Consider the following 56,650-nt stretch of genomic DNA (forward strand, 5'->3'; position numbering starts at 1 on the left):
TTCGCCGACCTGCACACGCCCACCACACAAAATCCCCGCCTTCAGTCCGCCTGAAGGCGTTGTTCAAACCCGACTACGTCGTTTGCCCCGCCTGAGCTGCCTGGCCGAGGATGCGTTCGAGATGTGCGAAGGGCATCTCGACATGTCGTATTGGCGTGTCTGTTCGACCGATCTTGCCAGTGCGCATATTGTAAAGTAGGTTAACAATGTATCATTGTAACAATATGGGATGGATCGCCTTCATGACTGTGTTTGCCGCGCCGACCGAAGACATTCTTTTTTCGATGCGCGATGTGGCGGCGGCGGGGGAACTGCCCGATTGGGACGACGACCTGGCGCGCGACATCCTGACGGCGTTCAGCGCTTTCGCCGAAGGCGAGATCGCGCCGCTGGACGAGGCGGGGGATCGGCAGGGCTGCCGGCTGGAAAACGGCCGCGTCAGCATGCCCGACGGGTTCCGCGCCGCGTACGAAAAACTGGCCGGGATGGGGTGGCAGGGTCTGACCGCCCCGGAAGACCATGGCGGCATGGCGCAGGACCCTCTGATCGCCGCGCTGGTGTCCGAGGTGTTTTCGGGGGCCAATCACGCGATGCAGATGGTGTGCAATCTGGTGCCCGGGGCCATGACGACGCTTTTGCGGTTCGGAACTCCGGCGCAGCAGGCGGAATGGCTGCCGCGCCTTGCCGGCGGCGCGGCGTTGTCGACCATGTGCCTGACCGAGCCCGGCGCGGGGTCCGACCTTTCCCGCATACGGACACGCGCGACACGGTCGGCACAGGGCTGGACCCTGAGCGGAGAGAAGATCTTTATCTCGGGCGGGGATCAGGATCTGTCGGACGACATTCTGCATCTGATACTGGCGCGCACCGGCGACGTTGCCGACGGGATCAAGGGGCTGTCGCTGTTCCTCTCTTCCCGCTCTGCGGCGGGGTCGGCCATCAAGGTTACGCGGATCGAGGAAAAGCTGGGGCTTCATGCCTCGCCGACCTGCCACATGGTGTTCGACGACGCACCTTGCGAACTGGTCGGGGTCGAGGGCGAGGGGCTGAAGGCGATGTTCACGCTGATGAACCACGCGCGGCTGGATGTTGCGTTGCAGGGCGTTGCCCATGCTGCCCGCGCCCACGCGATTGCGGCGGCCTACGCCGCGGATCGCAAACAGGGCCGCAGGGCCGACGGGCGCGACGCGGTCCTGGGCGATCATCCTGACGTGCGCCGGATGCTGGACAAGCAGCGCTGCCTTGCCATGGGTGCGCGGGCGATGGCCCATGAGACGCTTGTCGAGATGGTGCGGGGCGAAAGCCCTGCACTGGTCGATTTCCTGACACCTGTTTGCAAGGTCTTCTGCTCGGAGGCCGGAACGTCGTCCGCCGATCTCGGTATCCAGATCCTGGGGGGATATGGCTATCTGACGGAATACCGGGTCGGCCAGACCTGGCGGGACGCGCGTATCGCCTCGATCTACGAGGGCGCGAACGGCATCCATGCGCTGGCAACCGCGACACGGGGCTTGCGGATCGAAGCGGGGGCGGATGCGTTTGACGCGTTGATCGGCCGGCTGACGGACGACCCCCGTGTTCTGGAACGGCGCGAGCTTTGGCGGCAGGCCCGCGCCCGGGTCGCCGCCAGCGTTGCACCGGCGGAATTGGCCCATGATTTCATGCAGCTTACCGCGGGCCTCTTCTATCGCGCCGCCTGGGCGCGGATCGCGCGTGTCGGCCAATCGGACGAGCTGTCGCGATTGGCCGACACGGTCATTTCCCCCGACCGCGACTGGGCCGCTTAACGGATAGCGTAAAGTTCGATCTGAACGCTGCCCGCGTTCCGGGCCCCGGTTCCGGCGAACAACGTCTTGTTGACCCACTCGTACCGGGGGTCGCCTGTCTCGAGCCGGGCCTGGGTGCGCATGTAGTAGCTGTCGGGATCGACCGCTTCGCCTCGGCCAATGGCCTCGATCACCTCCCTCGGGCCGTGCCGGTAGCCGTAGTTGATGATCTCGATGATCGCGCCGTCATGGGTTTCCATGGCATAGCGGGTGTCCAGCTCGGCCATCCCGTCGGCAAAGATCGTCTGCCAGTCCGCCCCGACGTTGAGAACGCGACCGGAAAGCGCCTCGCCCGTCACCGTGCCCCCGATGATCGGGATGATACGCCTTTGGCCCGCACGGCCCGTTCCCAGCGCCTGGATCGGGTCCAGTTCCACCATCAGGGTGCATATGTGTTCAAGTCTCGGGATGGGCAGATCCATGGCCTGTGGTCCTAATAATTGTTTACTAGGTTAACAATCTGTCGTATTGAAAGAGTGAAAGCAAGAACTGAGGTGGATCATGGCGCGTGCAGCCGACGCATCGCAACTGCGAACCCGTCCCGAAGACGCTGAAATCGATCTGGAAGGCCTCGTCGGTTACAATCTCAAACGCGCCTATGTGGTCGTCAGTTCGGACTTTCGCCGCGCCCTGGGCGAAGACGGATTTGCCCCGCGCCAGTTTTCCGCGCTGTCCCTGATCGTCCAGTTTCCGGAAATCATCCAAAGCGAATTGGCACGCAAGCTGGGGATCGAAAGGTCAGGCCTTGTCTCGATCGTGGATGATCTGGAAGGCCGTGGCCTGGTGTCGCGGATGCCGGTGCCCGGTGATCGGCGTGTGCAGGCCCTGACGCCGACGAAAGACGGCAGATCCGCCTATCTCAATGCGCGCGACGTGGTGCGTGCCCACGAGGCGGCGCTCTTGTCGGATCTGGCGCCCGAAGAGGTCGAGACGCTGATCGGATTGCTTCAGAAAATCAGAAAGACCGAGGCCTGAGCATGCAGGATTGGACCGGGCATTGCGCCATCGTCACCGGCGGGGCGTCCGGCCTTGGGGCCGCCACCGCGCAGAAACTGGCCAGCAACGGATTGCGTGTCGCGCTGTTCGACATGAACGCGGACAAGGGCGAGGCCCACGCCGAACGGATCGGCGGCCGTTTCGCCCGGGTCGATGTCTCGGATCCGGCATCCGTGGCGGCCGGCATCGATGCTGTGACCGCCGCTTTCGGCACGCCGCGCGTGCTGGTGAATTGCGCCGGGATCGGCGGCGCGGCCAAGACCGTCTCGCGCGGGGAGCCGCATGATTTCGGGCTCTTCGAAAAGACGTTGCGGGTGAACCTGATGGGCAGTTTCAACTGCGCATCGCAGGTCGCCGCGAAAATGGTGGCCGAGGACCCGGTCGATACCGACGGCGCCCGCGGCGTGATCGTCAACACCGCATCGGTCGCGGCCTTTGACGGGCAGGTGGGGCAGGTGGCCTATTCCGCCTCCAAAGGCGGGATCGTGGGCATGACGCTCCCGATGGCGCGGGATTTGGCGGACAAGGGCATCCGCGTCTGCACCGTCGCGCCGGGGCTGTTCCTGACACCGCTGCTGGACGAGCTGCCCCAAGAGGTGCAGGCCTCGCTGGGCGCGCAGGTTCCGTTCCCGTCGCGGCTGGGCGACCCCGAGGAATACGCCGCGATGGTCAGCCACATCACCCAGAACGCCATGCTGAATGGCGAAGTCATTCGCCTTGATGGCGCGATCCGCATGGCACCGCGCTAGGACAATTCGGGGGGAGGAGCCCGCGTCATGAACCTGCAACACTCCATGGCAGAGGATTTCTGGAATCCGGTTTTCGACTACGAGACCCGCGACGACGGCACGGTGATCATGCGCCAGCAGGGCGACCTGCCCGCGCATATGCCGACGCTGGCCGACTACCTTGACAAATGGGCGGATGCGACGCCCGACCAGACCTGGATCGCGCGACGTGGCGCGGATGGCGACTGGGTTCGGATTTCCTATGCTGACGCCCGGGACAAGGCGCGGCGTCTTGGTGCGGCGCTGCTGGGCTTGGGGCTGGGGCCGGATCGGCCCTTGCTGATCATGTCCGGCAATTCCCTTGAACACGCGCTGCTTGGGGCGGCGTGTTTCTACACCGGCGTGCCCTACGCGCCCGTGTCACCGGCCTATTCGCTGGTTTCCAAGGATCATGCGAAACTGAAGGACATCGCGACCACGCTGAAACCCGGCGCGCTTTTCGCAGAGGACGGGGCGGACTTCGAGGCGGCGCTGGCGGCGATCTGGGCAGAGGACCGGCGCGTGATCGCGCTGAACAACGTTCCGGCCGATGCAATTGCCTACGACGACCTGCTGGCGTCGGACCCGGCCGGGTCCGACGCGGCGCGGGCCGCGGTCACCGGCGACACGGTCGTGAAATACCTCTTCACCTCCGGGTCGACCGGATCGCCCAAGGCGGTGATCAACACCAACCGCATGATCTGTGCGATGCAGGCCATGGTGCGCGATTGCTACCGGTTCGTGCAGCATACGCCCCCGGTCGTGCTGGACTGGGCCCCCTGGAACCATACGGCGGCAGGCAACAAGGTCTCCTACCTGGTGATGACCAATGGCGGGACCTACTACATCGACGATGGCAAACCGGCGCCCGGCGCCATCGACGAGACTATCCGCAACCTGCACGAGATTTCCTGCACCTGGTATTTCAACGTGCCTGTCGGATGGGATCGCTTGATCGAAGAGCTGGAGACCGACGAGGCCCTCGCCCGGACCTTTTTCGCCAGGCTGTCGATGATGTTCTACGCGGGCGCGGGCATGGCGCAGCAGACCTGGGATCGGCTGCGGGCCATCGGACGCAAGACCACCGGGCACGAGGTGCTTTTGGCCACCAGTCTCGGTGCGACAGAAACCGCGCCCTTCGCGCTGGCCTGCACAGAGGTGCAGGAGAAATCCGGCAATGTCGGCGTGCCGGCCAAGGGGCTGTCGATGAAGCTGGTGCCGAACGGCGGCAAACTGGAGCTACGCCTCAAGGGTCCAAGCATCACGCCGGGCTATCTGGGCGACCCGGTCAAGACCGCCGAAGCCTTCGACGAAGAGGGCTACTACATGATGGGCGATGCGCTGCGCCCTGCCGACCCGGACGACTTTTCCAAGGGGTTCTTCTTTGACGGGCGGGTGGCCGAGAATTTCAAACTGAACACCGGCACATGGGTCGCTGTCGGGGCAGTGCGCGCGGCGCTGGTCGATGCCATGGGCGGGCTGATCCGCGATGCGGTCATCGTGGGCGAGGACGAGGCCCGACTGGGCGCGCTTTTGTTGCTGTCCGACAAGGCAAAGGCGATGGACCCGGCGGCGCGCCACGCGGCCCTGTCCGCGAAACTGACCGAGGCCGCCGGGGCGGCAACGGGCTCGGCCTCGCGCGTGCGGCTCGCCGTTGTGCTGGAAGAGGACCCAAGCTTCGACAAAGGCGAGATCACCGAAAAAGGCTCGCTCAACCAGCGGGCCCTGCGCGGCAATTACGCCGGCCTGGTGGCCGCGATGTATGCGGGCGAGGGCGCGGTGCTCGAGGCGTGATCGGCTATAATCCGGTCCTTCTTTGGGCCCGGCCGCAGCAACATTTAAACATCCCAAATCGCGGCGACGACAGGTGTCTGTTGTGCGGGCGAAACGGTCATCCAAGCTTGAAGCGTCGATTGTATTGCGCGGAGGGCCACAAGCGGTCGAGCCATTTGCTTGCTAGTCAGCCTCAAGAAAATGGCGCTAAATGGACCCGGAGTGGTCGCCGGGGGCTTTGCGATGTCTTACACAATTTCATCTGTTTCCGAAGTGAAAGACAAACCGGCGCTCAATGAGCTCCTGCTTGAATACTACGGGGTGATCCTTAGGAAGTTCGAAGCGGCAGGTGGTCCGGCGGTTTACACACCGCACGATCTGTTGGCGTCCTTCTGGCCCAATCTGCAAAAGTTCCTTCCGCCGACAGGCAGGCTTGTGCTCGTGCATGATGAAGCGGGACGGCTGGTCGGCTGCGGAACGCTGCAGCAGGCCCGGCGAGACGCGGGCGAACTGAAACGACTTTATGTCCGACCTGAAGCCAGTGGGCACGGACTTGGCCGGAAGATCGTCGATCTCAGACTGAGCGCTGCGCGCGACATGGGATGGAAGACGCTTCTGGTCAATGCGGTCCAGGGTAATCAGGACATGCTGAGGATCTACGAAAGCATGGGGTTCCGTTACATCGACCGATACCCCGAGTGCTCGGACCCTGTAGAGGCCGCACCATGGCAAATTTTCATGCAATACGATTTCGACTGATCGGAACCGTCCGCTCTGGGTCCAAAGCATTCCCCAACTGCAAATCGAACAAATGTCGCGTTGGTCCTGTCGGAACTCGGTCTCAGAGCACGTCGACGAGATGAGGCACAGCGTGACTGCGTGGGCTCATGTTCGGCGGCGATCCTGGCCGTCTAGGCGATCTGGTCCATGGTTGGCGCGGTCAGGATGTTGGTCAGAAATCCTTTCAGATTTGCCACGTCCTCAAGCGGCAAGACACCGGCGACGTATTGATCCGGACGGACAAGCACCATGCAGCCGTTGATACGGTCGATGCCGCGCATCTCGAAAATGTCGCCCGCCCTTTCGTCGGGGCAAAAGACTTTTTCATAGTCGCGCAGGCCAAGGCGGCCCTTCTGCGGAAACAGCAGCGGCGGCATATCCGTAATCGCGATCTCGGTGTGGCGGCATTGCAGCACGGCCCGAACGTCGAGAACTGCATCGATATCGGCGCCGTCTGGCGTGATCGTGTCCAGCAGACCGCCATCGGCGCTGAGAGCGGCGCAGAGCTGCGCCAGCGCGTCGCGTTGCGCCGTCGGCGTCCCCGCAGGCGCAAAGGCCAGAAGCAGCCAGCGCGCGTCGGCCTTCTGGACATGGCCGATCTGCAGGGGGCGTGCGTCTGCAAGGCGGATGACCGGCGCCGAATGAAACCGCATCCCGATATCGAAACCGCGGGCGAGGTGCTGTGCATCGCCGTGCAGTACCATGTCTGACGGGTCGTATCGGACAGACAATCCGGCTGTGTACCGGCCATGCTCTGCAAAGTAATGCTGCAATTCCGATTGTGTCTGCGAGCCAGGCGGTGCGCTCATCAGGCGGGCCCATTCTTCGTCGAAATCGATCAGGGCCTTGGCGACGGCCTGCCTTTCGCGCGAGTAGGACTTCAAGAGGGACGGATCGGCCCGGCCCCCAAGGACCGAGACCAGCTTCCATCCCAGATTGAACGCGTCCCCCATCGAGACGTTCATCCCCTGGCCGGCCTTGGGGCTGTGGGTGTGGCAGGCATCGCCGGCGATGAACACCCGGGGCGGGCGGTCTTCGGTCTCGGGCACGTCGTCGAACTTGTCCGTCAGGCGCTGGCCGATTTCATAGACGGACCACCACGCCACCTCCTGGACGTCGATGGTGAACGGCGCCAGGATGCGATTGGCGGCAGCGATCAGGTCGGTGACCTGCACATTCCGGTTCGACACCCGCTCGTCGGGGTTCAGGGCATCAAGTTCGACATAGAGCCGCACAAGATATCCCCCCTCGCGAGGGATCACGAGCACGGTGCCTTCTGTCGCGGACTGGATCAGGCTCTTGAAACGGATGTCTGGGAAATCGGTGTTGAGCAACAGGTCCATGACCCCCCACGCCTGATGGGCGGCCTGCCCGACAAGCTTGCGGCCAATCGCATCGCGCACCACGCTGCGCGCACCGTCGCAGCCGACGACATAGCGTGCGCGCATGGTGTCCTCGCGACCCTCGTGGTCGAGCGTCACCGCGACGCAGTCTTCCTCGACCGCCAGATGCTTGACATAGCGCCCGTAAAGCGGCTCCAGCCGGGTTGGCGCGTTGCGCATCACGTCCAGATACATGTCGTGCACCCGCGCCTGGTTCAGGATCACGTGGGGCATTTCGGACAGGCCATCCTCGACATCCTGCACGCGGCCTGTCCGGACGATCCGATCGGGGGCGGCGGGATCCGGTTTCCAAAAGGTGGCCTCGTTCACCCAATAGGCCTCGCGCATCACGCGCTCTGCAAAGCCGAAGGTCTGGAACATCTCCATCGAGCGACAGGACACACCGTCGGCCTGGCCCTTTTCCATCGGGCCGTCCTTGCGTTCGATGATCGCGGTGCTGATCCCGGGAAAGCCCGACAGGTAGGCCGCAAGTGTCAGGCCCGCGGGCCCCGCGCCGACGATGAGCACGTCCAACGGGCGCGCGTCCTGCGGGGTCTCTGGATGCAAATCGGGATCGCCCGGCCGGAATCCGTTCAAGTGAAATTGCATGTGAACCTCCGACGAAAAGCGCGGTTGTCGATCATGTATAGCGTCACAAGGCGTCGATCACCCAGACCAGCCACAACGTGATCGCCGGAAAGCAGGCGAGGATCACGACCCGGATCATGTCGGTCACGACGAAGGGCAGGGCGCCTTTGTAAGTCTGGCCGATCGGAGTGTCCTTGGCCATCGAGTTGATGATGAACAGGTTCATGCCCACGGGGGGCGTGATCAGCCCGACCTCGACAACGATCAGGACAAGGATGCCGAACCACAGGCCGAAGTCATTGGCGCTCATGCCGAAGTCGAGGACGGACATGATGGGAAAGATGATCGGCACGGTCAGAAGGACCATCGACAGGCTGTCCATCACGCAGCCAAAGACCAGGTACATGATCAGGACCAGCGTCAGGATGAACCACGGCGAAAAGCCTTGCTCGCCGACCCAGACGGACGCGGTCTGCGGAAGCTGCGTCAGCGAGAGGAAATTGTTGTAGATCCCCGCGCCCAGGATGATCAGGAAGATCATGCCAGAGGCGCTGGCCGTCGACAGCATCGCCTGCTTCAGCCGTTCCCAGTTCATTTCCCCCGTCGCCAGCGCCGCGATCCCGGTGCCGGCGGCACCGACGGCAGCAGCCTCTGTCGGCGTGAAGATACCCGCGTAGATGCCGCCGACCACCACCACGAAGATCGTGACGACGGGCCAGACCGACCCAAGCGCCCTGAGGCGTTCGCTCCACGGCACGCGATCCCTGACCGCCGAGCTGTTGGGCGATACCCGCACCCAGACGGAAATCGCGATCATATAGCCGATGGCCGCCAGAATACCGGGGATCAGGGCCGCGACGAACAGCTTCTCGATGTTCTGCTCGGCGAGGATGGCATAGATCACCAGGATCACGCTGGGCGGGATCAGGATGCCAAGCGTGCCACCGGCCGCCAGCGCGCCGGTGGCCAGCGACCCCGGATAGCCGTAGCGCCGCAATTCGGGCAGTGCCACCTGACCCATTGTCGCCGCCGTCGCGAGCGACGAGCCGCAGATCGCCCCGAACCCCGCGCATGCGCCGACGGCCGACATGGCCACGCCGCCCTTGCGGTGGCCCAGAAAGCTCTCTGCCGCCTTGAACAGCGCGGCGGACATGCCCGAGAGCGTGGCGAACTGGCCCATCAGCAGGAACAACGGGATGATCGAGAACGAATAGTTGGAAAACGTGCCATAGGTCAGCGTCTTCAACTGGCTGAGCACCATCATCGGCGACCCGATCACCATCCAGGTGCCCCCGACGCCTACGCCGATCATCGCAAGAGCAATGGGCGCGCGCAGAAACACGAGCACCAGAAGGATGGGCAACGACCACAATGCGAGTTCGATATTTGTCACGCGCGTGTTCCTTCGTCTGAGTAGCCGGCCAAACGACGCAGGGATCTGAGGATGCAAAAGGCGGCGACAAGGACGAACGCGACGCCCCCCAGAAGGCTGGCGGCGTAGCCCTGCCAGACGGGAATTTGCGCGATCAAGGTTGTCTCGCCAAAGGACAGCTTGTCGAGCATGCCAAGGTACAACCGGTACGTCCCGACAAGAGCGACCACGAACATGGCGGCATTGAACAGAAGGTCCAGAAACAGGTTCATGCCTTTGGGGTAGACCGTTTGGAACAGATCGACGCGGGCATGGGCCTCGCGCAGCTGCGTCCAGGGCAGAAAGGCGAACACCGCCGCGGCCATTCCGATCTCGGTCATGTCGTAGATCCCGCGGATCGGACCAAGCCCGATGTCAAGCGGGATCAACGCGCGTCCGGCGATGGATATGCAGGTCAGGACAACAATGCCCAAAAGCACGATTCCGCCCAAAATGGCGAGAGCCGCCGCAATGCGCTCGGCCAGCAGGTTCAGCATCCTGTACATGCGAGTCCTCCCCGAAAGGTCCGCGCTGGGCAAAAGGGGCAGTTGCGACTGCCCCTTTTGGATTTTCCGGATGGTCGACGTTGCTATCCGCCGTGCTTGGCGATCAGCGCCTTGGCCTGTTCGATCAGCGCGGCGCCGTCGATGCCCTTGCTGTCCATATCCGCGATCCAGCGTTCGACCACCGGTTCGGCCGCCGCTTTCCAGCGCGCGACCTCGGCCTCGTCCAGCGTGGTGATCTTGTTGCCGGCATCCACCGCGATCTGGCGGGCGGGTGCGTCCATGTCCCACATGACCTGGGTGGCGAAGGCGGACAGGTTGGCGCCCGCCTGCTCGTCAAGGATCGCTTTCAGATCGTCGGGCAGCGACTCGTAGCGGCTCTTGTTCATGACCAGCACGATGGCCGCGGTATAGAGCGCCTCGTTGCCCGAGAACTCGGTGTGGTTGCCGACCAGCTCCGACAGGCGGATCGCGGTCGTGACCTCCCACGGGATGACGGTGCCTTTGACCACGCCCTTGGAAATGGCCTCGGGAATTGCGGGCAGGGGCATGCCGACAGGTTCGGCGCCCAGTTCGCTCAGCAGGTCGTTGATGATCCGGGTCGGACCGCGAAGGGTCAGGCCTTCCATGTCCTCGAGACCGTTCACGCCGTCCTGCGTGTGGATCACGCCGGGGCCGTGAACCCATGCGCCCAAAACCTTGACGTCGGCGTATTCATTGCTCTGGAAGTCGGTCTCGACCATTTCCCAATAGGCTTTGGCCGTGGCGACCGGATCGGTCATCATGAAGGGCAGCTCGAACACTTCGGTGCGCGGGAAGCGGCCGGGCGTGTAGCCGACAACGGTCATCGCCATGTCGACGACGCCGTCGCGTGCCTGGTCCATCAGCTCTGGCGGGCGGCCGCCCAGCGACATGGCGTCGAAATGCTGGATCTTGATCCGGCCATCCGTTGCCGCCTCGAGCTCTGCGCCCCAGGGCTTGAGGATCTTCGCGGGGACGGGGGCGGGGGGCGGCAGGAACTGGTGCAGCCGGAGCGTCACGCTCTCCTGCGCCCGCGCGATTCCCGGCGCCGCCAGAACGGCGGCAGCGCCCGCGGACGTCTTGATAAAGTCTCTTCTTTTCATGGTATCTCCTCCCTAGTGATCCATATTTCCTGAAAATCGCCGCGGTGTCATTGCACGATGGCGATTCGTGTCTTCACCTGCGCAGGTCTAGCGGAACTTCGGCTCCCTCTTTTCGAGGAATGCGCGCAGGCCTTCCTTTGCGCCATCAGATGTCTGGCACATCGCAGCGGCAAGGCTTTCGGTGAACAACCCGTCAGAGCGCGACATGTCCCCGATCCGGGAAATCGCGTTTATCATCAGGTAATTGGAGAACGGCGCATTGTCCGCGATCTTGCGCGCCAGCGTCTTTGCAAGGTCCAGCCCTTCGCCCTCGCCGACGGTGTAATGGGCCAAGCCGAGACGCAGGCCATCCTCGGCCCCATAGGTTCGCCCGGTCAGCATCATTTCCCGCATGCGGTCGGCCCCGATCAAGCGGCCCACGCGCACCGTGGCCCCGCCGCCGACGAAAATGCCCCGGCGGCCTTCGGGCAGCTGAAACCGCACGCCCGGCTCTGCGATGCGCACATGGGTCGAGGCGGCGATTTCCAGCCCGCCCCCGATCACGGCCCCGGTCAGAACAGAGATGACGGGCAGTCCGCCGAATTCGATAAGCTCGGACACACGGTGCCAATTGCGCGAGTGGTAAACGCCCTCGACAGGCTCACGGTGCTCGTGCTCGGCCAGGTCGAGGCCGGAACAGAAATGCCCGCCTTCGCCGCGCAGGATCACGGCGTTCACACCGGTGGGCGGCGCCGAGAAGAACCGGTCCAGTTCGTTGACCAGCGCATCGTTCATGGCATTCCGCTTTTCAGGACGGTCGAAGACCAGCGTCGCGATGTCGCCGTCGATTTCAAGCCGGGTCACCTGTCCGCTATACGCCGTGCCATCGTGCATTGATCAATGCCTTTGTGTCCTTCGTCCGTTTTTGTTGTATAGGTAAACAGTTTTCATGTATAGCGTTTTTAGACGCCGCGACTTTTGTCCACGGGAGGGGGCCAGGATGGTCGACTTTAAGAGTGTGAAAGCCATCGATTTTCACACGCATGCCGAAGAGCCCTGCAACCACGGCCGCGACGACGGCTACAACGAATTCCAGGCCGGCATGGCGGCCTATTTCAAGAATCCCGCCGGGGCCGAGGGTATGCTGCCCACCGTTCAGGACACCGCCACCTATTACCGCGAGCGCAATATCGCGGCGGTGATTTTCCCCGTGGATGCAGAGCGCGAGACCGGGTTTCGCCGTTACTCCAACGAGGAAGTCGCCGGGCTTTGCGCGGAAAACGACGATATCCTGATCCCGTTCGCCTCTATCGACCCGCACAAGGGCAAGGCCGGCGCGCGGGAGGTGCGGCGCCTCGTGCGGGACTTCGGCGTGCGCGGGTTCAAGTTTCACCCGACGATGCAGGGCTTTTTCCCCAATGACCGCGAGGCCTGCTACACCGTGCTCGAGGCCTGTGCCGAAGAGGGCGTCATCACCCTGTTCCACACCGGCCAGACCGGTGTCGGGTCGGGCATGCGCGGTGGAATGGGTATGCGGCTGAAGTATTCCAACCCGATGCATCTGGATGATGTCGCCGTGGATTTCCCGGACATGCCGATCGTTCTGGCGCACCCCAGCTTTCCCTGGACCGAAGAGGGCCTGGCCGTCGCCCAGCACAAGCCCAACGTCTACTTCGACATGTCCGGCTGGAGCCCGAAATATTTCCCCGAGGTCTTTGTCAAATACGCCAATTCCATCCTCAAGAAGAAGATGCTGTTCGGTTCTGACTGGCCCGCGATCACGCCGGATCGCTGGTTGGCGGACTTCGAGAAAGCGTCCTTCAAGGACGAGGTGCGCCCGCTGATTCTCAAGGAGAATGCGTTGCGGATTTTGGGCGAAACGATCTAATCTTCGAACCGGGAGACACACATGACACCTCTGGCCCCGATCGACGACGCGATTACGCTGGATCAGCTCAATCTCGATCCGTTCCCCATCTATCGCCGCCTTCGGGCCGAGGCCCCCGTGTGCCGGGTCACGGCGGCCGGGCGCACCTTGCTGACCAAGGCGGCGGACACGAAATACGTCAAGGACAACCCCGAGCTTTTCAGTTCCGATGACCCCAACACGCCAATGAAACGGGCGTTCTGGGCCCATACGCTGATGCGCAAGGACGGCGAGGCGCACAAGCGCGAACGCATGGCGATGGCGCCCGCCTTTGCGCCCAAGGTGATCACGGGCGAGTGGATGCCGCGCTACCGGCAGATTGCCGAAGACTACGTCGCGCGTCTGCCCCGCGGCGAGGTTGTCGACCTCTTCGCGCTGTTGTCGGGCGCCTATGCCGCCCGTGGGCTTGCGATTCTGCTTGGCATGGAAGAGGCCAGCGACGAGGACATGATGGAATGGTCCCAGGCGCTGATCGAAGGGGCCGGCAATTTCGGCTGGCGGGATGCGCCCTTCGAGCGCGCGGATCGCGCCAACGAGGGCATTCACGCGCTTCTCGACAGATTGCAGGCACGTCATCGGGCCGAGCCGAACCCGTCGGCCTTTTCGGTCATGCTGAATGCGGATGACCCGATCCCGGAAAAACAGATATATGCCAATATCAAGATCGCGATCGGCGGCGGCATCAATGAACCGCGCGATGCCCTGAACACCACGCTTTACGGCCTGCTGACAAACCCCGACCAGCTGGCGGAGGTCAAGAGAAACGACGACTGGATGAAGGCCTTCGAGGAAGGCGTGCGCTGGGTCGCGCCGATTTCCGCATCGTCCCGGCTGGTCACCGAAGACACCGAGATACGCGGGCACCTGATCCCAAAGGGCGACACCGTGATGACGATCCAGGCCAGCGCCAATCGCGATGAAGAGGTGGTCGAGAACGGCGAGGTTTTCGATGTCTACCGCGCCGATTGCCACCACCAGTCCTTTGGCAATGGCCCGCATTTCTGCCAGGGCACCCATGTGGCGCGCCGGGCGGTGGGGCAGATTATGCTGCCGACATTGTTCGACCGGTTCCCCGACATGACCATTCCCGACACGGACGCGGTCCTATGGCGGGGGTTCGGGTTCCGCGGTCCGGTGCAGATACCGGTCCTGCTGCAATAGTCCGGCCCGCGACCGCCGCACGGAGACGAGGATGAGATGACCGAAGACAGAGTGCTAGTTGCCGGGGCCGGTATTGGCGGGCTCGCCCTTGCGTTGACGTTGCACCAGATTGGTGTGCCCGTCACCGTGCTGGAATCCGCGCGGCAGATGCGCCCCCTTGGCGTCGGCATCAACATACAGCCGAACGCCGTCCGCGAAATGTTCGATCTGGGGATCGACGCGGCCGCGCTCGACCAGGTGGGTGTACCGGCCGAAGAATGGGCGCTTGTGGGCCTCAATGGCCGCGAGGTCTATGCCGAGCCGCGCGGCCTGAAAGCCGGGTACAAATGGCCGCAATACGCGGTGCATCGCGGCGCCCTGCAAATGCTGCTTTATCGCACCCTTGTCGAACGGGCCGGGGTCGAGGCGGTGCAGCTTGGCGCGAAAGTGACAGGGTATGCGCAGGACGGGTCCGGCGTCGTGGCGAAAGTGGCGCGGGCCGACGGCACAACGGACGAGATGCGCGGACGCCTTTTGATTGGCGCCGACGGCATCCATTCCGCAATTCGGGCACAGATGTATCCCGACCAGCCGCCGATCCATTGGGGCGGTGCGGTCATGTGGCGCGGCACGGTAAGGGCCAAGCCGCTGCGCACGATGTCTTCGTTTGTCGGCCTTGGTACGCATCGGCAGCGGATGGTGATCTATCCGATCTCGAAACCGGACGCGGACGGCTATTCGCGCGTCAACTGGATCGCGGAAGTCACCGTCGACAACGTCGATGGGTGGCAGCAGGACGGCTGGTTCCGGCCTCTCGAAATTGACGAGTTCATCCATCATTTCGATGCCTTCCGCTATGACTGGCTCGACGTGCCGGCGATGCTGCGGCAGGCCGATTGCGCCTATGAAAACCCGATGATCGACCGGGATCCGGTCCCCTCCTGGGTCGATGGGGCCGTTGCGTTGATGGGGGATGCGGCGCATGCGATGTATCCAACCGGGTCGAACGGCGCCAGTCAGGCCATCGTCGATGCCCGCGTTCTGGGGGCGGCCTTTGTCGAAAACGGCCTGACCCCGCAGGCGCTTGCGGCCTATGACGCGCAACTGTGCGGGCCCGTGTCGGAGCTGGTGCTGCGCAATCGCGGGGCAGGGCCGTTCGGGCTGTTGAACCTGCTGGATGAGCGCTGCGGCGGGACGTTCGACAATATCGATGACGTGATCCCGGCGGACGAACGCGCCCAGTTCATGGCCAAGTACAAGGCCGCGGCCGGTTTCGCGATCGACAAGCTCAACGCTGCGCCGCAGACCATTCAAGCGGGCGCACGCGTGCCGCGCACGGCAGAGACGCCCGCCCGGTGACCGGCCTTTTCATCCCGTCCGTTTTCCGAAGCCTGTTTTCCCAAGAGGCGATTGCGGCGGCCTTCGATGGATCAGCCTTCACCGCGCGTATGACGAGCAGGACATAGGGTCTGCTCGCAAGCTGACATCCCCAGCCAACGTGCCGGCCTTCCAGAAAGGTTCAAGAATCGGCCGCATTTTGCTATTCTGTCGCAATTATTCAGGGGGACTATTCAATGGACTATTTTGACGTCGACGTTTACTCGCGCAAGGTCACAACCAATTCGGATCATGCGCAACTGTGGTTCAACCGCGGACTTGTGTGGACATATTCCTACAACCACGAACAGGCCATCGAGTGCTTTAAGAGGGCGCTGGAGCATGATCCGGACTGCGCGATGGCGCATTGGGGCGTCGCCTATGCCGTCGGCCCGAACTACAATTTCGAATGGTGGATGATGGACCCGGACACCAAGTCGAATGCCCTGGCAACGGCCTTTGATGCGACGCAGGCGGCGCTTGCCTTGGTCGACAAGGTCACACCACCCGAACGCGCGCTGATCGAGGCCTTGCCTGCCCGCTATCCGCAGCGCGACCCGATCGAGGAGCAAGGCCCCTGGAACGACGACTTCGCGGGCGCGATGAAAAAGGCCTACGACGCCCATCCGGACGATATCGAGGTTGCCACCGTTTATGTCGAGTCGATCCTGAACCAGACGCCTTGGAAAATGTGGGACATCTGGAAAAACACCGTCGCCGAGGGGGCCGGAACGGTCGAGGCGCAGAGGGTGCTGGAGACGTTCGTGGACACTCCGGAGGGACGCGCCCATCCCGGCATTCTGCACCTCTACGTTCACCTGATGGAAATGTCGCCGACACCTGAAAAGGCGTTGATGGCGGGCGATTGCCTGCGCGAACTGGTGCCCGACGCCGGCCACCTGATCCATATGCCCACACATATCGACATCCAGTGCGCCGAATACCGTGACGCCCTCTACTGGAACCAGAAAGGAATCGAGGCCGATCTCAGGATCGCCGAGCGGCAGGGACGGATGAATTTCTACACGGCCTACCGTGTCCACAATTATCACTTTGCCATTTATGGCGCGATGTTCCTCGGCCAGTACGAACCGGCGATGGCCGCGGCCGAAGAGATGATCCGTGAAATTCCCGTGGAACTACTGAAGCTGGAGAGCCCGCCGATGGCGGATTTCCTCGAGAGTTATCTTTCCATGAAGACCCACGTTCAGATCCGTTTCGGCAGGTGGCGTGACATCATTTCCGAACCGCTGCCCGAGGATCGGCAGCTTTACTGCCACACGACCGCCTCGCAGCATTATGCCAAGGCGGTGGCGCATGCCGCTTTGGGGGATGTGGCGAACTCCGAAGCCGAACGGGCCAAATTCATGGCGGCGCGCGCCAAGGTGCCCGATAGCCGCTATCTGCACAACAACCCCTGCATCGACCTCCTTGCCGTGGCCGAGCAGATGCTGGACGGCGAGCTTGAATACCGCAAAGGGAACTTCGATACGGCCTTTGCGCATCTGCGCAAGGCGATCGAGCTGGAGGACAATCTGGCCTACGACGAACCGTGGGGCTGGATCCAGCCTGTGCGCCACGCGCTGGGCGCCCTGATGCTTGAGCAAGGACGGGTCGAGGAAGCCGAGCAGGCCTACCGCGAAGACCTGGGCCTTGCCGGAAACCTGCCGCGCGCCTGCATTCATCCCGACAATATCTGGAGCCTCAAAGGTCTGGACGAATGTCTGCGCCGCCGCGGCGCCGGAGACACGGCGGAAGCCAAGTTGATCCGCCAACGTCTGGAACTGTCGGCCGCCAGGTCCGACCTGCCGGTCGGCGCCTCCTGCCACTGCGCCCAGGCGGCGATGAAGGCGGTGGCTGCGGAATAGATTGGCTGGCGGGTTGATCCTTCCATCGGGATGGACGGAATCGCCATGGGCCCGGCTCGTCACGGTGGTGCCGCGCCGGGCATTCAGCGTCGAACCGGTGAAACGCCGGCAAATGCGCAGCGCCGCGCCTGAACGAGGGCCATGACCAGAGCGCGGACCTTGCGCGCGTTCGCCGTCGAAAAGAACGCGCATCCGACGAAGGCGTTTCACGATATCGAAGGCCACCCCGAACGGCGGCGTGGCCAGGACAGCCAAGGTGGGCTTGAGCAAGATCAATGCCCTCATTGCAAGTTCGAGATAGCGTTACAGGCGTACAGACAGAGGAGGACGGTTCAATGAAATGGATTCCACTCTTTACTGTGGCCGCCTTTTACGGGGGCTTGGCTTGGGCACAACAAGAAGGCGATCCCGAGGCAGGCAAGTTGCTGGCCGATCAATATTGTTCTCGCTGCCATGACATCGGCGAGAGCGGCGCGTTCAAGCAATCCCCACCGAGCTTTGCAGCCATCGCGGTTTACTGGGGCGAAGACCAGATATGGAATCGAATAATGTTCCCAGTGCATACTTCCATGCCGGCGATGTGGGATTTCTTGACCCCAGAGAGCGTCGCTCACGTGACGGCCTACATCATGTCGCTCGAGAAGTAGGTTCGAACGAGGTGGTGGGCTGACGTTGGGCCACCTCGCAGATAAATTCGATCGCCCCCGCAAAAGCCCGGAGCAATGGGCGTGCATGGTATCTAATTTCAATCCTGCCGCGTAAACGTGCGCCTGGAGCGGCACTGAAACGCGACAGTTCCAGGTGAACTTTCCATGCATCCCTTTTGCCTGAATGCGGTGATCGGTGCAGGCACCGCGCCAAGCCTCGAAATCTAGGATTTTGTCGCCGTGTTCCCACTGACATCCAGCAGCTCTTCCTGAAATTTCCTGACCGATGGCGACAGGTCTGCGTTCAGCGGTACAATGAGATGATAGGCGAAAGACGTGGCGAACGTCGTGTCGAACGGGTTCACCAGCGCGCCACTTTCGATTTCCGGCCGCACCGCCCAAGACGCAAAAAGCGACACCCCCAGCCCGTTGATGGTCGAGCTGAGCTGAAAGTGCCGGTCTTCCAGCATCATCTGGGACGGGGTCGCGGGCAGCAGCACATCATTGTCGGTAAACCACTCTTCCCACATCCTGGTGTCATCCACGTGAAGCAGGGTGCATTCGGCCAGGTCCGATGGTTTCCGGATCGGATGCGCCTTCAGATATTCGGGGCTGCACACGACGACGAGCCGTTCAGTCCAAAGCTTGGTCACCTCGAACTTGCTCCAATTGCCGCGGCCCCATTGGACGCCGATATCGGCAAAACGCTCGGGGTTGGGCATATGCGCGAAATTATTGTTGTGGTTCTTGATCACAAGCTGCACGCCGGGATTGGCTTCGAGCAGGCCACCAAGCCGCGGCGACAGCCATCGGCTCGCAAACATCGGCAGCAAGGCGATCTCGATGGTTCCAGCCCGGCTGGTCGCCTGATCGATGCCCGTTCGGATCGCCTCGAGCCCGCGCATCACATGCCCCGCCAGGATAGAGCCCGACTCGGTCAGCTCGAGCCCGGAAGCGTTTCGGCGAAACAGGACGGTGTCCAGGTCGGCCTCCAATTTTTGGATATGATAACTGATCGTACTTTGGCTGGTGTTCAAAAGCTGCGCCGCGCGCGTCACGTTCAAGACATCCGCAACGGTGCTAAACACCTGAACAGATTTGATATTCCTGATCTCAGTTGGCATTTGATGGCACCCGGACTCACAATTCCTCTGAGTGTGGTCATCGAAATTTTAGATAGCAAGCGCTAATCATTCTATTTTCGCCACCATCGAATTGCAGGCTAGGCTCGTCGCAACTGCTGGAAAAGCAGATGGGAGGACATTGTGACCACTGCCGTTTTGCAGCTGGAGAAGCTCTGTAAGTCGTTTGGCGGCGTGCATGCCGTGCGCGACTTGTCGTTTTCCGTCGGGCACGGTGAAATCCTGGGGCTGATCGGCCCGAACGGATCCGGCAAATCCACCACGGTCAATGCGCTGGCCGGTGTGTTTCCGGTCACCTCGGGCGAAATCCTGCTGGCAGGCGGTCACATCCAGACGCTGCCGGAATACGAACGGGTCTCTATGGGGTTGGCGCGCACCTTTCAGACCGCCAGCACCTTTGCCGAATTCAGCGTGCGCGATCAGGTCAGGCTTGGTTGCAATGTCACGTTGAAATCGCATCCGTTGTCGTCCGTCTTCGGCATCGGGCGCCATCCCGGCGAGAACGAGGTCATCGACCGGCGGATCGATGACATTTTGGACCTGACGGGCCTGGCCGGGGTCGGTGACGAAAAGGTGGCGACGATAACCGCGGCCGAGCAACGCTTTCTTATGATCGCAACCGCATTGGCGTCGAACCCCAAGGTCATCCTTTTGGACGAACCGGCGGCGGGGTTGGTCAGCCACGAACGCAAGGCTTTGGCCGATGTCATCCGGGGGATCCGTGACACCGGCGTGTCGGTTCTGGTGATCGAACATCACATGGCCCTCATCATGGAGGTGTGCGATCGCATCGTGGTGCTGAATTTCGGGTCCAAGATCGCCGAAGGCACACCGGATGAAATCCGCAGCGACCAGGCGGTGATCGATGCCTATCTCGGGGAGGCAGTGTGATGCTCACGGTGTCGGACCTGCGTGTCAGTTATGGCCCGATCGAGGTGATCCACGGGATCAGCCTTGAAGTGAACGAAGGCGAATGTGTCGCGCTTATCGGCGCGAACGGTGCGGGCAAATCTTCAACGCTAAAGGCGATTTGCGGACTGGTTCCGGCGCAGTCGGGCTCTATCACCTTCGAAGATCAGGACATCACCAACCGCAGCGGCCACTCGATCGTGCGCGCAGGCATCACGATGTGCCCCGAGGGCCGCCAGGTCTTTCCCCAGATGAGCACGGTTCAGAACATGCGCATGGGGGCCTATGCGCGCAGCGACGGCGCACAGGCCAGCGACCTCGAAGAAATGATGAACATGTTCCCGATCCTGCGCGAACGGGCAAACCAGGCGGCTGGAACGCTTTCGGGCGGGGAACAGGAAATGCTGGCGATTGCGCGGGCCCTGATGGCGCGGCCAAAGCTGTGCATTTTCGACGAACCGTCACTGGGTCTTGCGCCCAAGATCGTGGCGGAAGTGGGCGAAACCATCGAGCGGATCAAGAAGATGGGAAAGACCATCCTGCTGGTCGAACAGAATTCGCTTATGGCGCTGCGCCTTGCCGACCGGGCGTATCTGTTCGAGGCGGGTGAGATCGTCCTCACCGGCACGGGCGAAGAGCTTCAATCACATCCAGAAGTGGTCAAGGCCTATCTGGGCCACTGACCCGGGCACGTAACGAAAAGGGAGGAACTACCATGAAACTGAGGACACTGACGGCCGCCTTGGCGCTGGCCGGAACAGCGGCGCCCGCCGCCGAAATTACCCTGGACATCGGCGTAAGCGACGCGCTCACCGGCGGCGCGGCGGTGTATGGCCTGCCGCAGGCCAACGCAGTGCAAATGGCCGCCGACGAGATCAACGCAGCCGGCGGCATCAAGGTCGGCGACGACACTTATATGCTCAACGTCATCGCCTACGACGACAAGGCCAACCCGACCGAGGCCTCGAACTCGGTGCGCAAGCTTTTGGATCGTGACGGTGTGAAATACATCCTTGGCTTCTGCTGCTCGGGGGCCACAGGCGCCGTTGCGTCCTTCATCGAAAACGAGGACGCGGTGATGCTGGTGGGCAACGCCGCCGAACGCTCGATCACCACACGCGAAATTCCCAACCTGACGCGGACGCGCCCGCCGGCGGACTACACCGGGGCCGCGGCCGGAACCTTTGTCGCCGACAAGGGCCATAAGCGTGTGGCGGTTCTGGGTGCCCTCGATGTGGGCTTCTATGCCAGCTATGTCGACGCGTTCGAGAAAGAGCTCAATGCCGCGGGCGGCGAAATCATCTCGCGCGAAGCCTTTGGCCTCAAGGACCGCGACATGAGCCCGCAGCTCACAAAGATCCGCGAACAAGATCCCGACGCCATTCTTGTGGTGGGGTACGTCGAACCGGCAGCGTTCATCTATCGCCAATCGGTGGAGCTGGGCATCGATGTGCCGCGCTACGGGTTCACCTCCGGCAGCGAAGAGCAGTTTCTGCGGGTGGCGACATCGGAACAGATGGAAGGCGTCTGGGACCTGCGCCCGACCGAGCTGACGTTGCTCTCGGCCAGCGACAACGGCATCGCCTATCACAAGAACTACACCGAGAAATTCGGCATCGCGCCGTCGCCCAGCTCGCCCTACGCCTATGACCAGACCTATGCCCTGAAGGATGCGATCGAGGCGGCGGGAACGGTCGACGATGCCGAGGCTGTCGCCGCCGCGCTGCGCGAACTGGCCGTTCCGGATGAGGTGGTCATGCAGTACCTTCCGGTCGATGGAAAAATGTTCGATGTCAACGGTCAGGCCTATACCTCGAACGGGGCCTTCCAGTGGCAGGACGGCAATTGGGTATTCGTGCAGGATCTGCCCTCGGATGCCGCCGCCTATTCGGCTTTCCTGAGCACAATCGACTGACGAAACCCCTGCGGCGCGGAATGTTCCGCGCCGCCCTTTCGGGACGGCGGACATGATCGAGATCTTTCAGCAAATCATCAACGGGATGGCGATCGGCGGGGTCTATGTGCTGATTGCACTGGGGCTGACCACGGTGTTCGGCATCCTTGGGATCGCGCATTTCGCCCATGGCTCGATCTCCATGTTTGGCGGGTACCTGACGTTTTTCTTTGTCGTGATGTGGGGGCTGCCACTCTTGGCGGCTATTCTCATATCGCTTGTCGTGGGATTGTTGCTGGGTGTTCTGATCGAACTGTTGGCCTATCGCCCGGTCCGAAACGCGAGCCATATCAACGCCTTCATCGTTGCGCTTGGCCTGACGATGATGGTCGAGGGCCTGAACCTTGAGTTCTTTGGCCACGAGCAGGTGGTGATCCCGACAAACCTGTCTCATGTCTACAATATCGGGGGCGTCACCATCCCGGAACTGCGGCTTTATGTGATCGTCGGGGCGGCGATCCTGATCCTGGCCATGACGATGTTTGTCGAGAAGACCAAGACCGGCCAGGCGATACGCGCCGTGGCGGAAAACCGGGATGCGGCGATCTTGATGGGGGTGAATGTCAACACGATCCCGTTGGTGGTGTTCTCGATCTCGACTGCGCTTGGCGTCTGTGCCGGCGTGATGGTCGGCGCGCTTTTCGCCATCGCGCCCGGCATCGGCGAAGGATTGGTGGTCAAGGGCTTTGCCGTTCTGGTGCTTGGCGGGCTGGGGTCGATCCCCGGTGCCGTCATCGGTGGACTTGTGCTGGGCATCACAGAGGCGCTGGCGGCGGGCTTTGTATCCTCTGCCTACAAGGACGTGATCGCCTTTGTGATCATGATCCTGGTTCTGCTGGTGCGCCCGCAGGGATTGATGGGGAAGGCATGATGCAGCTCACTGGAAAACACATCCTCTGGCTGGCGGCGCTTGTCGGCTTCGTGCTGCTGCCGCAACTGATTTCCGTGAAGTATTACCTGCACCTGTCTATCCTCGCGCTGGTCTGGGTGATCGCGGCGCAGGGGCAGAACCTGGTTCAGGGTTACACGGGCTATGTCTCGATCGTGCAGGCCGGTTTCATGGGGATCGGCGCCTATTCCACGGCCTTGATGGGCCTGCACTACGATCTGCCGGTCTGGCTGACCATCTTGCTGGCCCCCGTGGTCACGGCCGTGTTCGCGGTGGCGACCGGCTATCCCAGCCTGCGGGTCAAGGGGCACTACTTCGCCATCGTCACGCTGGCCTTCAACCTGGTGATTTTCATCGTGCTGATGAACTGGCACGATCTGACCCAGGGCGAGGCTGGGATCACGGGCATTCCGAAACCGGGCGGCAAGGACGGTTTGCTCAACTGGCGCGACCGCGAGACCTATTACTACTTCGTGCTGATCGTCGCGGCGCTGATGACCGGGCTTGCCGCGCTGATCGTCAAAAGCCGCATCGGGCAAATCCTGATCGCCATTCGGCAGAACGAGGATCTGGTCGGCGCGGTCGGTATCCCCGCCTGGAAATACAAGCTTTTCGCCTTTGTGACTTCGGCGATGTATGCCGGCCTGGCCGGGGCGATCTATGCCCATTACCAAAGCTTCATCAATCCCGAGATCTTTGGCGTCGCGCAATCGCTGGACGCAATCCTGGCCGTCATAATCGGCGGATCCGGCACCATCGCCGGGCCGGTGATCGGAGCCTTCTTCGTGGTCTTCCTGCCGGAATACCTGCGCTTTGCCGACAGCTTTCGGCTGATCCTGTACGGGCTTGTGCTGGTTCTGGCGACGATCTTCATGCCACGCGGAATCGTGGGGGTCACGGGGGATCTGTGGGCGCGGGTGCGGAACCGGCGGTCATGACGGATGCCGACGACTTTCTGGACCGGGTCGATGCCTTTGCCCGGGGACCCGTGGCGCGCGCGGCGCCGGGATGGTCAATGGGCCAAACGCCCGATCCCGGCCTGATCCGTGACGCCGCGGCCATCGGATTGACCGGCATCACCACGCCGACGGCTTTTGGCGGAAAGGGGCAAGGCTTTGCCACGCTCGCCGAGGCGTGCGAGACGCTGGCGGCGGTCGAATTCGGGTTCGCCATGTCCTTGGTCAACACGCAGAACGTCGGGTTACGCCTTTGCCTGTCCGCATCCGATGCAGTGCGCGACATGTACCTTCCTAGGCTGCTGTCGGGTGAAATCAGCGCCTGCACGGCCTTGACAGAGCCGGGCGTGGGCACGGATTTCGCGGCCGTCACCACCCGCGCGACCGAGGCGGACGGCACCTGGCGCATCCGTGGCGAAAAGACCTGGATCATCAACGGCCGTCACGCCGGGCTGGCCATGGTCTTTGCACAATGCGGAGCAGACCGAGACGCGACCGGGATCGGGGGGTTTCTTGTCGATCTCAATCAACCGGGTGTCCGCCGCTACCCCATCGACTCGGGCTTTGCGCAAACGTCGATGGGCACAGGCGGGTTTGTTCTAGAAGACGCGGTGGCGGCGGGTCTGCTCTTGCCGCCGGGCGGGGCGTTCAAATCCATCCTGACCGAAATCAATGCCGCGCGGTGCTATGTGGCCGCCATGTGTAACGGTTTGCTGGGGGAGGCTATTGCACAAGCTGCAGCGTATGGCGCGCAGCGCGAGAGCTTTGGCAAACCGCTCGACCAACACGCGGCGTGGCGCCAGCCTTTGGGCGCGGCCGCAACCGACCTTGCTGCCTCGCGCGCCCTGACGGGCCGCGCCGTGTCGCAGATCGCGACCGGGCAGGATGCGCAACTGTCCGCGGCCAAGGCCAAGATCGCCGCCACCGAAACCGCACAACGCCACATCCCGCAGATGCTGCACGCCATGGGCGCAGCCGGCCTGCGGCCCGAATATTGTTTCACCCGTCACCTTGCAGCCGCCCATATCGCCGGGTTCACCGACGGCGCCACGGGTATCCTGCGTGATCGCGTCGCGCGATTGACAGGTACCGACGTCTCACCCTCCAGGAGGTAATCCATGCGTGTTTTCCAGATCGAAGGCGATTGGGGCATCGACAATCTGAAGCTGTCCCACCGGCCCGAGCCGAAACCCGGCCCCGGCGAGGCGCTGATCCGGATGCGCATGGCCGCACTCAATTCCCGCGACCTGATCGTGCCGGAACGCGGCTATGGCCGGGCGACGGGCACTTTGCCCCTGATCCCGGTGTCGGACGGGGTCGGCGAGGTGGTGGAGGTCGGCGAGGGCGTCACCCGTGTGGCCGTGGGGGACCGGGTTTGCCCGACTTATTTCCAGAACTGGACCGGTGGCGCACCGACGCCGGAACGGTTCAGCTCTGCCCTGGGCGGTCCGCTGGATGGGGTGATGGCGGATCTGTTCTGCGTGTCCGAGCAGGGTGTCGTCAAACTGCCGGAATACCTGACCGATGCCGAGGCGGCCACCTTGCCCTGCGCCGCGCTTACCGCGTGGAGCGCGGTCGTTACGCATGGCCGGACCCGGGCCGGGGACCGCCTGCTTGTGCAGGGCACCGGGGGCGTGGCGCTTTTTGCGCTGGCATTTGCCAAGATGCACGGCGCGCATGTCACGGTGATCTCGTCCAGCGATGACAAGCTGGACAAGGTGCGCGCCCTGGGCGCGGACGAGACCATCAACTACATCGAAACAGAGGATTGGGCCCGCGCCAGCCGCCCCTTCACTGCGGATCGCGGCGGGTTCGACAACATCATCGAACTGGGCGGGGCCAAGACGCTGCCCCTGTCGCTGCGCGCGGTGCGCCCGGGCGGGACATTGTCGATGATCGGCGTCCTTTCAGGCCTGAACATCGAGGCATCTCTGGGCCCCATCGTCGCACGGCAGGTGCGCTTGCAGGGGGTCACCGTCGGTCATCGGGACGGGTTTGAGGCGATGCTGGCCGCCATGGCGCTGCACCAGACCCGCCCGGTTCTGGGTGAAACCTTTGCCTTTGAAGATCTCAAGCCGGCGTTGGAGCACTTTCGAACCGGAGGGCATTTCGGCAAGACGCTGATCGGGTTCTGATCCTCGTGTCCCGGTCCTCGCATCCCTACCAGCCCAGGTTTCACCCGCCGGAAAAACCGGCCTTCGTGATGTGCGACAGCGGTGAAACGGTCAGCTTTGGCACGCTGGAAGCGCGGGCCAATCAGGGCGCGCATCTCTTGCGGTCCAACGGTATCGGTGTGGGCGACCACATCGCGATCCTGATGGAAAACCGGCGCGAATTCCTCGAGATCTGTTTCGCGGCGGATCGGGCCGGGGTCTACTACACCACCATCAGCACGCATCTGTCGGCGAGCGAAATCGCGTTCATTCTCAAAGACTGCGACGCACGGCTTTTGATCGTTTCGGACAGGTTTCTGCCCCTGGCCCAATCGCTGTCACAGGGCAGCGCCTGCAAGATGCTCATGGTCGGTTCGGCAACCGCCGGGTTGCCCAGCTGGTCGGACGCGCTGGCCCAACAGCCCCAGACCGCGATACCGGACGAGAGGCAAGGGTTGGACATGCTTTATTCCTCGGGGACGACAGGGCGCCCCAAAGGGATCAAATGGCCGCTGCCCGACACGCGCCCTGGCGCTCCGGGAATGCTGATCGACCTTCTGTCGGGGCTGTTCGGGTATGACAGCGAGACCCGCTATCTATGCCCGGCGCCGCTCTATCATGCGGCGCCGCTGCGCCATTCGATGGTGACCATCAAGATGGGCGGCACGGCCTATGTCATGCCCCGCTTCGACGCTGCCGAGGCCTTGCGCCTGATCGAACGACACCGCATCACCCACAGCCAATGGGTGCCCACGATGTTCGTAAGACTTCTGAAGCTGCCGGAACGGGACCGTCTGAGTTTCGACCTCTCTTCCATGCAAATGGCCGTACATGCCGCGGCCCCCTGTCCGCCGGACATCAAGAAAAAGATGATCGATTGGTGGGGCGAGATCATCCACGAATATTACGCCGGCACCGAAAACAACGGCTTTACGGCCATCACCAGCGCCGAATGGTTGACCCATCCCGGTTCGGTCGGGCGCGCCAAGCTTGGGACGCTGCATATCTGCGATCCCAGCGGCGCGGAAATACCCGTGGGGAAAACCGGAGAAGTCTATTTCGAAAACGGGCACCAATTCGCCTATCACAAGGACCCGGACAAGACCGCGTCCTGCACCAATGCCCAAGGCTGGACCACGCTTGGGGACATCGGACATCTGGACGACGAGGGGTATCTCTATCTCACCGACCGCAAATCCTTTGTCATCATTTCAGGCGGCGTGAACATCTACCCGCAGGAAACCGAGGACGTTCTGCTCACGCATCCGGCGGTTCTGGATACGGCCGTGATCGGCGTGCCGAACGAGGATTTCGGGGAAGAGGTGAAAGCCATCGTGCAACTGGTGCCGTCCATGGACCCGTCCGAAACGCTGAAAACGGATTTGATCGACTATTGTCGCCAGCGCTTGTCCCCGGTCAAATGTCCGCGCAGCATAGATTTCCTCGAGACGCTGCCCAGGTCCGCAACGGGAAAGCTCTACAAACGGCAGCTTAGAGACCTTTATTGGAAGAGTTGAGGCGGTCTGGGTTTTTCGGACAGCTCGGCGGCAGATCAAAGGTGTCTGCGGGTTGAGTGTCACGCCTCGGTTGAGGGCATGTTGGCCGATAGTGGAAAGTCCGCCACCAGCCGTCCTTCGATCAAAGGAAGCTGAAATCGTCCACCGTCAGATCGGCCGCCGCCACGCCCTCGATCAGCACGGTGTGCCCTTGATAGTCCATCAGAGCACCCGCCGCCGTATCGGTGATGTCGAGCGCCGCGACCATGCCCGCCAGGCCCGATCCCGGGGCGTTCTCGACGCCCAACATGCGCAAGCTGTCGATCCCGCCCTCGAAATCGGTGATCACGTCGGCGTCGCCGTCCTTGAAGAAGTGAGGTGCCCCTAGATTTGTAGACGCCTTGCCTCCTAGTTTGAGGCAAGGAGGCCGACATGGGGACAAGCAATTATAGCAGCGTTTCCAAGCGGGATGCGGTGCATCAGATCACTGTGCGGGCTGTCCGGTTCGGGAGGTGTCTCGGCGTTTGGGTGTCATGAAAACCTACCCTCGCCCAGAGTCGAGGGGGCGGCCAATTACGAAACGGCCGACCCTGTTTCGAACCGTTCAAGGCCATGAAAGAATATTTGCTGTTTGGGCGTTCTCTGACAAACCAGTTACAAGTTGTGCCTCTGTTGCGGCGGGCCAGATGCCGCGCGGGGCAGCGTTCCCCATTGAAGAAGTTGTTTTTAACTTGCGTTCAATGCCTTGGATGGGGTGCGGTTCCGTCTGGTCCGGTGTTTGCCGCGGAACTCGGTAGCGCGGGATCGAAGGGATGACGTCGACCCACCTCGACAAGGTCTTGGTGAAGAGCAATCAAGAGCGGTCGCTACGACGCCTGACAGGCACCTTCGGTCTTTGTCACCGAAGTTTCACGAGACCGTGGTCGCGGCCACTTGAAATGGATGTCGTCCGGTGCAAGCATTGCGCCACTGTTCGCCGGCCGCCGAAAGTGTGTGTGCCGCTGAAAGATAGAAGCATCGAAAAAGATGCATGGGAGGAAAAATGATCAAGCATGTACTCGGCGTCGCCGCCGTGACCACCGCGTTGTCGCCGATTGCCGCGATGGCGCAGACGGAAATCCAGTTCTGGCACGCCTTCACGGGGCGTCTTGGCGAACTCGTCGCCGCCCAGGTCGAAGAGTTCAACGCAAGCCAGGACGATTACGTCGTCGTCCAGAGCCACAAGGGCAACTATTCCGAGACGCTGAACGCCGGGATCGCTGCGTTCCGCGCGCAGGAGCAGCCGCATATCCTGATGGTGTTCGAGGTCGGCACGGCGACGATGATGTCCGCCGCAGGCGCGATCCGCCCCGTCTATGAGGTGATGGCCGAAAGCGGCGCGACCTTTGATCCCGACGCCTATATTGGCGCGGTCAAGGGCTATTACACGACCACCGACGGCGACATGCTGTCCCTGCCGTTCAACTCGTCCACGCCTGTGCTCTGGGTCAATCGCGACGCGTTCGAAGCCGCCGGGGTGGACCCGGATACCGATCTTTCCACCTGGGAAAGGGTCGGCGAGACGCTGGATGCGCTCAAGGCCGGCGGCGAGGATTGCCCGTTGGTGACCGCGTGGCAGAGCTGGATTCACCTTGAGAACTTCTCGGCGTATCACAACGTGCCCTTCGCCTCGAAGGACAATGGCTTTGCGGGTCTCGACACCGAGCTTATGCTGAACGGTCCGGCGCAGGTTGCGCATCTGACGGCGATGGGCGAATGGGCCAAGGACGGCAAGTTCATCTACACCGGACGCCGCAACGAAGGCGGGGCCAACTTCCGCTCGGGCGAATGCGCGCTCTTCACCGAAAGCTCGGCGGGCTATGCCGGCATCAAGGCCGAGGCGCAGTTCGACTTCGAAGTCCGTCCGCTGCCTTATTGGGAGGCCCTGATGGATTCGCCCCAGAACACGATCATCGGCGGCGCGTCGCTGTGGGTCATGGCGGGGCATGAGGCCGAGGAATACAAGGGTGTGGGCGAGTTCCTGAGCTTCCTGTCCTCGTCCGACGTGCAGGCCAAGTGGCACCAGGACACCGGCTATCTGCCGATCACGGTCGCGGCTGGCGAGGCCACCCGCGCGTCCGGGTTCTATGACGAGAACCCCGGCACGGATGTGGCTGTGATCCAGATGACCACCAACCAGCCGACCGCGAATTCCAAGGGTCTGCGGCTTGGCTCCTTCGACCAGATCCGCGGGATCATCGACGAAGAGCTCGAGGCGATCTGGGCCGGCGACAAGACCGCGCAAGAGGCCATGGACAGCGCGAAGGAGCGCGGCGACGCGCTGCTCCGCCGGTTCGAATCCGCCAACCGTTAACTCTGATATCGGTGCGGGCCCGATTGACGGGCCCGCATCCTTGCTGGCTCAGGTTGGATTATGGAAAAGCGCGTCACTTTTCGCGGCTGGATGCTGCCCCTTCTGCTGATCGCCCCCCAGGTCATCATCTCTGCCGTCTTCTTCTTCTATCCGGCCGGGCAGGCCGTCTGGCAGTCGCTGTTCATACCCGACCCGTTCGGGCTGTCGGCGCAGTTCGTGGGGCTAGGGAATTTCGAATTCCTTCTCAGCGACAAATTCTACCGCGCATCCTTTGTCACGACGGCGGTCTTCTCGATCCTGGTGACGCTCTGCTCGATGATCCCGGCCTTGTTCCTGGCGGTGATCGCGGACCGGCTGATCAAGGGATCGGGCGTCTATCGCACCATGCTGATCTGGCCCTATGCCGTGGCGCCTGCCGTGGCGGGCGTTCTGTGGCTCTTCATGTTCAACACGCGGGTCGGTGTCATCTCGTGGTATCTGGGGCAGATGGGCTATGACTGGAACCACGTCCTGAATGGCGGCGAGGCCATGGGGCTTGTCGTGGTCGCGTCGGCCTGGGGCCGGATAAGCTATAACTTTCTGTTCTTCTTCGCCGCGCTCCAGTCCGTTCCCCGATCCGTCATCGAGGCCGCCGCCATCGACGGCGCGCATTTCTGGCGCCGCTTCTTCACCATCGTTCTGCCGCTTCTGTCGCCCACGGCATTCTTCCTGCTGGTCGTGAACGTGGTCTATGCCTTTTTCGAAACCTTCGGCGTGATCCACACGATCACCGCGGGCGGCCCGCAGCAATCGACGACGATCCTGGTCTACAAGGTCTTTTCGGACGGGTTTGTCGGGCAGGATCTGGGCTCGTCCTCGGCCCAGTCGGTGATCCTTTTGATCGTCGTCGGCCTCTTGACGGTGGTCCAGTTCAAATACGTGGAAAAGAAGGTGCATTACTGATGGCCGCCCAGCACCACGGAATGGTCGAAAAGCGGGGCGCCGGGCTCTGGCTGACGCATGTCTTCATGATCCTCGGCGTTCTGGTGATCTTCTTCCCGATCTGGCTGGCCTTCGTGGCCTCGACGGTCACGCAGGCGGACATCATCTCGCCGCCCATGCCGGTTCTGCCGGGCGACCAGTTCTTTGTGAACTACAAGAACGCGCTGTTCTCGGGCGTCAACGTTCCGGTCGGCACCATGCTGATCAACAGCCTGATCATGGCGATCGGGATCGCGGTGGGAAAGATCGCCATCTCGCTCTTGTCGGCCTTCGCCATCGTCTATTTCAAGTTCCCCGGGCGGACGACGTTTTTCTGGATGATCTTCCTGACGCTGATGCTGCCGGTCGAGGTGCGGATCGTGCCGACGTTCGAGGTGGTGGCCGGGTTCGGGATGCTCAACAGCTATTCCGGCCTGATCCTGCCTCTTATCGCCTCGGCGACGGCGACCTTTCTGTTCCGTCAGTTCTTTCTGACCATCCCCGACGAGCTGGCCGAGGCCGCACGGGTCGACGGGGCGCGCCCGATGCGGTTCTTCATCGACATCGTCGTGCCGATGAGCCGCACAAATATCGCGGCTCTTTTCGTCATCCTGTTCATCTACGGCTGGAATCAGTACCTCTGGCCGCTGCTGATCACCACGGATCCCGAGATGAATACCATCGTGATGGGCATCAAGCAGATGTTCCCCTCCGGTGACGACTTTGCGCATTGGCCCACGATCATGGCGACGTCGATCCTTGCCATGGTCCCGCCGGTTCTAGTCGTCGTTTCGATGCAGAAACTCTTTGTCCGCGGCCTTGTCGATAGCGAGAAATAAGAAATGGCAACTGTAACGCTGAAAGACATCAAGAAAAGCTTTGGCGCCACGGACGTCATCCACGGGATCGATGTCGAGATCGCCGATGGCGAATTCATCGTGATCGTGGGGCCGTCGGGCTGCGGGAAATCCACGCTGCTGCGGATGGTGGCAGGGCTCGAGACCGTCACTGCGGGCGAGATCGCCATCGGCGGGGAACGCGCGAACGACAAAGAGCCGATGGACCGCGACATCGCCATGGTGTTCCAGAACTACGCGCTTTACCCGCATATGTCGGTGCGTCAGAACATGGGATACGGGCTGAAGATCGCGGGCCTGCCCAAGGACGAGATCAACCGCAAGGTCGAAGACGCCGCCCGGCTTTTGCAGCTCGAACCGCTGCTCGACCGCAAGCCGCGGCAGCTTTCGGGCGGGCAGCGCCAGCGCGTCGCCATGGGTCGGGCCATCGTCCGCGAACCCGCTGTCTTTCTGTTCGACGAGCCGCTCTCGAACCTCGACGCCAAGCTGCGGGTGCAGATGCGGCTCGAGATCCGCGAGCTGCAGGAAAAGCTGGGGATCACGTCGCTTTATGTCACCCACGACCAGGTCGAGGCGATGACCATGGCGGACCGGATGATCGTCATGAACGGCGGCGTGGCCGAGCAGATCGGAACGCCGCTCGAGGTCTATGAGACCCCGCACACCCTGTTCGCCGCGCAGTTCATCGGAAGCCCGGCCATGAACGTCTTCGACGCGCGGCTCGACGGCGGCGCCATCAAGCTTGGCGAGGCCACCGTCGGCGCGTCGAACGGGCCGGACGGGCCGGTCAAGCTGGGGCTTCGGCCAGAGCATCTGCATGTTGCCCAGGACGGCCCGATCGACGCTGTCATCCATATGTCCGAGCCGCTTGGCGCAAACACACTGCTTCATGGTCAATTGTCGGCAGGCGGCGATCCCATCACGGTCAGCCTGCCGGGCGTGCACCCGATCGAGGATCGGCACACACCGATGCGGTTTGCGATCGATCAGGACAACATCCACCTCTTCGACGCATCGAACGGGCGCAGGCTGGAGGTCTGATCGCGCCCGCCGCCGCATGTGTCGTGCGTGAGGTCTCGCTGTCCGGGCTCAGACCGGCAGGACAGGGCGCTCGTCTGAATAGCTGTCCTGCGCTTTGTCTCTTTGATACCCGATGGCGCGGACGATTGCGCCGATCTGCATCAACTGGTCCGACAGCGGGTTGGACTTGCGCCAGACCATGCCAATGGTGCGCGACGGGCGGGGCAGGGGGAAGCGGCTGACCGACACATTGGCCGACCGGGTTTCCAGACCGACCGCCATATCGGGGATCAGGGTTACCCCCATGCCCGCGCCGACCATCTGCACCAGCGTCGACAGCGAACTGCCCTCCATCAGGTCGCGCGGCTGCGCCTCGCCGAACTGGCAGAACGACAGGGCCTGATCGCGAAAGCAATGCCCCTCTTCCAGCAGCAAAAGCCGCATGGTCTGCAAGGTCCGGGCGCTGGGGACCGGTTTGCCCGCGTCCTCGGCCGGGCGAACAAGGACGAAATCCTCTTGAAAGAGCGCGAATTCGGTCAGGGCCGGTTCCGAGATGGGCAGCGCCACTACCGCCAGATCAAGCCGCCCGTCCAAGAGATCGCCGATCAGCGACTGGGTCACCGCCTCGCGCAGTTTCAGATCCAGCGCGGGAAAGCGGCGGGTCAGGGCGGTGATGATGGTGGGCAGGAAATAGGGCGCGACAGTCGGGATGATCCCCAGCCGCAGCCGCCCGGCCAACGGCCCGCGCGAGGCGCGCACCAGGTCGTCCAACTCTTCCACCGCCAGTAGGATCTGGCGGGCCTTCGACAGCAGCCCCTCGCCGACCGAGGTCAGCCTGACCTGGCGCGCGTTCCGTTCGACCAGGGGTGTGCCGAACATCGCTTCCAGCTCTTTGATCTGCAACGACAGCGCGGGCTGCGAGATCGAACAGGCCTCGGCGGCGCGGCCAAAGTGCTGGTGGCGGGCGAGCGCCTCGAAATACCGGAGCTGTTTTAGGGTAAGGCCAATCATAAGCCAAACTTATCACAACGTTTTGGATATCCAATTGGAATCAATCACCCGCCGATGTTAGAACGATTCTACATCGGGCTGCGGGCCCGACCGAATTCACGAAAAGGGAGCGAAACGACCATGGACGGCAACAACATAGATCCGGCCGGCGGCTGCCCCGTCATGCACGGCGGCAACACCGAGCACGGCAACAGCGTCACCAAATGGTGGCCGCGCAGCCTGAACCTGGACATCCTGCACCAGCACGGCGCGCGCACCAATCCGATGGACCCGGATTACAACCACCGCGAGGCCGTCAAGGCGCTCGACTTCGAGGCCGTCAAGGCCGACGTCAAGGCGCTGATGACCGACAGCCAGGACTGGTGGCCCGCGGACTGGGGCCATTACGGCGGCCTGATGATCCGTCTCGCCTGGCACTCGGCAGGCTCCTACCGCATGGGCGACGGCCGCGGCGGCGCAGGCTCGGGCAACATCCGCTTTGCTCCGCTGAACTCCTGGCCCGACAACGCCAGCCTCGACAAGGCGCGGCGTTTGCTGTGGCCGGTCAAGAAGAAGTACGGCAATGCGCTCTCCTGGGCCGACCTGATCATTCTGGCCGGGAACATGGCCTATGAATCGATGGGTCTGAAGACCTTTGGCTTCGGCTTTGGCCGCGAAGACATCTGGGGTCCCGAGCAGGACGTGAACTGGGGCGCCGAGAACGAATGGCTGGCCCCGTCCGAGAACCGCTACGGCGATCTTGACGACACTTCGACGCTCTACAATCCGCTGGCCGCCGTCCACATGGGCCTGATCTATGTGAACCCCGAAGGCGTGAACGGAAATCCCGATCCGGCGCGCACGGCGCAGCACGTGCGCGAGACGTTCTCGCGCATGGCGATGAACGACGAGGAAACCGCGGCGCTGACCTGCGGCGGCCATACCGTCGGCAAGGCGCATGGCGGCGGCGCAGTGGATGCCATCGGTGCCGAGCCCGAGGGCTGCCCGGTGCATATGCAGGGCTTCGGCTGGGACAACCCGGGGCTCGAGGGCAAGGCGACCAACGCCTTCACCTCCGGTATCGAGGGCGCCTGGACGAAGCATCCGACACAGTGGGACATGGGCTATTTCGACTATCTTTTCGGCTATGAGTGGGAGCTGACCAAGTCGCCCGCCGGTGCCAACCAGTGGAAGCCCGTCGACATGCCCGAGGACGAGATGCCGGTCGACCCGACCGACCCCTCCGTGCGCCGCATGCCGATGATGACCGATGCCGACATGGCGATGAAGGCCGACCCGATCTACAACGAGATCTGCCAGAAGTTCCGCGCCGATCCCGAGTATTTCGCCGACACCTTCGCCCGTGCCTGGTTCAAGCTGACCCACCGCGACATGGGCCCGAAGGACAATTACTACGGTCCCGACGTGCCGGCCGAAGACCTGATCTGGCAGGATCCGATCCCGGCGGGGTCGACCTCTTACGATGTCGATGCGGTCAAGGCCAAGATCGCCGCCAGCGGCCTTTCGGCTGCCGAGATGATCGCCACCGCCTGGGACAGCGCCCGCACTTTCCGCGGCTCGGACAAGCGCGGCGGCGCCAATGGCGCGCGCATCCGTCTGGCCCCGCAAAAGGACTGGGAGGGCAACGAGCCCGAGCGTCTGGCCAAGGTTCTGGGCATCCTCGAGCCCATCGCGGCGGAAACCGGCGCGTCGGTGGCCGACGTGATCGTGCTGGCCGGGAACGTCGGGCTGGAGCAGGCGATCAAGGCCGCAGGTCATGACGTCGCGGTGCCCTTCGCGCCCGGCCGTGGCGACGCCACGGACGAGCAGACCGACGCCGACAGCTTCTCGGTTCTCGAGCCGCTGGCCTGCGGGTTCCGCAACTGGCAGAAGGAAAAGTACGCCGTCGCACCCGAAGAACTGATGCTCGACAAGGCGCAGCTGCTGGGGCTGACGGCGGCCGAGATGACGGTTCTGGTCGGCGGGATGCGCGTTTTGGGCGCCAACCACGGCGGCGCCAAGCACGGCGTGTTCACCGACCGCGAAGGCCAGCTGACGAACGACTTCTTCGTCAATCTGACCGACATGGCCAACAGCTGGGTTCCCGCCGAGGACGGCACCTACGAGATCCGCGACCGCAAGAGCGGTGCGGTCAAGTGGACCGCGACCAGCGCGGACCTGGTGTTCGGCTCGAACTCGATCCTGCGCGCCTATGCAGAGGTCTATGCCCAGGACGACAACGGTGCGAAATTCGCCCGCGACTTCGTGGCGGCCTGGACCAAGGTCATGAACGCCGACCGGTTCGACCTGGTCGCGTAAGGCGTCTTTCTTTCCAAGACCGGTCCGGGCAGCCTTGCTGCCCGGACTTTTCTTTTGCTACGGCCTGCTGTCCTGACATGACGCTCCTGCCGGTGACCGGCGGACGGCTTGACCAAGATCAAGCTGCGCGTCCCCGGCGCTCCTACCCTGACAAATAATTGCACGGTGCGGCCCGAAGTGATCGGCCGCGCCTTTGACCAAGCTGCCGGGGAGGTGCTGAGAGATTGGCGATCCGGGCGATCATGATGCCTGTGGAGGGCGCCGCCGACGACCGCGAGGCGTGGCGCGGCGGGCTTGCGCTCGCGCAGGCGCTCGAGGCGCATATCGAGGCGGTCTTCGTCCGCCCCGACCCCGAAGAGGCGTTCGAATATTTCGGCCTCGAGACGACGAGCCAGAGCGCCGAAAGCCACCAGATGCGCGACCGTCTCGATGCGCGCGGCAGGGCCGAGGCCGAACGCGCCCGCCGCCGCTTTGGCGCGATGTGCCGCAAGGCCGGTTTGCCCAAGGCCGGCAGCCCCAATGGCGCGCCCGTGGCCACTGCGGGCTGGCGCACGCTGACCGGCGAGGCCGCCGCGGTGATCCCGGCGGCGGCGCGCGGCGGGGATCTGTCGCTCTTCACCGCGTCGCCCGCGCGCTACAGCGCGCTTTTCGAAAACCTGCTCGAGGTGACCATGCTGCGCTCGGGGCGGCCCGCGCTTTTCATCCCCGGTGGAGCGGCGCGGGCGCGCGCGCCGTTCACGCGCCCGCTCATCGCCTGGGACGCGACAAGCGGCTGCGTGCGGGCGATCTCGGCGCTGCTCGACATGACCGGGGCGGGCGCACAAGCGACCGTCCTGCACATCGAGGAACAGGCCGGGGACCTGCCCGACATGTCCGAGGCGGCCCGGCATCTGGGCTGGCATGGCGTCGCCGTGCGGTCCGGCACCCGGCCAAGGGGGTTCGGCAGCGTCGGGGGCGCGCTGCTGGATGCCGCAGGGGCGGCGGGGGCCGATCTGATCGTGATGGGCGGCTACGGACGCGCACGCTATAGCGAGGCCCTGTTCGGCGGGGTGACGCGTTACGTGCTCCGCAACGCCCGCCTGCCGGTTCTGATGGCGCATTGATCCGATGGCGTACCTCTCCGAATATCCAGCCGGTACCGAGCGACCACGCGGGATCGTCTCGCAAATCTCGGGCTCGGTCGTCGATGTGCGCTTTGACGGCGGCGTGCTGCCGCCGATCAACACCGCGCTGCGGGTGCTCTGGTCAGAGCCGCGCCTGCTGACGTTCGAGGTGCAGCACCATTTGGATCGCCACACGGTGCGCTGCGTCGCAATCCAGGAAACCGCCGGGCTGGCCTGCGGAACCGGGGTGGCCGACACCGGCGCGCCGTTGACAACAGGAGACACCTTGCCGTGGTGCTGCCTGGTATTGAACGGCTCCAGAAAAGTCCGGCCCATTCTCTGCGAATTACGATGCCGGCACGATAACGCGTGCCGAATGCTTGCAGCGCAGGCGACCCGCTGAAGGTGTCAACCCGAACCGAGGGGCTCCTTATCTCCCCAACAAAGGTTGACCCATTCACCGCCAAACGCGGCCGATCAAGCCGGGAGACTCTCAAGGCCGCGCGTGCCGCATGCCCCGGTCAGCCAAGCTCTGCGCGCACGATTGCGGCGCCGTCGGCCATCGCCTTCATCTTGCCGAAGGCGACGTCGCGCGGCAGGTATTTCAGACCGCAATCCGGCGCCACCACGATCTTTTCCGCATCCACATACGGCAACGCGCGGCGGATGCGGTCGGCGATGATCTCGGGCGTTTCGACGCTCATGTCGGACAGGTCCAGAACGCCGACCATGATCGTCTTGCCGCGCAGCTCTTCCAGCACCGAGGTGTCGAGATTGGCCTGCGCCGTCTCGATGCTGATCTGATCGCAGACGCAATCCTTCATCTGCGGCAGGAAGGAATAGCCCTCGGGCCGGCTCTTGGTCATCGCGGCATAACCGAAGCAGATATGCACGGCAGTCGTGCCGGCCGCGCCCTCAAGGGCCGTGTTGATCGCCGCCACGCCGTAGTCGGACGCGATGTCGGGCTTGGCTTGCAACCACGGCTCGTCAAGCTGAACGATGTCCGCACCCGCCGCGAAAAGATCGGCCACCTCTTCCTTTACTGCTTGGGCATAGTCCATCGCCGCCTCGGCGGCAGAGCCGTAATGGTCGTTCTGCGCCTGCAGGCTCATGGTGAAGGGGCCGGGCAGGGTGATCTTGATCTTGCGTTTGGTGTGGGCGCGCAGGAATTTCAGATCGTCCACTTCGACGGGGCGCGCGCGCCGGATCGGACCCACGATACGCGGCACCGGCACCGGGCTGCCCGAGCGGGTGATTACGGTTCCATAATTGTCCAGATCCAGCCCGTCCAACGCCGTGGCGAAGCGGTTGGAATAGCTTTCGCGCCGGATTTCGCCATCGGTGATGATGTCGAGCCCCGCTTCTTCCTGTTCGCGGATGGCGACCAGCGTGGCGTCGTCCTGTGCCTGCGAAAGAAACGGTTCGGGAATGCGCCACAACTCGGCGGCGCGGGTGCGGGGCGGAAACTGGCCCTTGAGCTTGTCGCGGTCGATAAGCCAGTCGGGCTGGCAATAGCTGCCGACGAGAGTGGTGGGAAAAAGCATGGCGTCGCTCCGGAAGGATGTGAGGGCGGGCAGGGGAACTGCCCGCCAAGGCGCTCAGGCGAAAAGGTCGTGCTGCACGCCCGCCTTTTCAAAGATGTAGTCGCGGCTTTGCTCGAGCTCGGACCGCAGCTTGTCGATGTCATGACCCAAAAGCTGGCCCTGCCATTTGCGGATTTTGCCGGCCACCATGACGGTGTCGACATTGGTGCGGTCCATCAGTGTCACCACTGCGCCCGGGGCGTTGTTCAGAGGCGCCACGTTGATCGCCTCGGCATCCAGCAGGATGATGTCGGCCTCTTTGCCGGGCGTGAGAGAGCCTGTCTTGCCGTCCAGCCGCAGGCCCTTGGCGCCTTCGATGGTGGCGTGGCGGATCGCATCGGCGCAGCGCATCAGGCCGGGGTGATCCTGCCCCGACAATGCCAGTTCGTTGGCGTGCATCCGCTGCAGCGTGATCATGCCGCGCATCTGGGTGAAGAAATCCGCCGACATGGTGCATTCGACATCGGACGACAGCGACACGGTCATGCCCAGACCCAGCGCCTTTTGAATCGGCGGCTGGCCGTGGCGCATGTGCATCTCGATGGGCACCGACAAAGACACATGCGCGCCGGCATCGGCCGCGGCTTTCCACGCGTCATCCGTCATGCCGGTCATGTGGATAAAGATGTTATCGGGGCCGAAAACGCCCTTTTTGGCCAGCTCGTCGAAGGTGGGCGTCATACCGAACGTCGTGACCACGTGCAAAGCAATCTGCAGGTCGAGATCGCGGCCGATCTGCCACATATCCTCGTACCCTTCGATATAGATTTCGCCCCCCATGACCATGCTCAAAAGCTGGTCGTCCGAGCTGAAATACTGCTCGCGGATGCGGCGCGCGCCGCCGGGATGTTCCTTGCCGTCCCACCAGCCTTCGAAATAGCCAAAGACGCCGCGCCGTCCGGCGTCGCGCAGACCTTCGATGGCGGCGTCGGAATGCTGGGCGGAGTGATGAATCTGGCTCACGTCCATCACCGTCGTCACGCCCGCGTCAAGCTGGGCAAGGCCGCCGTAAAGCTCGTTGATATAGACATCTTCGGGGCGGTAGTGCTGGGAAAAGCCCAGAAGCATCGCCTCGTAGTAGTTGCGGGCGTTTTCGGGTTTGCCGTCGTTGACCACGATGGCATCCGAGAGCGACGACCGCAGCCCTGTCTCGAACTGGTGGTGATGGGTGTCGATGAAGCCGGGCATCACGATCTTGCCCGCGGCGTCGATCACGTGCGCGTCTGAGGCCTCGATATGCGCGGCGACCTCGACGATCTTGCTGCCCTCGATCAGCACGTCGCCCTTGGCGAAATTGCCGACCGCGTCATCCACCGACATCACGACGCCGCCCTTGATCAACAGCCGTGTGCCGGGTTCGCCCGAGAGCTTGGGCAGGGGGGCGGCGGTGATGTTGGTGCGCGCTGCCTGCGCCGCGGCTGCACCCGAGCTGGTTTCTGTCGCCGCCGAAAAGAGCGGGGCTTTGCCAGGGCAAAGCGCGCGCGGCGTCGTTGGACTGCAAAGTCTGCACATGGTTTGGGTCTCCTCCCTGAAAGATCGGTTATCCCGCCAGCGCTGCGCGCAGCATCGGGTAGCGGGTAAGTTGGTGGCCGATATGCGACGCGGCCTCGCGCAGGGTGGGCAGCCGTTCGGCGACAAGCTGGTCGGGCGTCACAAGCCCGGTGTAGCCGGATGTGTTGAGCGCGGCGACGGTCTGCCCGTTCGCATCGCGGATCGGCACGGCCAGCGCGGTGATGCCGTAATCGAGCTGATCGACCGTGGTGGCATAGCCTTCACGCCGCGCAACCATAAGCTCGGCGCGCAGCGCTTTGGGGTTGGTGCAGGTCTTCGAGGTGAGTTTCACCATCTCCACCTGCGCGAGGTAGCGGTCGAGCGCGTCGTCGGCGAGGCCCGCCAGCAGCACCCGCCCCATGGACGTGGCATAGGCCGGGTATCGCGCGCCCGCGACCGCGGTCGCGCGCCGGGCGCGCTGGACCGACACATGGGCGACATAGATCACGTCATCGCCATCCAGCGTGCCGACAGAAGAGGCGTCGCCGAACCGGTCCACGATTCCGCGCAGATCCTCGCGCAGGATTTCGTCGATCCGGGCCGTCACGTAGAACGCCGATCCCAGCGCCATCAGTTTCGGGCGGAGGTGAAAGCGTTTGTCACGCCGTCCCACATAGCCCAGCGTCTCCAGCGTCATCAAAGACCGCCGCGCGGCAGCGGGCGACAGGTTCACGCGGCGCGCGACCTCGGAAAGCGTCATTTCCGGATGGGTCGCGTCGAATGCTTCGAGGATCGCAATGCCCTTGGCCAGCGCCTCGACGAACTCGACCGGTTTCTCTTCCGCCGCGCTCACCCGCATCAGCCTTCCGGGGCCAGAACGAAGTCGAATTCGCAAACCGCATCGGGTTTCTTCGTCAGAGTGTAGCCCAGATCGTCGATGTTCTTGGCGGGCTTCATCTTGGCGATCAGCGATCTGCGCACGCCGAAGACGGCGTCGTTGTCGAGATATTCCATGTTCTCGAAGAACACTTCGGTCGTGATCGAGCTCATGCCGGGTGCGCGCACGATGTAATGCAGATGCGCGGGCCGCCACGCGTGGCGGTCGCCCGCGCGCAACAGCCGCCCGACAGGGCCGTCATAAGGCACCGTGTAGGGTTTCGGCAGGACCGTGGTGTAGTAGTATCTGCCGTTTTCATCGGCCTCGAACACCCCGCGCAGGTCCATCTTGTCTTGCCCCTGATCCTGTTCCTGGATGGGGTAGGTGCCTGCGGCATCCGCCTGCCAGGTGTCGACGATGGCGCCGGGCAGGGGGTTGTGCAGCGAATCGGTGATCTTGCCGTGCACCAGAACGCAGACCCCGTCGCGCCCGTCGGAAAGATCGGCACCCAGGGATTTGCGCGGCGCATTGTCGAGGTAGAACGGCCCGAGGTTCGAACCTTCGGTGGCGCCGCCGCGCGTGTTGATCATGTCGACGAGGGCCGACCACCCGATGACGTCGGACAACAGAATGAATTCATGCCGTTCCGGCGTGGAAATCTGCCCGCAATCGTACAGAAACATGAGGACTTCCATCCACTCCTCATGGGTGACCTGATTTTCGCGTGTGTAGTCGTGCACGTGCTCGATAAAGCTGTGCAGAAGTTGTTCGAACCGGCTGCCTTCTTCTGTTCTGAAGGTTTTTTTGACCGCGTCCGTGATCGTGAACTCGTTGATATCGCGCATATTTCGTCCTCCCCGGGTGGCGGGCGCTGACCCACCTGCGACATAATGACTTGACCCGAACCTAGAGCCGCTCATATTTTTCGACAAGTGAAAATTTTTTCGGTATGCGAAAAAGGAGCGGATGCCCATGCGCATTGGAAAACAAAACCAGGCCTTCACCGCGATCGCCACGTCGGATGCGGAGAGTGTGACGGTCCGGGGGTACGACCTTTGCGACGACCTTATCGGCAAGATCAATTTCACCGATTATTTCTGGCTGCTGGTTCTGGGTGAAAAGCCCACGCAAGCGCAGCGCGACATGATGGACGCCTGTCTTGTGGCGATTGCCGAACACGGGCTCGTGCCGTCGGTGCAGGCTGCCCGGATGACGCTGGCGGCCGGACCGGATGCCTGGCAGGGCGCGATGTCGGCCGGTCTTTTGGGCATGGGCAGCGTCGTTGCCGGATCGTCCGAGGCGGCAGGCCGCTACCTGGCAGAGGTGATCCACAAGGTCGAGGCCGACGGAACCGACATCGAGACCGCCGCGATTGCCAGCCTTCAGGAGCACAAGGCGCAAAAGAAAAAGGTCGCGGGGCTTGGCCATCCGCAGCACAGCGCAGGAGACCCGCGGGCGGACAGGCTTTTGGCCATCGCCGACGAGCTGGGCGTGACGGGGCAGTATATCGAGACATTGCGCATCTTGGGCAAACATGCGCCGGGCATCATCGAGCGGCCATTGCCGATCAACGTCTCGGGTGCGATCCCGGCCTGTATCCTCGATGCGGGCTGGCCATTGGACGCGATCAAGGCGGTGCCGCTGCTGGCCCGCACGGCGGGGCTTTCGGCGCATCTGTTCGAAGAGGCGCAGCGGTCCATCGGGTTCATCATGTCCCACAAGGCGGACGAGGCCATTTCCTATGACGGCAAGGTCTCGGCCCGGAATTCAAAGGCGGCGGAGTAAACCCATGGTCAAGCTTTTGAAGGAAATCCGCGTCGTCGAGCTGGGTACTTACATCACCGGGCCTGCCGCCGGCATGCACCTGGCCGACCTGGGCGCCGATGTGATCAAGGTCGAGCGCCCCGGCACGGGCGATCCGTTCCGGGCGTTCAAGGGCGGGCTCTATTCACCGCATTACCAGACCTACAACCGCAACAAGCGATCCATCGCGCTCGACACCAAGGACCCGGGCGACCGCGCCGTGCTGCACGATCTGGTGGCGACTGCGGACGTCTTTATCCAGAACTTCCGCCCCGGCGTCGCCGAAAAGCTGGGCGCGGGCGAGGAGGAACTGCGCAAGGTCCGCCCCGACATCATCTACTGCGCGATTTCCGGCTTCGGCACGTCCGGCCCGTCCCGGGACCGGCCCGCTTATGACACCGTGGCGCAGGCGGCTTCGGGCTATCTGCGTCTTTTGACGCCGCCCACCAATCCGCGTGTGATCGGGCCTGCGATCGCCGATGCGGTGACGGGGCAATATGCGGCGATGGCCTGTCTTGCAGCGCTTCTCGAGCGCGCGCAGACCGGCAAGGGGCGGCGCATCGATATCTCGATGCTCGAAGCGATGTGCCATTTCAATCTCGACAGCTTCACCCATTATTATTCCGTGGATGAGGTCATGGGCCCGCTGTCACGCCCGGTCGTGTCGCAATCCTACACGTTCGAATGCGCCGACGGAAAATGGGTGGCGATCCATTTGTCCTCGCCCACCAAGTTCTGGGAGGGGCTTTTGGCCGCGACCGGGCAGGAGGCACTGAAGGACGACCCGCGCTTTGCCGAACGGCTCGAGCGGATCAACCATCAGGACGACCTGATCGCGCATTTCACGCCGGTGTTCAAAACCAAGACGCGGGATGCGTGGTGCGATCTGCTGCTCGCCAACGAGGTGCCGCATTCGCCTGCCTACGACAGCAACGAGGCGCTGGAGGACCCGCAGGCGCAGCACCTGGGCATCAAGGTGCAGGCGCCGTCGTCCGAGCTTGGCACATTCACCACGGTGCGCCCGCCGTACAATTTCGACGGCGCGCCCGAGCAAGACGTTTCGGCGCCGCCGGTTCTGGACGAACACGGCGACGAAATCCGCGAGGAACTTGCCCGGAGGAAGGCAAGCTGATCGCATAACAAAGGGCGGCCAATGCGCCGCATCCGAGGGGAGGAAGACCATGACTTATCTGCGTGGCGTCGTTCTGGGCGCGCTTTTGGCCGTGCCTGTGCACGCACAGGAGACGATCAGCCTGACCGTCGCATCGAGCCATCCGACGGTGGTTCCATGGGTCGGCATGATCAAGACGCACTTCATGGCCAGGACCGACGAGATTCTGGCCGAGACGGGCAATTATGAAATCGCGTGGAACGAGGCGTTCGGCGGCCAGCTTTACAAGGCCAACGCGACGCTCAGCTCGGTCGAAGAGGGCATCACCGATATCGGCTGGGTCTTTTCGTTCCTGGAACAGGCCAAGCTGCCATTAAGCCAGGCGTCCTCGAACGCGCCCTTTGCCACGTCGAACCCGGCGCTTCAGCTGGAGGTACACCAAGAGCTGCTTGAGACCAACGAAGCCTTCCGCAACGAATGGGAGCAGTACAATCTCAAGGTTCTGGGCCTGACGGGCACGGATCTTTACGACCTGTATCTGAAAGAGCCGATCGGCGGCATTGACGATATCGACGGCATGAAGATCTCGGCCCCCGGCGTTCTGGGCAACTGGCTGCGGGGCACTGGGGCCAACGCAGTCGACGGTGCGTTGACCACTTATTACACCGATATCCAGACGGGCGTGTCCGACGGCGTTCTGACGCTGGCGCTTGGTGCGCTGCCGATCAAGGTTTACGAGGTGGCGCCCTACATCAACCGCTTCGACGCGGGCGGTGCGTTTTCGGGTGCCGTGGCGATCAACCGCGACAGCTGGGACAGCCTGCCCGAAGAGGTGCAGAACGCCATGATCGAGGCCGGCCAGTACTACACCCGGGAGCATGGCAAGGATCTGGTCGAGCGCCACGAAACCGCGATGAACAAGATGGTCGAGCTTGGCGCGACCATCGTCGACATGCCCGAAGGCGAGTTGATCAAATGGGTCAACAAGATGCCCGACGTGGCCAGCGACTGGGCCGATCCGCTGGAAGCGCGCGGCATTCCGGCGCGCGACTTCCTCGCCGCTTATCTCGACGGTGTGCGCGCGCGGGGCGAAACGCCCGCCCGCGACTGGGACAAGTAAGGCAGCCCCTTGGCCCGGCCCGACGACAACGGCACCTCCCCGGCGGGGGAGGTGCGGGAAACCGCGCTCGAACGCGGCTGGCACCGGCTTGTCGAAGGCTTTGCAGCCCTTGGCACGGTGCTGATCGGCGTGCTGATGCTGATCATCTGCGCCGACATCGTGGCGCGCAACGCGGCGGGGGCGTCGCTGCCGCTGGTGTCGGAAGGCGGCGCGCTCTTGGTCGTGACACTGGTGGCGCTGCAACTGGGCGCCACTGTACGCGCTGGCCGGCTGGCGCGGACCGAGGTTTTCACCGTACCGCTCAACCGCCGCTTTCCGCGGGCGGGCGCGGCGTTGGGGGGTGTTTTCGATCTGGTGGGCGCGGCGGTTCTGGGCACCATCGCCTGGGCCTCGATCCGGGTTCTGGAAAAAGACATGACGGCGGGTGAATTCATCGGCGTTCCCGGCATCGCGACACTGCCCACATGGCCGTTCCGCGTGCTGATCCTCGCGGGCTTCGCGGTGGCGGCGGCCCAGTTCGCCTTCCGCGTATTCGCCGCGCTGCGCGCCGTCAGGAGGCCATCGTGACGCCGTTCGATATCGGCCTTGCGGCGATCCTTGTCCTTGTGGTGCTGATCCTGATCGGAATGCCCATCGGTATCGGGATGCTGTCCGTGTCGTTCGTGGGCGTGGCGCTGATCCGAAACGACGTCGTGGCGGTGCGGATGATGACGCAGGTCGCCAATGACAGTCTCGAAGAGTATCTGTTCGCGGTGGTCCCGCTGTTCGTGCTGATGGGGTTGCTTGTCACCGTCTCGGGCGTCGGCAAGGACACGTTCGACGTCTTTCAAAGACTGTTGCGCCGGGTCACCGCCGGGCTGGGGGTGGCAACGGTTTTCGCCAATGCGGTCTTTGCAGCGATCACGGGGATTTCGATCGCTTCGGCCACCGTTTTCAGCCGCATCGCGGTGCCCGAGATGCGGCGGCACGGCTATACCAACCGCTTTTCGACAGGCGTGGTCGCAGGCTCAAGCGTGCTGGGCATGATGATCCCGCCCTCGCTTTTGATGATCGTCTATGCGGTGCTCGCCGAGCAATCGGTGGGGCGGATGTTCCTGGCGGGCGTCGGGCCGGGGCTGCTTTTGGCGGCGGCCTTCATCGTGACGATCCTGCTGTTGTCCCGGACCCGGCGCGATTTCGTGTTCGAGACCGGGGACAGCGCCGAATACACCGACATCACGTTTGTGCAGATCTTGTGGAAATCCATTCCGATCCTGTTCCTGATGATCCTCGTTCTGGGCGGGCTCTACGGCGGGTTCCTGAACCCGACCGAGGCCGGCGCGGCGGGCGCGTTCGGCGCGCTGCTGATCGCGCTGCTGCGCCGCTCGCTGGACCGGTCGACCTTCTGGAGCCTGCTCGTCGAAACCGGGCAAATCACCGTTTCGGTACTGTTCCTGATCCTCGCGGCCACGTTCTTTAGCCGCATGCTGGCGCTTTCGGGGGTTCCCAGGGAACTGTCGGAATGGTTCCTGTCGGGCAACATCGGCCCCTACGGATTCCTCTTGGCCTATATCCTGCTGATCGTGGCGCTTGGTTGCCTGATCGATTCCATTTCGATCATGCTGATCGTGTTGCCCATCGCCCTGCCAATAGCGCAGGCGGCGGGACAGGACCTTATCTGGTTCGGCGTCATCACCGTCATCGCGGTCGAGATCGGGCTGCTCACGCCGCCCTTCGGCCTTTCGGTCTACACGATCAAGGCGGCGATGGACGACCCCGATCTGAAAGTGGGCGAGATCTTTCGCGGGGCCGTTCCCTTCATCATCGCGATGCTTGTGTCGCTCGCGATCATCACCGCCTTTCCCCCCGTCGCCACCTGGCTGGCCCTTATGTAAGAGGACAGAATGCCCGAAATCCTGATTATCCCAGGCAGCTTGCGCGCTGCATCGTCGGCCCGCGCCACCGCGCGCGCAATCGAGGCAAGGTTCCGCGACCGCGCCACGTTCGTCACCGCCGATGTCGGTTTGCTGCCGCATTACAACGCCGACGTGACCGACGATCCCGCGGTTGCCGCATTCGTCGAACAAGTCGGCGCGGCGGACGGGGTGCTGTTTGTCACCCCGGAATACAACTACTCGATCCCCGGCGTTCTAAAGAATGCCATCGACTGGGCCTCGCGCCCGGCCTACGCGTCGGTCTTCAAGGGCAAGCCGTCGTTCGTCATCACCGTCTCGGGCGGCGTGACGGGCGGTGTGCGGGCGCAGGCGCATCTGAAATACGTTCTGAACGGCATGCTGGCCCGCGTGCACGCCAACAAGGAGGTCCTGGTGACGCAGGCCAATGACAAGGTGACGGACGGTGTGTTGACCGACGACGCCGTTCTGGGCTTCATCGACACCGAATTCGCCCCCTTTATCGACAGCCTCTCCTGAGACGCCCACCCCAAGACAAGGCAAAACGGATGCAATTGGTCAGCTTTACCCGCCCCGACGGTACGAATTCCTTTGGCACATTGACGGACGGCACGGTCCATGACGCAGGCAGCGCCCTGCCGGAATACCCCGATCTGAAATCAGTTCTCGCGGCCGGGGCGGTTGCCCGCCTCGACGGGGCCGGCGAGGCGCTCGCGCTGGCCGATGTCACGCTTCTGCCGCCGGTTCCGAACCCCGACAAGATCATCTGCGTGGGTTTGAACTACCTGCCGCACATCATCGAATCCGGCCGCCCGCATCCGGAATACCCGTCGCTCTTCACCCGTTATCCAGAAAGCCTCGTCGGCCACGGCACGCCCATCGAACGGCCCCGCGCCAGCCGGGAATTCGATTATGAGGGCGAACTGGCCTTTGTCATCGGCAAGCCGGGGCGCCACATCGCCCGGGAAGACGCCTGGGATCACATCGCCGGCTATTCCTGCGTCAACGAAGGGTCGATCCGCGATTACCAGAACCACACGACCCAGTTCTGGCCGGGAAAGAGCTTTGAACGCTCTGGCGCCATGGGCCCCGCGCTGGTCACGCCTGACGAGGTGGGCGATATTCGCGCGCAAACCCTGACGACGCGGGTCAATGGCAACGTGGAACAGCACGCCCCGATCTCGGAACTGGCCATCGGGATTCCGGAAATAATTGCCTATGCCTCGACCGTCATCACGCTAAAGCCCGGCGACGTGATCGTGACCGGCACGCCGGGCGGTGTGGGACGGTATCGCAAGCCGGAGTTGTTCCTCGAACCCGGCATGTCGGTCGAGGTCGAGATCACCGGTGTCGGCACGCTGGTCAACGAGGTGATCGACGAACCGTCGGCCTAGGGCGTTTCCTGCGCGTCAAGACACCAAGGGGCCGTGTTCAGCGGCCCTCCGCGCGGCATGGCGGCTGCCATATTGGCGGTGGGGGGCGGAACTCGACCTGGTCTGCAAGCACACGTTCGAAAACGCGTTCGGATGCACCTGAGTCGGTTCTGCCGACCCTCTTTCAGCGGTCGTCTGTCTTCGTGCCCGGCGCAGGCGAGGTCGGCTCGGATCGCGTGCGGGCCGACGTCAGGGCGCCGACAGATAATCTGCCGAGACATAGCCGGTGACGCCCCGCCCGTCCGTCAGCGAAACCCGGCACCAGAGCTGGCCCATTTCCGTCACGCAGTCGCGGCGGATCACCTCGGTTCCGTCGGGCAGCCCCAGGAGCACGCGATAGCCGAGCCCCGGGCCGCCTCGAAGTTTCAGAAGATCGTCGGGACCCGCGCCAGAGACCACGGCACGGGTGCCCGACACGCCGCCGCAGCCGACCATGAGCGAGAGCGCAAGAAGCGACGCAAGCTTTGGAAGGGTCGTGATCCGGGGTCTGTGCGTCATTATTCAAGCTTTCATTTAAAAGACGGACAGTGACGTTGAATCATTTTTCAGGGCCATCGGTCCAGCCCTGATCGAACCGCGCCAGCAGATTGCGCAGGTTCGACCCATGCCATTGCCCGCCGCGTCGGGTCTGGAGCGTTCGCGCGTTGGGCTGGTCGGCCAAGGCGCGCTGGCCGAGGCGGCGGGGGCCTTTTTGTGCGGCGCGATATCGCCTGCCAGGCAACGGTCGGCGCCAGGACGGCCTGCATCGGGCCGGGGTCACCTTGCAAGAACGGTCACGTGGAAAGCTTCACTGTGCGGTTTCGCGATGACCTGCTCGACCGAGAGAGCTTCTGCGCGCTCAGGGAGGCCCGGATCATCATCCAGAATTGGCGGCGACACTGGGGTCTGGACCCAAATCCTTGCCGAGATCGGCTGCGGTTTCGTTCATTGCAGATGCCGTATTGCCCGGCCGGGGAATGCCGGCTGCCGTCGAGAGCGGGAACCACTTGCAGAACCGTTTGCAGTTGGCCGCTTCTCCGACCAGCATGTTGCGCTCGTCCGTGGAGAGCCTTGGAAAGCGGCAGGGCGCCCATCCAGACACCGATCATGTCGCGCGAAGTTGCCGTCATGAAAACATCGATGTCTTTGCCAGGGTCCTGATAGCAAAGGTTCACATCGCAATTGTCGCACACCAGACCACCAGCGCCTCGATCACGGCGGACAATTCCCTGCCCGCAGCAGTCAGACGGGCGTTGGCCATTGAGACGCCGCTTCACGATCACGCCGTGTTCCTCGAGCTCTTTCAGCCGGGTATTCAGGACATTGGGCGAAATCCGGGGAAGGCCCTTTTGAAGCGTCGAAAACCGGTTGCTGGCAAGAAGCGGTTCGCGCACGATCAGGATCGCCACATCCTCGAAGGCGGCCTGTCGCGCCACAGTGACCAGGTCTTTCCGTGCCTCGATCTCCAGAAGGGCGAACGTGTTCTTGATGTCGCGTGCGGCTTTGGCGACACCCCGCCGACGCTGGCCGGGATCGTCGGAGAGACGGACGATGTAACCGGGATCGATTGCTGCCCTGACTTTTTGCGCGCCATGCGCAGAGCGCTTCGACCAAGGGGACGGCTGACCCAAATCGTTCGGCGGAAGCGATCGGACAACCCGTGGCTTTCGGCCGCCCGATCGGTTCTTTTGAACCACCTGCCGCAACCGGACGGGGATGCGCCCAGCTGCGGGCCGGGCCCTTTTTCATCGGCCGACCGTGACGCGGACGGCGTCTGGATGAACAGCGCTTCATGGATGATTACCGCGATATCGCCACAAAAGCAGGGAAAGCGCGCACGATGATCGATGCTTCCAAAGAAAGGGCGACCGGCGTGCTGGCCCAGGAGATCTTTGCAGGCGGATGCACCTGCGGCCATCTGGGATACCGGATATCGTCCAAACCGTTGATCGTGCATGGCTGTCATAGCACATTGTGCCAGAAGCAATCCGGCTAGGCATATGCTGTCAACGCGCTGATAGGGAAAGATCGGGCCGAAATCATATCCGGTTCGGTGTGGACCAGCCGTGCGCGACACCAAGCGGCGCAGGGCAGGCGATTTGACGCTGTGAGACATGCGGTGTCGCGGTTTGGATCAAGTACCACGCATTGCCAAGGGTCGGCGACCATGTGCTCTTCATTCGTGCAGGGTCGCTGGACGATCCCGCGGCCATGCCGCCCGATGTGCACGTCCACACCGCCGCCAAGCAGCCACATGTCTATCTGTCCCGACGGATAGCGCAGTTCGCCGCGTTCTATGACCCGGCAAAAGTCTGGCCGGTCGTTAGCAGAAGCCGCTACGCCGTCGTTATCGCGTCCCACAATCCGTGACAAAAGAACGCTTTCGGGTTTTTCCGGGAATGGCCCACGGGTTGGAACCGGATGTGCCAATTCTGGTCAGGCCGTCTGCAAAAAGGCGACTGAGCCTTGAAGCTCGGATCGTGGATACTGGCCTGCCGACTTCGGCTCTGCCCGCCTCATTCGCCAGGATCGGGACAATGCCGGAGAACGTTCACATATTGGCTGGATCCGGAACGGCACGTCCGTCCGGATGGAACAGTTTCATATCGTTCAAAAGGGCATCGATGGCCACGGCGCCATCGCGGATCGCCTTCAGGAACCATTGGTGCTCGGATGTCGTCTCCATGCCTTTGCGACACACCAGCCAGAATCTCGAATAAGGTGCGATCGCGGTGTCGAACGGCGCCACCAACTCGCCCTTTCTCAGGTGCTCGCTGGCGAGAAATGACCCGGCGAGCGCGATATGTCCTGTGGCCAGTGTCGTCTCTACGGCGCTTGCCGTATCTGCACAGGTGACCGCAAAGGCTGCCGGCGGTTCCAGACCGTTGACCCGGCACCACGCCGCCCATGTCGATTCATGGTTTCCCGGATCGAGGGTGAATTCAACGTTGATCAGCCCCTACTTTTTCAGATCGACCGGTCGCTTTGCAAACCGCGCAACGTCGGGGCGCATGACGGGCGTGAACCATGTCCGCAGCAACGGTTCCCAGTGGAAGTCTCCTTGGGGCTCTCTTGCCCAGCGGATCGCCATATCGACCTTGCCGCTGGCGATATCGCGATTCTGCTTGCTGAGATCCCACGAGATCCGGATGTCGGGACGTTGCGATTGCGCCTTGAAGAGTGCAGGCATGACCCAGCCATGCACTGCCCTGGCGGGTCCGCTGACAGTCAGAACAACTTCTTTCAGCGGCTCGTGCGCTTCATCCCATGCGAATTGAATTCTCTCAAACACCCGCCCGAGATTTTTCTGAAGCACCCGGCCTTTGTTTGTGAGTTCGATCGCACGATGCTTGCGAATGAACAGGGCGCCGCCAAGCTCTTCCTCCAACTGTTTGATTTGAAAGCCCACGGCCGCCGGGGTGACAAACAATTCATCCGCTGCCCTGGCAAAGCTCATGTGCCGGGCAGCGGCCTCGAAGGTCCGCAAGGATGTCAGCGATGGAAGACGTTTGGGCATTTGACCCAAGAATATCTTGCCCAAGAGCAAAATCAATCTCGTTTGTCAGCTGGGGTTCAAAGTCGCAGGGTTTCTCTGCCGAAGCATGAAATTCAACCAAAGGAGAACACCATGACACGCCCCTTCATCCCCGCCGCCATTCTCGCCCTTTTCGCCGCACTGCCGGCCGCGGCCGATCAGTTTGCCGTTCGGATCGACCACGCTTACGGCGGCGCAAGCCCGCAGCTTCTGGAGGTTCTGAAGGTCTCCGAAATTGAAAGCTTCTCCGAGAACGGTCGCCATTTCGTGGTGCTTGAGGCGCCGGGCGAAGCCTATGTCGAGGCCTTCTTCCACGCCATCGGCCGCAACGCGCTTGAGCTGAACGCGCTTGACGCGGATTGGACGAATCCGGCGATGCAACATCTCTCGATTGCACAACGGCTTGGCTTTCTTCGTGAGATCGACTGCGGTTTCTGCACCAGCTGAGAGGATCAAGGAGTTTCGAGCAGGTCGCCGCGAACATGGGCTTGGCTTGTCATAACCTCTTCCAGCCGATCCATGTGAAACGTCCCGGTTCGAAATGCGGAACGCCCCCCCCAAGGGAGGCGTTTCGTTCGTCTTGTTCTGACGCCTGGCGAATGTCCTGTGTGGATGGCGCCCGCATAGCAAGGGTTAAATGAGATTGTGCGTACCTTTTCAGAAGCGGTCTTGTGTCCGGCCTGTTTGCGCGGTCTCGACCGCTGGCCCTGATGGGATCCGCAGATCAGGTTCCTAACTGCTTTGCGGGCAGTGACGCCCGGGACATTCGGCGGAGTGTCCTGATCGTTGCGGCTGAAGGGTACACCATCACATCGTTGGTCTTGCTATCTCGTCTTTCCTTTCCGGCTCAGGCTGCGTGCGGCCGATAGGGTTCGTTCCTGGTCAGCACTGCCCACATGATCCGAGCCGTCTTGTTCGCCATGGCGACCGTTGCGAGGCGCGCGGGCTTTCTCTGCAGCAGGTCTGCCAGCCAGGGATCGGCGCGTTCTGGGTGATTGGCAACCTGCCGGACACGGGACGTCATGCCGACGACGATGAGCTGACGCAGGTACCTGTCGCCCATCTTGGTGATCTTGCCCAACCGCTCCTTGCCGCCACTGGAATGGTTGCGCGGCGAGAGCCCTAGCCAGGCGGCAAACTCGCGACCGCTTCGAAACTGGTGGCCTGATCCGATTGTCGCAGCCACAGCCGATGCCGTGACTGGGCCGACGCCGGGAATGGTCTGCAGGAGCTGCGCCTGCCTGCTGAGGCGTGCCTGAATGCGCATCGTGATCTCGTACCACCCAAGCCGGTTGTGCAGGTCAATTAGCTGTCGGCTGAGGACGCGCAGAACGTCCTGGGCGAGCTCCGGCAGATCGGCCTGTTGCCCCTCTATGATCCCTTTCGCGAAATCGATCGCCCGCGCGACACCGCGAGCAATGGCGATGCCAAACTCCGCCGCCAGGCTGCGAAGCATGTTGATCAGCTGAGTGCGTTGCCGAACCACGAAGTCCCGTGCCCGGTGCAGGGATAGAAGCGCCTGCTGTTCTTCGGACTTGATCTCGACAAACCGCATCGTCGGACGTGTCACTGCCTCGCAGATGGCCTCTGCATCGACAGCATCCGACTTGCCGCGCTTCACGTAGGGTTTGACATACATCGGCGGCATCAACCGGACGGTGTGACCCAGCTTCGACAACTCACGCGCCCAGTAGTGGCTCGATGCGCAAGCTTCCACGCCGATGAGGCAGGGCGCGAGACGGTCGAAGAACGCCAGAACCTGCGAGCGGCGCAAAGGCCGATTGAACGCAACCTCTCCTTCCTCAGTGACGCCGTGCACGTGAAAGATGGTCTTGGCCAAGTCGAGGCCGACGGTGGTAACTTGCATGGGGTGGCTCCTCTCTATCGCAGATTCTGACACCTGCACTATGGCGCATTGCGACGCCGGGGAGCGGGAGCCATCCACCCCATCTGCTGTCAGATGATTTGGACCACCGGAGGCCGTGACGTTCAGGAGCGTTCGCTTTGGTCTGGATTACGTTAGGCTTTCCGGCGTTAGCGCCTTCGCGACACCTGATTTTATTTCGTAACGGTAGGTTTTTGGGTCATCGTAACCGCCTTGAGGGGGAGATGAGGCAGAATTTGCGCTGCATACCTCGCCGCCGACCGACCATCCGCCTGAACCACGCCGATGCGGCCATGGCGACGTTTTGCCGGCATCCGTGAAGGTCCGCGATTGCGCCGGCTGGGCAGGAACGTCTCGTATCGCGACCTGTCAGCCGGGAAGCTGCCGAAACAGGCTCGGATCGACGGTCGCGGCAGCCAGCACGCCGCCCCACAGCGCCCCGGGGATACCGGGGCTCAGGACATCCTGACCGGCAAGGAACAGACCCGGGATCGGCGTCCGTGTTTGCAGCGCTTCGCTCATCAACCGGTCAGGGGTCGTGTCGATGCCGTAGAATGCACCCTTGTGATGCCCCGTGATCGCGCGGGTGGTGAGCGGCGTGGACAGATTGCGGAACACGACCAGCTTGGCCAACTCGGGGAAATAGGTCTCGAACTGCGCGAACATCGCGTCTGCGACCCTTGTCTTGAAGGCCTGATAGTCTTCGCCCCGCGCCCCCGGCTCCTTGTCGGCCCAGGCTTCCACCACCGACCAGTCGGCCCAGGCGACGATTTCGCCTGCGTATTTCTGCGATGGTCCGGGTTTATGGCTGGGGTCCTTCAACGAGGCGAAGGATACGAACATGCCGGGCGGCGGACTGTCGGGGACGTCCGTCCAGACGACGTCGACCTTGCCGCCTGGATAAATCCAGTGGTTCGACCGCGTCGCCCCGGCGCGCTGGATATCGCCCTCAAAGCCCACGAACAGGCTGAAATGGGCGACAGAGTGCGGCAGGGCGTTGATCTCGTCGATCCAGTCCTGTTGCCCGCACCCCTTTGGCAGAAGATGGTTCACGGTCTCGCGCGCCCCGATATCCGAGATCACCGTATCCGCGCGGATGTCCTCCCCCTGCGCCGTCCGCACGCCGACGACCCGGTCGTCCTGCATAAGCAGCGTCTCGACCTTGGTGTCCGCCCGCGCTTCGCCGCCCGCGTTCGTGATCGTCGGCAGGATGTGCTCGGCAAAGGTCGCGCCGCCACCCTTGGGATACCAGGCGCCGCTTTCCAGATAGGCCCCAGTTATCAGGGCATGCAAGGCAAAGCTCGCCTTGCTTGGCCTGCCGCCATGGTCGAACCATTGCGCGGCGAAGGCGGCCGCCAAGGCGCGATTGTCAGTGATGTCGTCGATCACCTCCTGCGTGGTCCGCTTGCACCAGCGTTCGATGGCGTGGCTGTGCCACCATTTCAAGGCATGGCCGATGATCTCGGGCATCGCGCGGGTCATAGTGACCTTCATAAGAGCCTCCCGGCCCTCTTTCAGCGCAGCGATCCATGCGTCGATGGCCTCCGCCTCGTCCGGGAACCGGTCCTTGAGATCGCGGGCCTGCGCCTCGTAGGGGCGGGACAAGGCCAGCGGGGCGGCATCGCCGATATGCAGATTGTCATAGACCGCGCCCATCGAGGCCAATTCGATCGGTGTGTCCGACAGCCAGTCGAGAATATGGCGCTCGCGATCTTCCGGGGCGACGCAGTTGAGATAATGGATGCCCGCATCCCAGTTGAAGCCCTCGATGGAAAAGCTGTGGCTCAGGCCGCCAAGTGTTTGGTATTGCTCAAGCAGCAGCACCTTGTGCCCGGCCTTCGACAGCGCGGCCGCCGCCGCCATGCCGCCCATGCCCGAGCCGATGACGATAGCGTCCCAGTGGCTCTTGTCAGCCTCGGCCATATTGAATCTCCGTGGTATCGAAAGGGGAAAGTGAAATGCTGTAAGTCCGCCTACGATTAGTATGCGGTTGCAAAGAACGCCTTGATAACGATCAATCCAATCTGGACGCCATCAAAGCTCACGCCTTGTCCGGCGCGCCCGGTTCAAAGCTGCCAGGAAAAGCCGCGGCAGCAAACGGTGGCCTCGAAGCCCCGAGGCAACACTGCCAAATCGAGTTCCGGGTCACTCAGGTTTGGATCCTGGCCCAATCCGGATCACGCATGGCAAATGCGTGCCCGTCCGCGGTTGCGATAAAGACGGCCATGTCCTCCCTGCGCCAGCAGACGGCCGTCGCAGTGCTTTCGAATTCATCTACCGAGAAACCGAGATCGGCCAGCAGGTGCGGCGAGAGCATCGCCAGGCGCTCGAGATCATCGAGGACCGTATCCCGTTTCGGTCTCTTTGGCGCGCGAGGGATAAATTCACTCACGGACTTGCAGAGCAAGGCGAGCCAGGATGAAGCGTTATGCGGGGTGAGTTCGGAAAGGGACATCGATCTGATCCATGAAATATTGGCCTCGGTCGCAATCGTGCCCCCTGGAGAGACTTGCGCGCAAACCAGTTCTATGCACCATATGGATCAGGAAAAGTGACCCTATCGCTATGGCAAGACTTCCACCTCTGAATGCACTTCGCGCTTTCGAAGCCGCGGCCCGTCACAACGGTTTCATTGGCGCTGCAGAGGAACTGCACGTCACGCGAGGCGCCATCAGCCGGCATGTGAAACTTCTGGAAGACAGCCTTGGCGTTCAGTTGTTCGCGCGCCAGGCGCAGGGCGTCCGGCTGACCC

General features: G+C 62.9%; 54 protein-coding genes and 2 pseudogenes (1 of these 56 cut by a window edge). 37 read left to right on the forward strand and 19 right to left on the reverse strand.

Annotated elements, in window-relative coordinates; translation table 11 throughout:
• Together RXV88_RS13470 and RXV88_RS13475 are read left to right on the forward strand one after the other, a co-directional pair.
• On the forward strand, positions 1-199 hold a 199-nt coding region (locus tag RXV88_RS13470), incomplete at its 5' end, for a hypothetical protein (protein ID WP_316293685.1).
• Positions 200-242: 43 nt separating this feature from the next.
• Positions 243-1,787, forward strand: coding sequence for an acyl-CoA dehydrogenase family protein (locus RXV88_RS13475; RefSeq protein WP_316293687.1), 1,545 nt, complete (start codon positions 243-245; stop codon positions 1,785-1,787).
• Here RXV88_RS13475 and RXV88_RS13480 read toward each other — a convergent pair.
• The gene (locus tag RXV88_RS13480) at positions 1,784-2,248 is read right to left on the reverse strand and encodes a DUF3237 domain-containing protein (RefSeq protein WP_316293689.1); all 465 of its coding nucleotides are present in this window, start codon (positions 2,246-2,248) and stop codon (positions 1,784-1,786) included. The two genes, RXV88_RS13475 and RXV88_RS13480, sit on opposite strands and share 4 nt — an antisense overlap.
• A gap of 79 nt (positions 2,249-2,327) precedes the next feature.
• Here RXV88_RS13480 and RXV88_RS13485 point away from each other — a divergent pair, with 79 nt between their 5' ends.
• The 4 genes from RXV88_RS13485 (at position 2,328) to RXV88_RS13500 (ending at position 6,121) form a co-directional block, all read left to right on the forward strand.
• A complete protein-coding gene (locus RXV88_RS13485) occupies positions 2,328-2,801 on the forward strand; it encodes a MarR family transcriptional regulator (RefSeq protein ID WP_316293690.1) in 474 nt (157 codons plus the stop codon).
• Between the two features lie 2 nt (positions 2,802-2,803).
• Positions 2,804-3,571 carry an SDR family NAD(P)-dependent oxidoreductase gene (locus RXV88_RS13490; protein WP_316293692.1) on the forward strand — a complete coding sequence of 256 codons (768 nt, stop codon included), beginning with the start codon at positions 2,804-2,806 and terminating at the stop codon, positions 3,569-3,571.
• Positions 3,572-3,598: 27 nt separating this feature from the next.
• Entirely contained in the window at positions 3,599-5,383 is a 1,785-nt protein-coding gene (locus tag RXV88_RS13495; RefSeq protein ID WP_316293694.1) for a feruloyl-CoA synthase, read from the forward strand.
• Positions 5,384-5,542: 159 nt separating this feature from the next.
• On the forward strand, positions 5,543-6,121 hold the full coding sequence (locus tag RXV88_RS13500) for a GNAT family N-acetyltransferase (RefSeq protein ID WP_316293696.1): 579 nt from the start codon (positions 5,543-5,545) through the stop codon (positions 6,119-6,121).
• 152 nt (positions 6,122-6,273) lie between these two features.
• On the opposite strand, the gene RXV88_RS13505 is transcribed toward RXV88_RS13500, so the two are convergent.
• The 5 genes from RXV88_RS13505 to RXV88_RS13525 all read right to left on the reverse strand — a co-directional run bounded on the left by RXV88_RS13505 (position 6,274) and on the right by RXV88_RS13525 (position 12,023).
• Positions 6,274-8,133: an FAD-dependent monooxygenase gene (locus tag RXV88_RS13505; RefSeq protein ID WP_316293698.1), complete on the reverse strand. Its 1,860-nt coding sequence runs from the start codon at positions 8,131-8,133 to the stop codon at positions 6,274-6,276.
• A gap of 43 nt (positions 8,134-8,176) precedes the next feature.
• A complete protein-coding gene (locus RXV88_RS13510; RefSeq protein ID WP_316293699.1) occupies positions 8,177-9,505 on the reverse strand; it encodes a TRAP transporter large permease in 1,329 nt (442 codons plus the stop codon).
• Positions 9,502-10,020, reverse strand: a complete 519-nt coding sequence (locus RXV88_RS13515; RefSeq protein ID WP_316293701.1) for a TRAP transporter small permease — start codon at positions 10,018-10,020, stop codon at positions 9,502-9,504. Before RXV88_RS13515 ends, RXV88_RS13510 begins: the two co-directional genes overlap by 4 nt.
• A 92-nt stretch (positions 10,021-10,112) precedes the next feature.
• Positions 10,113-11,150, reverse strand: coding sequence for a TRAP transporter substrate-binding protein (locus RXV88_RS13520; RefSeq protein WP_316293703.1), 1,038 nt, complete (start codon positions 11,148-11,150; stop codon positions 10,113-10,115).
• Between the two features lie 87 nt (positions 11,151-11,237).
• Complete coding sequence (locus tag RXV88_RS13525; protein WP_316293705.1) at positions 11,238-12,023, reverse strand: crotonase/enoyl-CoA hydratase family protein; 786 nt, start codon at positions 12,021-12,023, stop codon at positions 11,238-11,240.
• Between the two features lie 106 nt (positions 12,024-12,129).
• Between RXV88_RS13525 and RXV88_RS13530 the strand changes: the two genes are divergently transcribed.
• From RXV88_RS13530 to RXV88_RS13550, 5 genes are all read left to right on the forward strand, one after another.
• Entirely contained in the window at positions 12,130-13,017 is an 888-nt protein-coding gene (locus RXV88_RS13530) for an amidohydrolase family protein (RefSeq protein WP_316293707.1), read from the forward strand.
• 21 nt (positions 13,018-13,038) lie between these two features.
• A complete protein-coding gene (locus tag RXV88_RS13535) occupies positions 13,039-14,217 on the forward strand; it encodes a cytochrome P450 (protein ID WP_316293709.1) in 1,179 nt (392 codons plus the stop codon).
• Positions 14,218-14,253: 36 nt separating this feature from the next.
• Positions 14,254-15,555: a flavin-dependent oxidoreductase gene (locus tag RXV88_RS13540; RefSeq protein ID WP_316293711.1), complete on the forward strand. Its 1,302-nt coding sequence runs from the start codon at positions 14,254-14,256 to the stop codon at positions 15,553-15,555.
• 215 nt (positions 15,556-15,770) lie between these two features.
• Positions 15,771-17,441, forward strand: a complete 1,671-nt coding sequence (locus RXV88_RS13545; RefSeq protein WP_316293713.1) for a tetratricopeptide repeat protein — start codon at positions 15,771-15,773, stop codon at positions 17,439-17,441.
• A gap of 335 nt (positions 17,442-17,776) precedes the next feature.
• A complete protein-coding gene (locus RXV88_RS13550) occupies positions 17,777-18,088 on the forward strand; it encodes a cytochrome c (RefSeq protein ID WP_316293715.1) in 312 nt (103 codons plus the stop codon).
• 224 nt (positions 18,089-18,312) lie between these two features.
• Here RXV88_RS13550 and RXV88_RS13555 read toward each other — a convergent pair whose 3' ends face one another.
• Positions 18,313-19,212 carry a LysR substrate-binding domain-containing protein gene (locus tag RXV88_RS13555; protein ID WP_316293717.1) on the reverse strand — a complete coding sequence of 300 codons (900 nt, stop codon included), beginning with the start codon at positions 19,210-19,212 and terminating at the stop codon, positions 18,313-18,315.
• A gap of 141 nt (positions 19,213-19,353) precedes the next feature.
• Between RXV88_RS13555 and RXV88_RS13560 the strand changes: the two genes are divergently transcribed.
• Genes RXV88_RS13560 through RXV88_RS13595 form a run of 8 tightly spaced genes read left to right on the forward strand, consistent with a single transcriptional unit; the run spans position 19,354 to position 27,608 of the window.
• Positions 19,354-20,121 (forward strand): ABC transporter ATP-binding protein, encoded by a 768-nt coding sequence (locus RXV88_RS13560; protein WP_316293718.1) that lies wholly within the window; start codon positions 19,354-19,356, stop codon positions 20,119-20,121.
• Entirely contained in the window at positions 20,121-20,822 is a 702-nt protein-coding gene (locus RXV88_RS13565; RefSeq protein WP_316293720.1) for an ABC transporter ATP-binding protein, read from the forward strand. The genes RXV88_RS13560 and RXV88_RS13565 overlap by 1 nt, the downstream gene beginning before the upstream one ends.
• A gap of 32 nt (positions 20,823-20,854) precedes the next feature.
• Entirely contained in the window at positions 20,855-22,054 is a 1,200-nt protein-coding gene (locus tag RXV88_RS13570; RefSeq protein WP_316293722.1) for an ABC transporter substrate-binding protein, read from the forward strand.
• A gap of 52 nt (positions 22,055-22,106) precedes the next feature.
• Positions 22,107-22,964, forward strand: coding sequence for a branched-chain amino acid ABC transporter permease (locus RXV88_RS13575; protein WP_316293724.1), 858 nt, complete (start codon positions 22,107-22,109; stop codon positions 22,962-22,964).
• On the forward strand, positions 22,961-23,920 hold the full coding sequence (locus RXV88_RS13580; protein WP_316293726.1) for a branched-chain amino acid ABC transporter permease: 960 nt from the start codon (positions 22,961-22,963) through the stop codon (positions 23,918-23,920). Before RXV88_RS13575 ends, RXV88_RS13580 begins: the two co-directional genes overlap by 4 nt.
• A complete protein-coding gene (locus RXV88_RS13585) occupies positions 23,917-25,053 on the forward strand; it encodes an acyl-CoA dehydrogenase family protein (protein ID WP_316293727.1) in 1,137 nt (378 codons plus the stop codon). Before RXV88_RS13580 ends, RXV88_RS13585 begins: the two co-directional genes overlap by 4 nt.
• A gap of 3 nt (positions 25,054-25,056) precedes the next feature.
• Positions 25,057-26,073, forward strand: coding sequence for an NAD(P)-dependent alcohol dehydrogenase (locus tag RXV88_RS13590; RefSeq protein WP_316293729.1), 1,017 nt, complete (start codon positions 25,057-25,059; stop codon positions 26,071-26,073).
• Positions 26,074-26,078: 5 nt separating this feature from the next.
• A complete protein-coding gene (locus RXV88_RS13595) occupies positions 26,079-27,608 on the forward strand; it encodes an acyl-CoA synthetase (RefSeq protein ID WP_316293731.1) in 1,530 nt (509 codons plus the stop codon).
• Positions 27,609-27,729: 121 nt separating this feature from the next.
• Here RXV88_RS13595 and RXV88_RS13600 read toward each other — a convergent pair whose 3' ends face one another.
• Positions 27,730-27,936 (reverse strand): hypothetical protein, encoded by a 207-nt coding sequence (locus RXV88_RS13600; protein WP_316293733.1) that lies wholly within the window; start codon positions 27,934-27,936, stop codon positions 27,730-27,732.
• Between the two features lie 693 nt (positions 27,937-28,629).
• Here RXV88_RS13600 and ugpB point away from each other — a divergent pair.
• The 4 genes from ugpB to RXV88_RS13620 are packed head-to-tail and all read left to right on the forward strand — an operon-like array spanning position 28,630 to position 32,798.
• Positions 28,630-29,940, forward strand: a complete 1,311-nt coding sequence (gene ugpB, locus RXV88_RS13605; RefSeq protein WP_316293735.1) for a sn-glycerol-3-phosphate ABC transporter substrate-binding protein UgpB — start codon at positions 28,630-28,632, stop codon at positions 29,938-29,940.
• A gap of 60 nt (positions 29,941-30,000) precedes the next feature.
• A complete protein-coding gene (ugpA, locus tag RXV88_RS13610) occupies positions 30,001-30,882 on the forward strand; it encodes a sn-glycerol-3-phosphate ABC transporter permease UgpA (protein WP_316293737.1) in 882 nt (293 codons plus the stop codon).
• Between the two features lie 20 nt (positions 30,883-30,902).
• Positions 30,903-31,739, forward strand: coding sequence for a sn-glycerol-3-phosphate ABC transporter permease UgpE (gene ugpE, locus RXV88_RS13615; RefSeq protein ID WP_316293809.1), 837 nt, complete (start codon positions 30,903-30,905; stop codon positions 31,737-31,739).
• Between the two features lie 3 nt (positions 31,740-31,742).
• On the forward strand, positions 31,743-32,798 hold the full coding sequence (locus tag RXV88_RS13620) for a sn-glycerol-3-phosphate import ATP-binding protein UgpC (protein WP_316293739.1): 1,056 nt from the start codon (positions 31,743-31,745) through the stop codon (positions 32,796-32,798).
• A gap of 48 nt (positions 32,799-32,846) precedes the next feature.
• On the opposite strand, the gene RXV88_RS13625 is transcribed toward RXV88_RS13620, so the two are convergent.
• The gene (locus RXV88_RS13625) at positions 32,847-33,788 is read right to left on the reverse strand and encodes a hydrogen peroxide-inducible genes activator (protein WP_316293741.1); all 942 of its coding nucleotides are present in this window, start codon (positions 33,786-33,788) and stop codon (positions 32,847-32,849) included.
• Positions 33,789-33,908: 120 nt separating this feature from the next.
• On the opposite strand from RXV88_RS13625, the gene katG reads away from it, so the two are divergent.
• From katG to RXV88_RS13640, 3 genes are all read left to right on the forward strand, one after another.
• The gene (gene katG / locus RXV88_RS13630) at positions 33,909-36,086 is read left to right on the forward strand and encodes a catalase/peroxidase HPI (protein WP_316293743.1); all 2,178 of its coding nucleotides are present in this window, start codon (positions 33,909-33,911) and stop codon (positions 36,084-36,086) included.
• Between the two features lie 242 nt (positions 36,087-36,328).
• Complete coding sequence (locus RXV88_RS13635; protein WP_316293745.1) at positions 36,329-37,189, forward strand: universal stress protein; 861 nt, start codon at positions 36,329-36,331, stop codon at positions 37,187-37,189.
• Positions 37,190-37,193: 4 nt separating this feature from the next.
• Positions 37,194-37,592 carry a hypothetical protein gene (locus RXV88_RS13640; RefSeq protein ID WP_316293747.1) on the forward strand — a complete coding sequence of 133 codons (399 nt, stop codon included), beginning with the start codon at positions 37,194-37,196 and terminating at the stop codon, positions 37,590-37,592.
• Positions 37,593-37,710: 118 nt separating this feature from the next.
• Here RXV88_RS13640 and RXV88_RS13645 read toward each other — a convergent pair whose 3' ends face one another.
• Genes RXV88_RS13645 through RXV88_RS13660 form a run of 4 tightly spaced genes read right to left on the reverse strand, consistent with a single transcriptional unit; the run spans position 37,711 to position 41,985 of the window.
• Complete coding sequence (locus tag RXV88_RS13645; protein WP_316293749.1) at positions 37,711-38,733, reverse strand: uroporphyrinogen decarboxylase family protein; 1,023 nt, start codon at positions 38,731-38,733, stop codon at positions 37,711-37,713.
• A gap of 54 nt (positions 38,734-38,787) precedes the next feature.
• The gene (locus tag RXV88_RS13650) at positions 38,788-40,284 is read right to left on the reverse strand and encodes an amidohydrolase family protein (protein ID WP_316293751.1); all 1,497 of its coding nucleotides are present in this window, start codon (positions 40,282-40,284) and stop codon (positions 38,788-38,790) included.
• Positions 40,285-40,312: 28 nt separating this feature from the next.
• The gene (locus RXV88_RS13655) at positions 40,313-41,122 is read right to left on the reverse strand and encodes an IclR family transcriptional regulator C-terminal domain-containing protein (protein WP_316293752.1); all 810 of its coding nucleotides are present in this window, start codon (positions 41,120-41,122) and stop codon (positions 40,313-40,315) included.
• Positions 41,122-41,985: a dioxygenase gene (locus tag RXV88_RS13660; protein ID WP_316293754.1), complete on the reverse strand. Its 864-nt coding sequence runs from the start codon at positions 41,983-41,985 to the stop codon at positions 41,122-41,124. Before RXV88_RS13660 ends, RXV88_RS13655 begins: the two co-directional genes overlap by 1 nt.
• Positions 41,986-42,112: 127 nt before the next feature.
• Here RXV88_RS13660 and RXV88_RS13665 point away from each other — a divergent pair, with 127 nt between their 5' ends.
• The 7 genes from RXV88_RS13665 to RXV88_RS13695 are packed head-to-tail and all read left to right on the forward strand — an operon-like array spanning position 42,113 to position 48,460.
• A complete protein-coding gene (locus RXV88_RS13665) occupies positions 42,113-42,925 on the forward strand; it encodes a citryl-CoA lyase (RefSeq protein ID WP_316293756.1) in 813 nt (270 codons plus the stop codon).
• A gap of 4 nt (positions 42,926-42,929) precedes the next feature.
• Positions 42,930-44,075: a CaiB/BaiF CoA-transferase family protein gene (locus RXV88_RS13670; RefSeq protein ID WP_316293758.1), complete on the forward strand. Its 1,146-nt coding sequence runs from the start codon at positions 42,930-42,932 to the stop codon at positions 44,073-44,075.
• Between the two features lie 49 nt (positions 44,076-44,124).
• The gene (locus RXV88_RS13675; protein ID WP_316293760.1) at positions 44,125-45,174 is read left to right on the forward strand and encodes a C4-dicarboxylate TRAP transporter substrate-binding protein; all 1,050 of its coding nucleotides are present in this window, start codon (positions 44,125-44,127) and stop codon (positions 45,172-45,174) included.
• Between the two features lie 9 nt (positions 45,175-45,183).
• On the forward strand, positions 45,184-45,741 hold the full coding sequence (locus tag RXV88_RS13680) for a TRAP transporter small permease subunit (RefSeq protein ID WP_316293761.1): 558 nt from the start codon (positions 45,184-45,186) through the stop codon (positions 45,739-45,741).
• Positions 45,738-47,048 (forward strand): TRAP transporter large permease, encoded by a 1,311-nt coding sequence (locus tag RXV88_RS13685; protein ID WP_316293762.1) that lies wholly within the window; start codon positions 45,738-45,740, stop codon positions 47,046-47,048. The genes RXV88_RS13680 and RXV88_RS13685 overlap by 4 nt, the downstream gene beginning before the upstream one ends.
• Before the next feature lie 9 nt (positions 47,049-47,057).
• Positions 47,058-47,585: an NADPH-dependent FMN reductase gene (locus RXV88_RS13690; protein ID WP_316293764.1), complete on the forward strand. Its 528-nt coding sequence runs from the start codon at positions 47,058-47,060 to the stop codon at positions 47,583-47,585.
• Positions 47,586-47,614: 29 nt separating this feature from the next.
• On the forward strand, positions 47,615-48,460 hold the full coding sequence (locus RXV88_RS13695; protein WP_316293766.1) for a fumarylacetoacetate hydrolase family protein: 846 nt from the start codon (positions 47,615-47,617) through the stop codon (positions 48,458-48,460).
• Between the two features lie 228 nt (positions 48,461-48,688).
• Here RXV88_RS13695 and RXV88_RS13700 read toward each other — a convergent pair whose 3' ends face one another.
• Positions 48,689-48,997, reverse strand: a complete 309-nt coding sequence (locus RXV88_RS13700) for an SH3 domain-containing protein (protein ID WP_316293768.1) — start codon at positions 48,995-48,997, stop codon at positions 48,689-48,691.
• Between the two features lie 279 nt (positions 48,998-49,276).
• Between RXV88_RS13700 and RXV88_RS23710 the strand changes: the two genes are divergently transcribed.
• Positions 49,277-49,639 (forward strand): hypothetical protein, encoded by a 363-nt coding sequence (locus RXV88_RS23710; RefSeq protein WP_410468828.1) that lies wholly within the window; start codon positions 49,277-49,279, stop codon positions 49,637-49,639.
• 116 nt (positions 49,640-49,755) lie between these two features.
• On the opposite strand, the pseudogene RXV88_RS13710 reads toward RXV88_RS23710, so the two are convergent.
• Positions 49,756-50,175: pseudogene (locus tag RXV88_RS13710) on the reverse strand (winged helix-turn-helix transcriptional regulator); the annotation flags it as partial.
• Positions 50,176-50,270: 95 nt separating this feature from the next.
• Between RXV88_RS13710 and RXV88_RS13715 the strand changes: the two are divergent.
• The gene (locus RXV88_RS13715; protein WP_316293770.1) at positions 50,271-50,474 is read left to right on the forward strand and encodes a hypothetical protein; all 204 of its coding nucleotides are present in this window, start codon (positions 50,271-50,273) and stop codon (positions 50,472-50,474) included.
• Between the two features lie 555 nt (positions 50,475-51,029).
• Here the strand turns inward: RXV88_RS13715 and RXV88_RS13720 are convergent.
• Positions 51,030-51,995 (reverse strand): annotated as a pseudogene (locus RXV88_RS13720) (LysR substrate-binding domain-containing protein).
• Here RXV88_RS13720 and RXV88_RS13725 point away from each other — a divergent pair.
• Positions 51,996-52,460 carry a hypothetical protein gene (locus RXV88_RS13725; RefSeq protein WP_316293772.1) on the forward strand — a complete coding sequence of 155 codons (465 nt, stop codon included), beginning with the start codon at positions 51,996-51,998 and terminating at the stop codon, positions 52,458-52,460. It abuts the pseudogene before it with no gap.
• Between the two features lie 400 nt (positions 52,461-52,860).
• Here RXV88_RS13725 and RXV88_RS13730 read toward each other — a convergent pair whose 3' ends face one another.
• From RXV88_RS13730 to RXV88_RS13740, 3 genes are all read right to left on the reverse strand, one after another.
• Positions 52,861-53,880 (reverse strand): IS110 family transposase, encoded by a 1,020-nt coding sequence (locus RXV88_RS13730; RefSeq protein WP_316293774.1) that lies wholly within the window; start codon positions 53,878-53,880, stop codon positions 52,861-52,863.
• 387 nt (positions 53,881-54,267) lie between these two features.
• Positions 54,268-55,821, reverse strand: coding sequence for an NAD(P)/FAD-dependent oxidoreductase (locus RXV88_RS13735; protein WP_316293776.1), 1,554 nt, complete (start codon positions 55,819-55,821; stop codon positions 54,268-54,270).
• Between the two features lie 226 nt (positions 55,822-56,047).
• Complete coding sequence (locus RXV88_RS13740) at positions 56,048-56,353, reverse strand: hypothetical protein (protein WP_316293778.1); 306 nt, start codon at positions 56,351-56,353, stop codon at positions 56,048-56,050.
• A 110-nt stretch (positions 56,354-56,463) separates the two neighbouring features.
• Here RXV88_RS13740 and RXV88_RS13745 point away from each other — a divergent pair, with 110 nt between their 5' ends.
• On the forward strand, positions 56,464-56,650 hold the 5' portion of the coding sequence (locus RXV88_RS13745) for a LysR substrate-binding domain-containing protein (protein WP_316293780.1). The gene runs 737 nt beyond the window's last position; the window shows 187 of its 924 coding nt (coding positions 1-187); the start codon lies at positions 56,464-56,466; its stop codon lies off the right edge, out of view.

It is taken from the genome of Aestuariicoccus sp. MJ-SS9 (genome assembly GCF_032586235.1).
Lineage (GTDB): Bacteria > Pseudomonadota > Alphaproteobacteria > Rhodobacterales > Rhodobacteraceae > Aestuariicoccus.

Excerpts from the sequence above, each read along its gene's own strand:
- RXV88_RS13475 (WP_316293687.1), top strand. The coding sequence starts at position 243 with ATGACTGTGTTTGCCGCGCCGACCGAAGACATTCTTTTTTCGATGCGC.
- RXV88_RS13480 (WP_316293689.1), bottom strand. The coding sequence starts at position 2,248 with ATGGATCTGCCCATCCCGAGACTTGAACACATATGCACCCTGATGGTG.
- RXV88_RS13485 (WP_316293690.1), top strand. The coding sequence starts at position 2,328 with ATGGCGCGTGCAGCCGACGCATCGCAACTGCGAACCCGTCCCGAAGAC.
- RXV88_RS13490 (WP_316293692.1), top strand. The coding sequence starts at position 2,804 with ATGCAGGATTGGACCGGGCATTGCGCCATCGTCACCGGCGGGGCGTCC.
- RXV88_RS13495 (WP_316293694.1), top strand. The coding sequence starts at position 3,599 with ATGAACCTGCAACACTCCATGGCAGAGGATTTCTGGAATCCGGTTTTC.
- RXV88_RS13505 (WP_316293698.1), bottom strand. The coding sequence starts at position 8,133 with ATGCAATTTCACTTGAACGGATTCCGGCCGGGCGATCCCGATTTGCAT.
- RXV88_RS13515 (WP_316293701.1), bottom strand. The coding sequence starts at position 10,020 with ATGCTGAACCTGCTGGCCGAGCGCATTGCGGCGGCTCTCGCCATTTTG.
- RXV88_RS13520 (WP_316293703.1), bottom strand. The coding sequence starts at position 11,150 with ATGAAAAGAAGAGACTTTATCAAGACGTCCGCGGGCGCTGCCGCCGTT.
- RXV88_RS13525 (WP_316293705.1), bottom strand. The coding sequence starts at position 12,023 with ATGCACGATGGCACGGCGTATAGCGGACAGGTGACCCGGCTTGAAATC.
- RXV88_RS13530 (WP_316293707.1), top strand. The coding sequence starts at position 12,130 with ATGGTCGACTTTAAGAGTGTGAAAGCCATCGATTTTCACACGCATGCC.
- RXV88_RS13535 (WP_316293709.1), top strand. The coding sequence starts at position 13,039 with ATGACACCTCTGGCCCCGATCGACGACGCGATTACGCTGGATCAGCTC.
- RXV88_RS13540 (WP_316293711.1), top strand. The coding sequence starts at position 14,254 with ATGACCGAAGACAGAGTGCTAGTTGCCGGGGCCGGTATTGGCGGGCTC.
- RXV88_RS13545 (WP_316293713.1), top strand. The coding sequence starts at position 15,771 with ATGGACTATTTTGACGTCGACGTTTACTCGCGCAAGGTCACAACCAAT.
- RXV88_RS13550 (WP_316293715.1), top strand. The coding sequence starts at position 17,777 with ATGAAATGGATTCCACTCTTTACTGTGGCCGCCTTTTACGGGGGCTTG.
- RXV88_RS13555 (WP_316293717.1), bottom strand. The coding sequence starts at position 19,212 with ATGCCAACTGAGATCAGGAATATCAAATCTGTTCAGGTGTTTAGCACC.
- RXV88_RS13565 (WP_316293720.1), top strand. The coding sequence starts at position 20,121 with ATGCTCACGGTGTCGGACCTGCGTGTCAGTTATGGCCCGATCGAGGTG.
- RXV88_RS13570 (WP_316293722.1), top strand. The coding sequence starts at position 20,855 with ATGAAACTGAGGACACTGACGGCCGCCTTGGCGCTGGCCGGAACAGCG.
- RXV88_RS13575 (WP_316293724.1), top strand. The coding sequence starts at position 22,107 with ATGATCGAGATCTTTCAGCAAATCATCAACGGGATGGCGATCGGCGGG.
- RXV88_RS13580 (WP_316293726.1), top strand. The coding sequence starts at position 22,961 with ATGATGCAGCTCACTGGAAAACACATCCTCTGGCTGGCGGCGCTTGTC.
- RXV88_RS13585 (WP_316293727.1), top strand. The coding sequence starts at position 23,917 with ATGACGGATGCCGACGACTTTCTGGACCGGGTCGATGCCTTTGCCCGG.
- RXV88_RS13590 (WP_316293729.1), top strand. The coding sequence starts at position 25,057 with ATGCGTGTTTTCCAGATCGAAGGCGATTGGGGCATCGACAATCTGAAG.
- ugpB (WP_316293735.1), top strand. The coding sequence starts at position 28,630 with ATGATCAAGCATGTACTCGGCGTCGCCGCCGTGACCACCGCGTTGTCG.
- ugpA (WP_316293737.1), top strand. The coding sequence starts at position 30,001 with ATGGAAAAGCGCGTCACTTTTCGCGGCTGGATGCTGCCCCTTCTGCTG.
- ugpE (WP_316293809.1), top strand. The coding sequence starts at position 30,903 with ATGGTCGAAAAGCGGGGCGCCGGGCTCTGGCTGACGCATGTCTTCATG.
- RXV88_RS13620 (WP_316293739.1), top strand. The coding sequence starts at position 31,743 with ATGGCAACTGTAACGCTGAAAGACATCAAGAAAAGCTTTGGCGCCACG.
- RXV88_RS13625 (WP_316293741.1), bottom strand. The coding sequence starts at position 33,788 with ATGATTGGCCTTACCCTAAAACAGCTCCGGTATTTCGAGGCGCTCGCC.
- katG (WP_316293743.1), top strand. The coding sequence starts at position 33,909 with ATGGACGGCAACAACATAGATCCGGCCGGCGGCTGCCCCGTCATGCAC.
- RXV88_RS13635 (WP_316293745.1), top strand. The coding sequence starts at position 36,329 with ATGATGCCTGTGGAGGGCGCCGCCGACGACCGCGAGGCGTGGCGCGGC.
- RXV88_RS13640 (WP_316293747.1), top strand. The coding sequence starts at position 37,194 with ATGGCGTACCTCTCCGAATATCCAGCCGGTACCGAGCGACCACGCGGG.
- RXV88_RS13645 (WP_316293749.1), bottom strand. The coding sequence starts at position 38,733 with ATGCTTTTTCCCACCACTCTCGTCGGCAGCTATTGCCAGCCCGACTGG.
- RXV88_RS13650 (WP_316293751.1), bottom strand. The coding sequence starts at position 40,284 with ATGTGCAGACTTTGCAGTCCAACGACGCCGCGCGCGCTTTGCCCTGGC.
- RXV88_RS13655 (WP_316293752.1), bottom strand. The coding sequence starts at position 41,122 with ATGCGGGTGAGCGCGGCGGAAGAGAAACCGGTCGAGTTCGTCGAGGCG.
- RXV88_RS13660 (WP_316293754.1), bottom strand. The coding sequence starts at position 41,985 with ATGCGCGATATCAACGAGTTCACGATCACGGACGCGGTCAAAAAAACC.
- RXV88_RS13665 (WP_316293756.1), top strand. The coding sequence starts at position 42,113 with ATGCGCATTGGAAAACAAAACCAGGCCTTCACCGCGATCGCCACGTCG.
- RXV88_RS13670 (WP_316293758.1), top strand. The coding sequence starts at position 42,930 with ATGGTCAAGCTTTTGAAGGAAATCCGCGTCGTCGAGCTGGGTACTTAC.
- RXV88_RS13675 (WP_316293760.1), top strand. The coding sequence starts at position 44,125 with ATGACTTATCTGCGTGGCGTCGTTCTGGGCGCGCTTTTGGCCGTGCCT.
- RXV88_RS13690 (WP_316293764.1), top strand. The coding sequence starts at position 47,058 with ATGCCCGAAATCCTGATTATCCCAGGCAGCTTGCGCGCTGCATCGTCG.
- RXV88_RS13695 (WP_316293766.1), top strand. The coding sequence starts at position 47,615 with ATGCAATTGGTCAGCTTTACCCGCCCCGACGGTACGAATTCCTTTGGC.
- RXV88_RS13700 (WP_316293768.1), bottom strand. The coding sequence starts at position 48,997 with ATGACGCACAGACCCCGGATCACGACCCTTCCAAAGCTTGCGTCGCTT.
- RXV88_RS13715 (WP_316293770.1), top strand. The coding sequence starts at position 50,271 with ATGGATGATTACCGCGATATCGCCACAAAAGCAGGGAAAGCGCGCACG.
- RXV88_RS13730 (WP_316293774.1), bottom strand. The coding sequence starts at position 53,880 with ATGCAAGTTACCACCGTCGGCCTCGACTTGGCCAAGACCATCTTTCAC.
- RXV88_RS13735 (WP_316293776.1), bottom strand. The coding sequence starts at position 55,821 with ATGGCCGAGGCTGACAAGAGCCACTGGGACGCTATCGTCATCGGCTCG.
- RXV88_RS13740 (WP_316293778.1), bottom strand. The coding sequence starts at position 56,353 with ATGTCCCTTTCCGAACTCACCCCGCATAACGCTTCATCCTGGCTCGCC.